General features: G+C 38.9%; 43 protein-coding genes and 2 tRNA genes (2 of these 45 running past the window's edge). 23 read left to right on the top strand and 22 right to left on the bottom strand.

The annotated features are described in order from the left end of the window. Window positions 1-428: the beginning of an acyl-CoA reductase gene (locus tag OOZ15_RS09540; RefSeq protein ID WP_265956168.1), read on the bottom strand. 637 nt of this gene lie to the left of the window's left edge; only the first 428 of its 1,065 coding nucleotides appear in the window; the start codon lies at window positions 426-428; the stop codon falls past the left edge of the window. Window positions 429-588: 160 nt separating this feature from the next. Between OOZ15_RS09540 and OOZ15_RS09535 the strand changes: the two genes are divergently transcribed. Beyond that, window positions 589-939 (top strand): 4Fe-4S dicluster domain-containing protein, encoded by a 351-nt coding sequence (locus tag OOZ15_RS09535; RefSeq protein ID WP_265956167.1) that lies wholly within the window; start codon window positions 589-591, stop codon window positions 937-939. Window positions 940-1,232: 293 nt separating this feature from the next. Here the strand turns inward: OOZ15_RS09535 and OOZ15_RS09530 are convergent, their stop codons facing one another. Continuing rightward, on the bottom strand, window positions 1,233-1,700 hold the full coding sequence (locus OOZ15_RS09530) for a hypothetical protein (protein ID WP_265956166.1): 468 nt from the start codon (window positions 1,698-1,700) through the stop codon (window positions 1,233-1,235). A gap of 234 nt (window positions 1,701-1,934) precedes the next feature. Between OOZ15_RS09530 and ychF the strand changes: the two genes are divergently transcribed. The 3 genes from ychF to OOZ15_RS09515 all read left to right on the top strand — a co-directional run bounded on the left by ychF (window position 1,935) and on the right by OOZ15_RS09515 (window position 7,793). Then, window positions 1,935-3,026 (top strand): redox-regulated ATPase YchF, encoded by a 1,092-nt coding sequence (gene ychF / locus OOZ15_RS09525; RefSeq protein WP_265956165.1) that lies wholly within the window; start codon window positions 1,935-1,937, stop codon window positions 3,024-3,026. A gap of 253 nt (window positions 3,027-3,279) precedes the next feature. Beyond that, window positions 3,280-5,133: a DNA topoisomerase IV subunit B gene (locus tag OOZ15_RS09520; RefSeq protein WP_265956164.1), complete on the top strand. Its 1,854-nt coding sequence runs from the start codon at window positions 3,280-3,282 to the stop codon at window positions 5,131-5,133. Between the two features lie 44 nt (window positions 5,134-5,177). Further along, window positions 5,178-7,793 carry a DNA gyrase/topoisomerase IV subunit A gene (locus OOZ15_RS09515; RefSeq protein WP_265956163.1) on the top strand — a complete coding sequence of 872 codons (2,616 nt, stop codon included), beginning with the start codon at window positions 5,178-5,180 and terminating at the stop codon, window positions 7,791-7,793. Between the two features lie 171 nt (window positions 7,794-7,964). Here OOZ15_RS09515 and OOZ15_RS09510 read toward each other — a convergent pair whose 3' ends face one another. Genes OOZ15_RS09510 through OOZ15_RS09500 form a run of 3 tightly spaced genes read right to left on the bottom strand, consistent with a single transcriptional unit; the run spans window position 7,965 to window position 9,597 of the window. After that, window positions 7,965-8,798: a TerC family protein gene (locus OOZ15_RS09510; protein WP_265956162.1), complete on the bottom strand. Its 834-nt coding sequence runs from the start codon at window positions 8,796-8,798 to the stop codon at window positions 7,965-7,967. 2 nt (window positions 8,799-8,800) lie between these two features. Further along, the gene (locus tag OOZ15_RS09505; RefSeq protein WP_265956161.1) at window positions 8,801-9,181 is read right to left on the bottom strand and encodes a hypothetical protein; all 381 of its coding nucleotides are present in this window, start codon (window positions 9,179-9,181) and stop codon (window positions 8,801-8,803) included. Then, window positions 9,181-9,597, bottom strand: coding sequence for a helix-turn-helix domain-containing protein (locus tag OOZ15_RS09500; RefSeq protein WP_265956159.1), 417 nt, complete (start codon window positions 9,595-9,597; stop codon window positions 9,181-9,183). The genes OOZ15_RS09505 and OOZ15_RS09500 overlap by 1 nt, the downstream gene beginning before the upstream one ends. A 433-nt stretch (window positions 9,598-10,030) precedes the next feature. On the opposite strand from OOZ15_RS09500, the gene OOZ15_RS09495 reads away from it, so the two are divergent. The 7 genes from OOZ15_RS09495 to OOZ15_RS09465 all read left to right on the top strand — a co-directional run bounded on the left by OOZ15_RS09495 (window position 10,031) and on the right by OOZ15_RS09465 (window position 18,013). Beyond that, window positions 10,031-11,164: a M14 family metallopeptidase gene (locus tag OOZ15_RS09495; RefSeq protein ID WP_265956157.1), complete on the top strand. Its 1,134-nt coding sequence runs from the start codon at window positions 10,031-10,033 to the stop codon at window positions 11,162-11,164. A 100-nt stretch (window positions 11,165-11,264) separates the two neighbouring features. Then, window positions 11,265-11,744 carry an Lrp/AsnC family transcriptional regulator gene (locus OOZ15_RS09490; RefSeq protein ID WP_265956155.1) on the top strand — a complete coding sequence of 160 codons (480 nt, stop codon included), beginning with the start codon at window positions 11,265-11,267 and terminating at the stop codon, window positions 11,742-11,744. Window positions 11,745-11,831: 87 nt separating this feature from the next. Further along, window positions 11,832-14,420 carry a phosphoenolpyruvate carboxylase gene (locus OOZ15_RS09485; RefSeq protein ID WP_265956153.1) on the top strand — a complete coding sequence of 863 codons (2,589 nt, stop codon included), beginning with the start codon at window positions 11,832-11,834 and terminating at the stop codon, window positions 14,418-14,420. Window positions 14,421-15,231: 811 nt separating this feature from the next. Next, window positions 15,232-15,792, top strand: coding sequence for a tetratricopeptide repeat protein (locus OOZ15_RS09480; RefSeq protein WP_265956151.1), 561 nt, complete (start codon window positions 15,232-15,234; stop codon window positions 15,790-15,792). Between the two features lies 1 nt (window position 15,793). Next, window positions 15,794-15,866 (top strand) — tRNA-Asp (locus tag OOZ15_RS09475). 5 nt (window positions 15,867-15,871) lie between these two features. Beyond that, window positions 15,872-15,943 (top strand) — tRNA-Gln (locus OOZ15_RS09470). 972 nt (window positions 15,944-16,915) lie between these two features. Next, window positions 16,916-18,013, top strand: a complete 1,098-nt coding sequence (locus OOZ15_RS09465) for a slipin family protein (RefSeq protein WP_265956149.1) — start codon at window positions 16,916-16,918, stop codon at window positions 18,011-18,013. Window positions 18,014-18,065: 52 nt separating this feature from the next. Here the strand turns inward: OOZ15_RS09465 and OOZ15_RS09460 are convergent, their stop codons facing one another. The 6 genes from OOZ15_RS09460 to OOZ15_RS09435 all read right to left on the bottom strand — a co-directional run bounded on the left by OOZ15_RS09460 (window position 18,066) and on the right by OOZ15_RS09435 (window position 31,448). Beyond that, window positions 18,066-24,623, bottom strand: a complete 6,558-nt coding sequence (locus tag OOZ15_RS09460) for an alpha-2-macroglobulin family protein (RefSeq protein WP_265956147.1) — start codon at window positions 24,621-24,623, stop codon at window positions 18,066-18,068. A gap of 140 nt (window positions 24,624-24,763) precedes the next feature. Further along, complete coding sequence (locus OOZ15_RS09455; protein WP_265956145.1) at window positions 24,764-25,453, bottom strand: LOG family protein; 690 nt, start codon at window positions 25,451-25,453, stop codon at window positions 24,764-24,766. After that, a complete protein-coding gene (gene uvrA / locus OOZ15_RS09450) occupies window positions 25,431-28,283 on the bottom strand; it encodes an excinuclease ABC subunit UvrA (protein ID WP_265956191.1) in 2,853 nt (950 codons plus the stop codon). Before uvrA ends, OOZ15_RS09455 begins: the two co-directional genes overlap by 23 nt. A gap of 151 nt (window positions 28,284-28,434) precedes the next feature. Further along, window positions 28,435-29,145, bottom strand: a complete 711-nt coding sequence (locus OOZ15_RS09445) for a hypothetical protein (protein WP_265956143.1) — start codon at window positions 29,143-29,145, stop codon at window positions 28,435-28,437. A gap of 20 nt (window positions 29,146-29,165) precedes the next feature. Then, entirely contained in the window at window positions 29,166-30,851 is a 1,686-nt protein-coding gene (gene ggt / locus OOZ15_RS09440; protein ID WP_265956141.1) for a gamma-glutamyltransferase, read from the bottom strand. 12 nt (window positions 30,852-30,863) lie between these two features. Next, window positions 30,864-31,448 carry an acyl carrier protein phosphodiesterase gene (locus tag OOZ15_RS09435; RefSeq protein WP_265956139.1) on the bottom strand — a complete coding sequence of 195 codons (585 nt, stop codon included), beginning with the start codon at window positions 31,446-31,448 and terminating at the stop codon, window positions 30,864-30,866. Between the two features lie 476 nt (window positions 31,449-31,924). On the opposite strand from OOZ15_RS09435, the gene glmM reads away from it, so the two are divergent. Further along, on the top strand, window positions 31,925-33,313 hold the full coding sequence (gene glmM, locus OOZ15_RS09430) for a phosphoglucosamine mutase (RefSeq protein WP_265956137.1): 1,389 nt from the start codon (window positions 31,925-31,927) through the stop codon (window positions 33,311-33,313). A 57-nt stretch (window positions 33,314-33,370) separates the two neighbouring features. Further along, entirely contained in the window at window positions 33,371-34,153 is a 783-nt protein-coding gene (locus OOZ15_RS09425) for an endonuclease/exonuclease/phosphatase family protein (RefSeq protein ID WP_265956135.1), read from the top strand. 7 nt (window positions 34,154-34,160) lie between these two features. Here the strand turns inward: OOZ15_RS09425 and OOZ15_RS09420 are convergent, their stop codons facing one another. Continuing rightward, window positions 34,161-34,757: a DapH/DapD/GlmU-related protein gene (locus tag OOZ15_RS09420; protein WP_265956133.1), complete on the bottom strand. Its 597-nt coding sequence runs from the start codon at window positions 34,755-34,757 to the stop codon at window positions 34,161-34,163. A 5-nt stretch (window positions 34,758-34,762) separates the two neighbouring features. Further along, window positions 34,763-35,659, bottom strand: a complete 897-nt coding sequence (locus OOZ15_RS09415; RefSeq protein WP_265956131.1) for a lysophospholipid acyltransferase family protein — start codon at window positions 35,657-35,659, stop codon at window positions 34,763-34,765. A 683-nt stretch (window positions 35,660-36,342) separates the two neighbouring features. Between OOZ15_RS09415 and OOZ15_RS09410 the strand changes: the two genes are divergently transcribed. Together OOZ15_RS09410 and OOZ15_RS09405 are read left to right on the top strand one after the other, a co-directional pair. After that, the gene (locus OOZ15_RS09410; protein WP_265956129.1) at window positions 36,343-36,990 is read left to right on the top strand and encodes a rhomboid family intramembrane serine protease; all 648 of its coding nucleotides are present in this window, start codon (window positions 36,343-36,345) and stop codon (window positions 36,988-36,990) included. A gap of 56 nt (window positions 36,991-37,046) precedes the next feature. Further along, entirely contained in the window at window positions 37,047-37,736 is a 690-nt protein-coding gene (locus tag OOZ15_RS09405; RefSeq protein ID WP_265956127.1) for an SIMPL domain-containing protein, read from the top strand. Between the two features lie 115 nt (window positions 37,737-37,851). On the opposite strand, the gene OOZ15_RS09400 is transcribed toward OOZ15_RS09405, so the two are convergent. After that, window positions 37,852-38,964, bottom strand: a complete 1,113-nt coding sequence (locus OOZ15_RS09400) for a TlpA disulfide reductase family protein (RefSeq protein WP_265956126.1) — start codon at window positions 38,962-38,964, stop codon at window positions 37,852-37,854. 130 nt (window positions 38,965-39,094) lie between these two features. After that, window positions 39,095-39,589: a hypothetical protein gene (locus OOZ15_RS09395; RefSeq protein WP_265956125.1), complete on the bottom strand. Its 495-nt coding sequence runs from the start codon at window positions 39,587-39,589 to the stop codon at window positions 39,095-39,097. 82 nt (window positions 39,590-39,671) lie between these two features. Here OOZ15_RS09395 and OOZ15_RS09390 point away from each other — a divergent pair, with 82 nt between their 5' ends. After that, window positions 39,672-42,587, top strand: coding sequence for an FAD-binding and (Fe-S)-binding domain-containing protein (locus tag OOZ15_RS09390; RefSeq protein ID WP_265956124.1), 2,916 nt, complete (start codon window positions 39,672-39,674; stop codon window positions 42,585-42,587). A gap of 31 nt (window positions 42,588-42,618) precedes the next feature. Here OOZ15_RS09390 and hutI read toward each other — a convergent pair whose 3' ends face one another. Next, window positions 42,619-43,863, bottom strand: a complete 1,245-nt coding sequence (gene hutI / locus OOZ15_RS09385; protein ID WP_265956121.1) for an imidazolonepropionase — start codon at window positions 43,861-43,863, stop codon at window positions 42,619-42,621. 92 nt (window positions 43,864-43,955) lie between these two features. Between hutI and pta the strand changes: the two genes are divergently transcribed. The 6 genes from pta (at window position 43,956) to OOZ15_RS09355 (ending at window position 50,632) form a co-directional block, all read left to right on the top strand. Then, on the top strand, window positions 43,956-46,055 hold the full coding sequence (pta, locus tag OOZ15_RS09380; RefSeq protein WP_265956119.1) for a phosphate acetyltransferase: 2,100 nt from the start codon (window positions 43,956-43,958) through the stop codon (window positions 46,053-46,055). 227 nt (window positions 46,056-46,282) lie between these two features. Further along, the gene (locus tag OOZ15_RS09375) at window positions 46,283-47,470 is read left to right on the top strand and encodes an acetate/propionate family kinase (protein ID WP_265956117.1); all 1,188 of its coding nucleotides are present in this window, start codon (window positions 46,283-46,285) and stop codon (window positions 47,468-47,470) included. 104 nt (window positions 47,471-47,574) lie between these two features. Next, window positions 47,575-48,027, top strand: a complete 453-nt coding sequence (locus OOZ15_RS09370; RefSeq protein ID WP_265956115.1) for a hypothetical protein — start codon at window positions 47,575-47,577, stop codon at window positions 48,025-48,027. Window positions 48,028-48,038: 11 nt separating this feature from the next. Further along, window positions 48,039-48,494 (top strand): macro domain-containing protein, encoded by a 456-nt coding sequence (locus OOZ15_RS09365; RefSeq protein ID WP_265956113.1) that lies wholly within the window; start codon window positions 48,039-48,041, stop codon window positions 48,492-48,494. A 540-nt stretch (window positions 48,495-49,034) separates the two neighbouring features. Next, on the top strand, window positions 49,035-49,673 hold the full coding sequence (locus OOZ15_RS09360; protein WP_265956112.1) for a GIY-YIG nuclease family protein: 639 nt from the start codon (window positions 49,035-49,037) through the stop codon (window positions 49,671-49,673). Further along, on the top strand, window positions 49,661-50,632 hold the full coding sequence (locus tag OOZ15_RS09355) for an Lcl domain-containing protein (RefSeq protein ID WP_265956110.1): 972 nt from the start codon (window positions 49,661-49,663) through the stop codon (window positions 50,630-50,632). The genes OOZ15_RS09360 and OOZ15_RS09355 overlap by 13 nt, the downstream gene beginning before the upstream one ends. A 219-nt stretch (window positions 50,633-50,851) precedes the next feature. On the opposite strand, the gene OOZ15_RS09350 is transcribed toward OOZ15_RS09355, so the two are convergent. The 3 genes from OOZ15_RS09350 to OOZ15_RS09340 form a co-directional block, all read right to left on the bottom strand. Further along, window positions 50,852-51,262: a thiol-disulfide oxidoreductase DCC family protein gene (locus tag OOZ15_RS09350; protein ID WP_265956109.1), complete on the bottom strand. Its 411-nt coding sequence runs from the start codon at window positions 51,260-51,262 to the stop codon at window positions 50,852-50,854. Between the two features lie 238 nt (window positions 51,263-51,500). After that, on the bottom strand, window positions 51,501-52,898 hold the full coding sequence (gene fumC / locus OOZ15_RS09345) for a class II fumarate hydratase (protein WP_265956107.1): 1,398 nt from the start codon (window positions 52,896-52,898) through the stop codon (window positions 51,501-51,503). A gap of 106 nt (window positions 52,899-53,004) precedes the next feature. Next, window positions 53,005-53,439, bottom strand: a complete 435-nt coding sequence (locus OOZ15_RS09340) for a DM13 domain-containing protein (RefSeq protein ID WP_265956104.1) — start codon at window positions 53,437-53,439, stop codon at window positions 53,005-53,007. 173 nt (window positions 53,440-53,612) lie between these two features. Between OOZ15_RS09340 and OOZ15_RS09335 the strand changes: the two genes are divergently transcribed. Next, entirely contained in the window at window positions 53,613-53,849 is a 237-nt protein-coding gene (locus tag OOZ15_RS09335; protein ID WP_265956194.1) for a hypothetical protein, read from the top strand. Window positions 53,850-53,898: 49 nt separating this feature from the next. On the opposite strand, the gene OOZ15_RS09330 is transcribed toward OOZ15_RS09335, so the two are convergent. From OOZ15_RS09330 to OOZ15_RS09320, 3 genes are all read right to left on the bottom strand, one after another. Next, entirely contained in the window at window positions 53,899-56,397 is a 2,499-nt protein-coding gene (locus tag OOZ15_RS09330) for a TonB-dependent receptor (protein ID WP_265956102.1), read from the bottom strand. Between the two features lie 92 nt (window positions 56,398-56,489). Further along, window positions 56,490-56,831, bottom strand: coding sequence for an arsenate reductase (glutaredoxin) (gene arsC / locus OOZ15_RS09325; RefSeq protein ID WP_265956099.1), 342 nt, complete (start codon window positions 56,829-56,831; stop codon window positions 56,490-56,492). Between the two features lie 133 nt (window positions 56,832-56,964). Continuing rightward, window positions 56,965-57,671, bottom strand: the 3' portion of a protein-coding gene (locus OOZ15_RS09320) for a dipeptidase (RefSeq protein WP_265956097.1). It continues 616 nt past the right edge of the window; only the last 707 of its 1,323 coding nucleotides appear in the window; its start codon lies beyond the right edge, outside the window — the gene reads right to left on this strand; its stop codon occupies window positions 56,965-56,967.

Genomic DNA, 57,671 nt, shown 5'->3' with positions numbered 1-57,671 from the left:
TCTACATACTCCAGATACTTGGCTAGATAGGGTAGTAGTTGCTTGTCGTTGGACGATTGCTTAACGATGACTTCGTGTCCGGTGATCAAAACGGATAAAAAATCGTGAAAACCAACCAATGGAATGTTCCCCGCCATAATGACCGCTATTTTCTTCGGACTGATGTCTTCTATCAAATATAACGAGAGCCATTTTTTAAGGTTGGAAGGGGTCAATGCATCACTCCAGTTTTTTATAGCAAATTGAATATTGTCTTTTATAAACCATGAATTGTGTTCTTCAGCCAACTTGAGTTGATGTTTGAATCCGTCAAAAAAAATGGAATTGCCTTCAATATCTTCATTAGCTTGTGGCTCGTCGTTAGCGAATTGTGCGATAAAATCGCCTAGTTTAACAAAAGCATGAATTCTGTTGTGAATGTCACTCATTATATTTGGTTAAGAGGGTGTTTGTCTTTACTTTTGGTCTTGCAAATTTACATAAATGAAGTGACGGGATTTATTCATTTCTGAAATTTATGATAATCCTGTCTTTCTTTTTATAGTTTATGCATAAATTTGCGTATGTTATAAATGAAAAAGAAAAAACATGGCAATTATAATAACAGATGAATGTATAAATTGCGGTGCTTGTGAGCCAGAATGCCCAAATACTGCAATATATGAAGGCGCAGACGATTGGAGATACAGTGACGGCACATCATTGAATGGTGATGTGGTCCTTCCCAACGGGAAATCGGTAAATGCTGATGATGCGCAAACTCCGGTAAGTGATGAACTTTACTATATTGTTCCGGATAAGTGTACGGAATGTAAAGGTTTTCACGAAGAACCACAATGTGCTGCCGTTTGTCCGGTAGATTGTTGTGTTCCTGATGAGGATCATGAAGAAACAGAAGAAGAATTATTGGGGAAACAACAATTCATGCACCCTGAATAAAAGTTTTTCTGATTTGGTAATAAATAAAAAAGCGGTTAGAGAAATCTAATCGCTTTTTTTATGGATTCATCCCATAAAAAACGGGCCACCCAATCACTAATTCCGGATGGCCCATTATTTTGAAAAAAAGTTTAGTTGGATACAAATATATCAATTAATTTGATTATTAACACTTTTTAAAGTTAAAATATTGAATAAAATTAATTTTTTTAATTAATTTATTAAATACTCACAATTATTGTGTTAATTACATTACACTATTTAAATTATATTAACAAAATGTATTAACCTTACTATTGTTTCGTGTTGTATATCCGTTTTACTATTGCTTTTATCTCTTTGTCATAATATTCTACCACAAACTTTTTGTTGTCGTCATAATATCCAATCCCATTCCCTCTATCTCCTTCAACTATAAAATAGCCAGTGGAAGTTTTATAGCAAACAGCTTTCATTTCATCAGTGTCAGAGCCTATTGTAAAATGAAAGTCCTCCGTTGATAGATCGATCAGATTCTCATTAGTAGTCGAAGAAATGTTTGATTTATCCGCTACCATAATGCTATCATCTTTAAAAGTTTCTTTTTGAGCCACTTTATTCCTTTCTTTTCTGATAAGTACCTGTTCTTTTAACTTTTTTTCACCATTTTCTGATCTGAGTTTCGTCGTTTTGGTCACTGTTTCTTCCAAAACATCTTTATTTTGCGCAAAACCTATGGTTATACACAAGATCATCATACCCGATAAAATCAATTTTTTCATGATATCCATGTTTTTTGATTAACATTATATATACGGCCCCCAAAATCACGCAGATGTTAACAGGACCTTAATGGGCTGCCAAGAGATAGAAAACTAAAAAGCGAAGCTATCTCAAACTGTTACTAACCACTGAATACTTTGTAATCCGTCAATGGAATAACTTAAACCTTATTTTTCATTACTAATTCTTATTTCTTCAATATATTTGCACTCGCAAAATTCAAACTTGTATCCATGAAAGCCGGAATTGTAGGTCTACCAAACGTAGGGAAATCAACCTTATTCAATTGTTTATCAAATGCTAAGGCGCAAAGTGCAAACTTCCCGTTTTGTACTATAGAGCCTAATTTAGGGGTTGTTAATGTACCCGATCACCGTTTGGAAAAGCTTGAATCCTTTGTAAATCCTGAAAGGGTAATGCCTGCAACGGTAGAGATCGTCGATATTGCCGGTTTGGTAAAAGGAGCCAGTAAAGGAGAAGGACTTGGGAATCAGTTTTTGGGGAATATAAGGGAATGTAATGCCATTATCCATGTTTTGCGTTGTTTTGACAATGACAATATCGTTCATGTAGATGGTAGTATTGACCCTATCCGCGACAAAGAAACCATCGACATCGAGCTTCAGCTAAAAGATCTTGAAACGGTAGATAAACGCTTGGATAAAGTAAAAAGAGCAGCTAAAACAGGGGATAAGGATGCACAAAAAGAAGAAGCACTATTAGAGCGGTTTAAATCAGCACTCGAAAGTGGGATTTCTGCAAGAGCTGTTGAAGTTAATGAAAATGAAGCGGAATTTATGCAGAACTTCCAATTACTTACGTCAAAGCCTATTCTATATGTTTGTAATGTAGATGAAGCGGCTGCTAAAGACGGAAATGCCTATGTGGAAAAGGTAAAAGAAGCGGTAAAGGATGAAAATGCAGAAGTCATTGTGCTTGCGGTAGCCATTGAAGCCGATATTGCCGAATTGGAAAGCTATGAGGAACGTCAGCTTTTCTTGGAAGACCTTGGACTGGAAGAGCCCGGAGTCGCAATATTGGTCAGGGCAGCTTATAAATTATTGAATCTTCAAACTTATTTCACTGCCGGAGAGAAAGAGGTGAGGGCATGGACAGTTCCGGTAGGAGCTACAGCGCCACAAGCCGCGGGGGTGATTCATACCGATTTTGAAAAAGGATTTATCCGTGCTGAAGTAATTGCTTATGATGATTATGTAAACTACGGAAGCGAAACCAAAGTGAAAGAAGCCGGAAAAATGCGCGTAGAAGGGAAGGAATACATTGTAAAAGACGGAGATGTCATGCATTTTAGATTTAATGTGTAAGTCAGGCGTTCATTTTTGATTCCATCTTTAACCTGCACACCCTTCATTGAAGGTTAAATAAAAAATTGTTATATTTTTCTGATTGATATCCGGAATATCAGGGCTTATTTTCAGTAAAAAGAGATTCAAACCCGCAAAAAATCAGGTTCTTAACAATTAAAGCGGGAAGCTTGTTAATTACTTTACTTAAGGGGTATTTTATTTTATATTGCTAAACGTTATATTAGCATCGAAACCCATTTCTAATATTTTTATGTCAGAAACTACTAAGTACACAGAAGATAATATACGGTCTTTGGACTGGAAGGAGCATATTCGTATGCGCCCAGGGATGTATATAGGTAAACTGGGAGATGGTTCTTCAGCAGATGATGGAATTTATATTCTGATCAAAGAGGTGCTGGACAACTGTATCGATGAATTCGTCATGGGTGCAGGGAAAACCATCGAAGTCTCCGTTCAGGGCAATAAGGTAACCGTTCGCGATTACGGACGCGGTATTCCGCTGGGAAAAGTAGTAGATGTGGTTTCAAAAATGAATACCGGTGGTAAGTACGATACGCGTGCGTTTAAGAAATCCGTCGGATTGAACGGGGTGGGGACAAAAGCGGTGAATGCACTTTCAGCATATTTCCGTGTCGAATCGAATAGGGACAGCAAATCCAAAGCCGCTGAATTTGAGCAAGGAAACCTTGTTGACGAAGAGAAACTCGACGAAACCAGTAGGCGCAGAGGGACTAAAGTTTCATTTGTTCCGGATGAAACCATTTTTAAGCACTATAAATTCAGAAGTGAATATATAGAGAAGATGGTGCGGAATTACGTCTACCTTAATCCAGGCTTGACCATTGTTTTTAACGGTGAAAAATTCTATTCAGAAAACGGACTCAAAGATTTACTGGAAGATACCACGAACCAAGATGATATGCTGTATCCAATCATTCATTTGCGTGGAGAAGATATTGAAGTGGCCATCACACACAGTAGGACACAATACAGCGAGGAATACCATTCTTTTGTAAACGGACAAAACACTACCCAAGGAGGAACTCACCTTTCTGCCTTTAGGGAAGCAATAGTTAAAACTTTGCGCGATTTCTACGGAAAGAATTATGACGCTTCGGATATTCGGAAATCCATTATTGGAGCGATTTCCATCAAAGTAATGGAGCCTGTTTTTGAAAGTCAGACGAAAACAAAGCTGGGTTCTACCGATATGGGAGGCAATCTACCTACGGTACGAACTTATGTAAATGATTTTATCGGAACGCATTTAGACAACTTCTTGCACAAAAATCAGGAAACGGCTGAAAAGATCCAACGAAAGATCCTTGCGGCAGAACGGGAACGCAAAGAATTGTCCGGTATCAGAAAACTGGCGAAGGAAAGAGCTAAAAAAGCAAGCCTTCACAATAAAAAATTACGGGATTGTAGGGTGCATCTAGGTGATATGAAAAATGAAAAGCGCCTGAACACTACGCTGTTTATAACTGAAGGGGATTCCGCTTCGGGTTCTATAACAAAATCACGGAATGTAAACACCCAAGCCGTGTTCAGCCTAAGGGGAAAACCGTTGAACTCCTACGGAATGTCCAAAAAGATCGTATATGAAAACGAAGAATTCAATTTACTGCAGGCGGCACTGAATATTGAAGAGTCGATGGAAGACCTTCGTTATAACAATATTGTGATCGCTACCGATGCCGATGTGGACGGAATGCATATCCGCTTGCTTTTGATCACGTTTTTTCTTCAATTTTTCCCTGAATTGATCAAGGAAGGGCATCTATATATTTTGCAAACTCCATTGTTCAGGGTTCGTAACAAAAAGGAAACCATTTATTGCTACAGTGAAGAGGAACGCAAAGCGGCCATGGAAAAACTAAGCGGGAAACCTGAAATCACTCGATTTAAGGGGCTAGGGGAAATTTCACCTGATGAATTCAAGCATTTTATAGGAGACGACATCCGTTTGGATCCTGTGATGCTTGACAAAGCCATGTCTATTGAAAGCCTACTGGAGTTCTATATGGGTAAAAACACGCCCGACAGACAAAAATTCATCATAAACAATCTTCGAGTAGAACTTGATGTAGTTGAAGATTAAACATTAAAAACCAACAACTTAAAAATATTCTATATTAATCTTTTATGGAAGAAAACACAGAATTGAATCCAGAGGAAAATAGCGGTCAGGAAACGATTACCCGCGTGGGAGGGATGTATGAAGACTGGTTTCTGGATTATGCTTCTTATGTAATTTTGGAAAGGGCAGTACCGGCCATAGAAGACGGCTTTAAACCGGTACAGCGCAGAATTATGCATTCTTTAAAAGAGCTGGACGATGGCCGCTACAACAAAGTGGCAAACATTGTGGGGCACACCATGCAGTACCACCCACATGGAGATGCCAGTATTGGTGATGCCATGGTACAAATCGGACAAAAAGATTTGTTGATCGATACCCAAGGGAACTGGGGGAATATTTTAACAGGAGACAGCGCTGCGGCGCCGCGTTACATCGAAGCCCGCTTGTCAAAGTTTGGTTTGGAAGTCATTTTTAGTCCGAAAATCACGGAATGGCAGCTCAGTTACGACGGAAGAAAGAAAGAACCCATAAATCTTCCTGTAAAATTCCCATTGCTATTGGCACAAGGGGCAGAAGGAATTGCCGTCGGACTTTCCACTAAGATCATGCCGCATAACTTTGTAGAGCTGATCGACGCTTCTATAAAACACCTCAAAGGAAAACGATTCACCATCTATCCTGATTTCCCTACAGCGGGAATTATGGATGTGACCAACTACAACGAAGGGAACAGAGGAGGGAAAATACGTGTGCGTGCAAAAATTTCGCAATACGACAAGAACACCTTAGTTATCAACGAAATTCCTCATGGAACAAACACTTCAAGTCTGATAGATTCTATCCTGAAGGCAAATGACAAGGGAAAGATCAAAATAAAGAAAATAGAGGACAATACGGCAGCCGAAGTGGAAATCTTAGTCCATTTACCCAACGGAATTTCCCCGGATAAGACTATCGATGCACTTTATGCGTTTACGGCTTGCGAAACCTCTATTTCCCCGCTTGCCTGTGTTATCGAAGACAACAAACCTTTATTCATTGGAGTAAATGAAATGTTGAGGCGCTCTACCGATAATACGGTGGAGCTGTTGAAGCAAGAGCTGGAGATTCAGCTTCAGGAATTGGAAGAGCAATGGCATTTTGCTTCGCTGGAACGTATTTTCATAGAGAACAGGATATATCGCGACATCGAAGAAGAAGAAACCTGGGAAGGTGTGATTTCTGCGATCGACAAAGGCTTGAAACCATACACAAAACATCTGAAACGAGCCGTTACCGAAGCTGATATTGTCCGCCTGACGGAAATAAGGATCAAGCGTATATCCAAGTTTGATATCGATAAAGCACAACAAAAAATAGATGCTTTAGAAGACGATATTGAACAAGTGAAGCATCATTTGGAGCATTTGATCGAGTATGCGATTGATTATTTCTCCCATTTAAAAAAGACTTACGGAAAGGGACGGGAGCGTAAGACTGAGATTAGAATATTCGATGATATTGAAGCTTCGAAAGTGATTGTCAGAAATACAAAATTGTATGTCAATCGTTCAGAAGGGTTCATCGGAACTTCCTTAAAGAAAAACGAATACGTGTGTGACTGCAGTGATATTGATGATATTATTGTGTTTACGGCTACCGGAAAAATGATGGTCACCAAAGTAGATTCCAAGACTTTTATTGGCAAGGATATTATCCACGTGGCAGTGTTCAAGAAAAAAGACAAGCGCACCACCTACAATATGATCTACAAAGATGGAAAAGGTGGAGCTACTTATGTAAAGCGCTTTAACGTAACCAGTATCACGCGTAACAAAGAATATGATCTTGCCAAAGGAAAAGCAGGGTCGAAGGTTTATTATTTTTCTGCCAATCCCAATGGGGAAGCCGAAGTGGTTACCGTTTTCTTGAGACAAGTGGGAAGCATCAAAAAACTGAAATGGGATTTAGATTTTGCCGATATCCTTATCAAAGGGCGGAATTCCAAAGGAAACATCGTTAGTAAATATGCCGTAAAACGCATCGAACTGAAAGAAAAGGGTGTTTCCACGCTGAAACCCAGAAAAATATGGTTCGACGACACCATCCAGCGCCTGAATGTGGACGGAAGAGGAGAATTATTGGGTGCTTTTAAAGGAGAAGACCGACTTTTGGTGATTACCCAGGAAGGAATTGCAAAGACCATTGTACCGGAATTGACCACCCATTTTGACAACGATATGATCGTTCTAGAAAAATGGAGCCGAAAAAAGCCTGTTTCAACGATTTATTACAATGGCGAAAAGGAATTGTATTACGTAAAACGCTTTTTGATTGAAACTGAAGACAGAGAAGAATCTTTTATACCCGACCACTCAAAATCCCGTCTCGAAATCGTTTCTACGGATTGGCGCCCGGTAGCTGAAATAGAATTCACCAAAGAAAGAGGTAAAGACCGTAAACCCAATCTGGAAATTGATTTAGAAGAGTTTATAGCCATAAAAGGGATAAATGCTATTGGAAATCAGTTGACAAAAGACAAAGTTAATCAGATTAGCTTGCTCGATCCGCTGCCTTACGAAGAGCCCGAAGAAGTTCAACCCGAAGATATGGAGGTTGTTGAAGAAGAAGATGTAAGTGCTGAAAAAAAAGATGAGTCCGCTAAAAAAAGTGATAGTGACCCTACTTTGTTTGATTAAGTTTTAAAAAAGTTATAATCACAGGTCAGGTCGAATGGTCTGTCCTAAGTGAAGTCGAAGGGCCTAGGCTCTTTCAGTAAAAATGCTTCCCGATACATTTTTATTCCATTATCACTCCATAAAAACCTTGAAGTGACGGTATTTTAATCGATGTAAAACATCAGTTGATATTCAACGATTAGTTATACCGTCTGTGTTGTCCTTGTTTTTCCCGATCAATTCCGCTTTTTTACGAAAACGCATATTTAGAAACTCCACAAGGAGTGAAAAAGCAATGGCAAAATACAAATACCCTTTAGGAATAGCCCCAATTTCTTGTCCGAAGATTTGAGTATGTGATAAATGTGCTGCCTCAGTAACGAGCATAAACCCGATCAGGATTAGAAAAGACAATGCCAATAACTGCATTGATGGGTGTTTGTTGATAAAAACACGAATCGGATTTGCAAACGTCATCATGATGATGATAGATATCACAACCGCGATGATCATTAAAACCAAAGCGTCTTTTGGTCCACTTCCAATGCCACTTGTCATTCCTACAGCGGTAAGGATAGAATCTATCGAAAAGATAAAATCGATAATCACGATCTGGACGATCGCTTTTGAAAAGGTAGAGATTTTTTTGGCTTTCAATTCGTTTACATCATGATCGGGGAGTTCCATTTTTTCATGAATTTCTGAAGTACTTTTGTACAAAAGGAACATTCCGCCGACAAAAAGGATAATAGCCTGCCAACTTATTCCCATGGTGAGCCACGAAGTATTTATATGATAAAAAGGTTCTGACAAACCGACCAAAAAAGAAACAAGGAACAAAAGTATAATTCGCTGAGCCATAGCGAGGAGCAACCCCCAATTTGTAGCTTTTTTTTGCTGATCTGCAGGCAGTCTGTTTGCAGCGATAGAAATAAAAATAATATTGTCGATGCCTAGAACGATTTCAAGAAAAGTCAGTGTGAGCAATGCCACCCATGCATTTGCACTTGTTAGGATTTCAAACATATTCAGTCGATTTTAGTGGCTATTCCCTTTTGTTTGTTTGTTTTATCACCAACAACGGAATACTCAAAAGTATATGTTTTTTTACTGGTAGTCAATATTTTCATGTGAATTGCTTTTGCTTCCTGTGCAGAAGTGGGGTTCAATTTTTTGACGATAAATTCGCAATCATTAATCCAACGAACGGAGTTGGAATCAACTTTATCTTCAAAATAATCTACTTCAAGCGTGTCGTTCCTCACAAACCGACTTGTTTTCTCTTCACCATCCAATGTATAAGTGAATTCGAATTCTCCGGTTTTAAAATCGGCACAATTGCGTTCTTGTTGGTAGCAAGAAGTAAATAAGAGCAGAAAAAGGCAACTAGAAATAATAAATCTCATCATCAGGTATTTTTAAACTCCTCAAAGGTACCATTCTTGTAAAATATGACAATACGTGAGATTTCATTATTTTGGGATTTATCTTCCATTTTTTCTTTTACGGAAGTTACAGCGGGAGAATCTTCTGCAGATTTATGAGCAAGTTTTTCTTCAGTAAACAAATTTGCTGCCGGAGTTGGAGTTTCTTCGTCGACAGGGGGAAAACTTCCTTTTCCATTCAGCAACCAATACAATTCTATTTCAGGGAAATTTTGAAGAATGCGCATTACAAAATCCAAACTCGGATTATTACGTCCGGATAAGAGGTGAGAGATAGAAGACCGTTGTACACCAATCCTGTCAGCAAAAGCAGAAGCCGAAAGATCGTAGTAATCCAGTATTTTTTCAAGCCTTTTTATAAATTCCTCTTTGTTCACCATTGTAAACACAGCTTATCAATTGATTAAGTTTACAAATGTAACTAATAATGCTACGTAATCCAAAAGAATAGTAATTTTAAAGAGAATAATTCAATCTCTAGCTTTAAATAAATTAATATAACTATATGATTTATATTTAATTATAGTGTATAAATTAAAGAATGTTAAAATTAATATCAAACTTGTATACAACAGTGAAAATCCATACTCTATTATACGATTAAATAGATTACAAAAGTAAATTACTGGTGTTTATTATTGTAAACAATTATAATTTTACATTTGTCAACAGTCTTAGGAAAAGTCTACGAGACAAAAGGCAAGAAACCTAAAACATTTTGATGCAAGCATGTCTGCCGACGAAGGCAGGCATTGCAACCCCCGATAGTTATCGGGATTAAATCTCACTTAGTGAGTAAACTTAATTCAGGACATGCAGTACACAAAAGAGTTTATTGATACGTATTCAACCTATAGGGCTTCCAAAATCAGAGGCCGTTATATTACTGATAGGAATATCGAACCTTTAATGAGTTCGTATAGCGATCCTTTTAATGTTGAAGTTGTAGGCGAATCTGTTCTTGAAAAACCTATCCACACTATAAAAATAGGCTCAGGAAGGATCAAATTGATGATGTGGTCGCAAATGCACGGGAATGAATCGACCACGACAAAGGCTGTATTCGATCTGTTGAATTATATAAACACAAATAAAGCCTTTAAGAATTTTATACTGGGAAATTTCAGTATATGTATCATTCCAATGCTTAATCCTGATGGGGCAGAAGCTTACACACGTGTAAATAGCAACAAAGTGGACCTTAACAGGGATGCACAGAACTTATCTCAACCTGAAAGCAAGGCGTTGAGGGGTGTTTTTGATAGTTTTAGACCTGATTTTTGCTTCAATCTGCACGACCAGCGTACAATTTTCAGTGCCGGAAAAACCAATCGCTCTGCCACGGTGTCTTTTCTTACACCGGCAGAAGACAAAGAACGAAAAGTAACTTCCGGGCGAAAAAGAAGCATGGAACTCATAGTAAAGATGAACGAAATGCTTCAAAATCACATTCCGGGGCAGGTGGGGAGGTATGACGATGGTTTTAACCTGAATTGTGTGGGCGATACATTCCAATCTATGGGTATTCCAACGGTTTTGTTTGAATCCGGTCACTACCCGGATGATTATGAAAGGGAAAAAACCCGAAAATATATTGCTTTTTCGTTGGTTACTGCCATAGAATATTTAGGGACACACGATATTTCAGGAAAAGAATATCAAGCCTATTTTGATATTCCAGAGAACGAAAAACTATTTTATGATGTGATTTTAAGAAAATGTCCGGTAACAACTAAGAGCGGAATTGAAGCAAAAGACGTAGCGGTACTCTTTAAGGAAACGTTATTAAATGGTAAAATCGAGTTTATTCCCTCTGTAGAACACATAGAGTCTTATTTGCATTATTATGGACATAAGGAATTAGATCTGAGCAAAATAGATACCAATCCTGTTGAATTACATGAATTAAACGCCAGCTATTTAACAAAATTTTTAAAGAAAATTTAAAGAAATCGGGGATTTGTTGAAAAAATAATTAGTGTTCGATTGTGAATAATTCAATTTTTTTTGTTTTTTTTGCTTATTGTTTGAAGATAATTAAATAACTATGGCAAAATTTAAATTAGACGAGGTAGATCACCAAATTCTCGATATGTTGATTGAGAATACCCGAACTCCCTTTACAGATATCGCTAAAAAACTGCTCATTTCTGCTGGGACGGTTCACGTTAGGGTAAAAAAAATGGAAGAAGCAGGAATCATTAGGGGCTCTTCACTTACACTGGATTATATAAAATTAGGATACTCATTCATTGCGTATGTAGGGGTGTATCTTGAGAAAACGCATCAAACAAAATTTGTGTTGGAGCGTTTGAATCAGATTCCTTATATAACAGTAGCTCATATTACTACAGGAAAATTCAATATCTTTTGTAAAATAAGAGCAAAAGATACCAAACACGCTAAAGAAGTCATATTTAAAATAGATGATATTGATGGTGTTTCCAGAACAGAGACAATGATCTCATTGGAAGAAAGCATTAACGATAAGAGACGTTTAATGCACACCATTTTTAACGATTTGTAAAATATCTGTTTAAAAACAGTAATCAAGCTCTCTCAGTCATGGTATTGAGAGGGTTTTTTGTATTTTTACCTAAAACTGTAGTTCAATATGCAAAGAAAACCTAAGATCGACCGATTCAACGAAAGTGTTTTATCAAGATATCAAATCTACAACAGTATTTTCATCACACTTCCTTTTGATGAGATAACAAATACAGGGGTTTTATTACCTCTTTTTTCTGAAACCTGTGAAAAAGGATATGAAAAAGACAAAAACCCTTCGGAGATTGTAGACCGTTTTTTTAAAAAATATCATGAAAGCCCTTCCGAAGAGAATAAGAACGACCTCCTTTTTAGGTTTATTCAATATATAGAAAGACAAGTGGTTCTATTTGATGCGATTGAAGACGCTACGTTTTCGGTGGTTAATAATATGGACGGCAGGGGATCGTTGCGGAATGTAAAGGAAGAAGCCGAAGCCAGAAATAAAATGCCGGAACTCAAAGCTTATCTTGAACATTTCAAGGTGCGTCCGGTGTTAACAGCTCACCCCACTCAATTTTATCCGGGTTCTGTGTTGGGGATTATAACCGATCTTTCGGAAGCCATCAAGGAGAATGATTTGAACCTGATCAAAAAACTACTGGCACAATTGGGGAAAACTCCATTCTTCAAAAAAGAAAAGCCAACCCCTTATGATGAAGCTGTGAGTTTGATATGGTATTTGGAACACGTGTTTTACCAATCGTCAAGTCAGATATTCAACTATATTCAAAACAATATTTTTGGAGATACCGAATTGAGCAATCAAGTGCTCAATCTTGGATTTTGGCCTGGAGGAGACAGGGACGGAAATCCGTTTGTGACCACCGAAATCACCTTAAAAGTGGCCGATCGCTTGAGAAGTACTATCTTAAAAAACTACTATCGCGATGTGAGAAAACTTCGCAGACGCATTACCTTCAAGTTTGTCGATAAATTGATCACCGATCTTGAAGATAAGCTTTATGAAAATATTTTTCTGGAAAGTGGAAGAACAACCATTACCCCGGAAGAAACCATGGACACTTTATTGGAAATAAAGGAAATATTGGTAGCAAAACATCAATCCTTGTTTGCAGATGAGATCAGTGATCTTATCAATAAGATGAAGTTGTTCGGATTCTTTTTCGCTAATTTGGATATCCGCCAAGACTCAAGGGTACACCACAATGTGTTGTCGAATATCGTTGAAGAATCCTTGGGTATGGGATTGGATATTTTCCCGAAGAATTACAGCAAACTTTCAGAAGAAGAGCAGATAAAATCCTTAGGAAAGGTTGTAGGGAAGGTGAATCCGAGTTTGTTCAAACACGAAATGAGCCGTATTACCCTGGAATCCATATACGCGATGAAAACCATTCAGAACAACAATGGAGAATTGGGGTGTAATCGTTATATCATCAGTAATAATGGTAGTGTCATGAATGTGATGGAAGCTTTTGCTATGATCCGTATGTGTGATTGGGAAAAGCCGACCGTTGATGTCATTCCGCTATTTGAAACGGTGGACGATCTTGAAGATGCCCACAATGTGATGGAAACCCTATATACCAACAAGTCGTATGCAGAGCATCTTAAACGCAGAGGGAACAAACAAACCATAATGCTTGGATTCTCAGACGGAACCAAGGATGGAGGTTATTTAATGGCCAACTGGAGTATTTACAAAGCCAAAGAAGCATTAACGACTATTTCGAGAAAATACAATGTTAAAGTGGTCTTTTTTGACGGTAGAGGAGGTCCACCGGCACGTGGAGGTGGTAAAACGCATCAGTTCTATGCCTCATTAGGACCTACAATTGAGAATGAGGAAGTACAGCTGACCATTCAAGGGCAGACCATTAGTTCAAATTTTGGTACTTTGGAATCTTGTCAGTACAATTTAGAACAATTGTTGAGCTCCGGAATTGCTAACAACGTTTTTAGTGATGAAGCCGACAGGCTTAATGATGAAGACCGCGATACGATGAACCGTTTGGCGGAAATCAGTTACAACGCTTATGTAGATTTTAAAAAGCATCCTAAATTCCTTCCGTATCTCGAGCGTATGAGTACATTGAAATACTATGCAAAAACAAATATAGGAAGTAGGCCATCCAAACGAGGGAAGTCTGATAAATTAGTTTTTTCTGATCTAAGGGCTATTCCATTTGTAGGAAGTTGGAGCCAGTTAAAACAAAATGTACCCGGATTTTACGGTGTTGGGATTGCTATAGAACAGTTTGTAGAGAACAAGGAATTTGACAAAGTGCAATCGCTTTATAAAAACTCCGCTTTTTTCAGAACATTGCTTGAAAACAGTATGATGAGTTTAACCAAATCATTCTTCAAACTAACAGCATATATGCAAAATGACAAAGAATTTGGAGAATTCTGGAAAATTATACACGACGAATACCAGCGCAGTAAAGCCATGTTGTTGAAGGTAACAGGATATTCTGAACTGATGGAAGATACACGTTCTATGAGAGCATCTATCCAGATTAGGGAGAATATAGTGTTGCCACTGCTCACTATCCAACAATACGCTTTATTACGTATTCAGGAATTGAGCAAGTCCAAAAAGGAATCGGATACTAAATTGCGCGAAGTCTATGAGCGTATGGTAACCCGTTCTCTATTCGGAAACATCAATGCGAGTAGGAATTCGGCTTAAAAGGTTGAAACAAATTTTTAAGTAGATTATTTCATTTTCAAAAAAAATAATCATCTTTGTATCACAAATGAAACCATTAACTGTACATATCGAATTAAAATCACTGCCCACACAGTGGTGTTTTCGAGGGATGAATGATATTTTCCTTCGGAAAACGGATGCTTTACAGTTAGTTTTAGGTTTTTGATGGGAAAAACCAAATAAAAAACACAATACCAAAGCGTCCAAAACTTTATTTTGGACGCTTTTTTTATGGGGTTTTATAACTGAAATCATATAAAGTGAAAATAAACTAATTTTTTTTGAAACATTTGAGTATCAGGTTTAACAACATATAATACCAGCATTGAAAAGTAAGCAATTGAGCAACAGTATTTTGACTGAAATTCACAGTATCTGCCCTTGAGCGGACAAGAATCCTTATGTTTCAAAATAAACATAACTAACTGATAGTCAATAAAATAAATTGATATTTTTATTTGTATTTTAAAAAATGGTTTTCATATTTGCATCGCGGTTTGCAAAACAGAACTGCTAAGAATTAATAACAAAAACAAGAAGCCATGCAAAAGCATATTACAACATCAGGACAAAAGTATAACGACCCCGCGTCGTTTTGTTTACTGCTTCGGTATTTTCTTCTGAAAGCCCATAATGGGCATTAAACATAAAAAAATCCTCAGAAAAAATCCGAAGCAATTAAAAACTGTTTCGGATTTTTTTATTCCCGATAAATTCCAGAATACACAAATCCGTACAGTATCAATCTTATGCCTTAGCGCATATTGTTTAACTGAATTGATTTGTGAAAATGGAAACAACATTACATAATATTTATTTGTTCAAGGCACTGGATGCTTATCCGTATGATTTAGGAGAAACAGTGGAATCGTTGAATTACGCCTTGTCATATGACAGTAAAAACGTTGAAGCACTTTGTCTTTTGGCCAAGTTGTATACCTATCAGCTTAAGGACTATGAAGCGGCAAAAAACATTTATGCCGAAGCTTTGGCGGCCGGAATGGAAAGCCCATTGGTTTATCCCGGGTATGTTCATGTGCTTTTGCTGAATGAAGAATATGAAGAAGCACACAAACTGGCCGATTTTGCCCTTAAAGTAAAAGGCACTGACAAAACTGTGCTCAAGCTCTTAAAAGGTTTGCTCTACGAAAGTCAAGCAAACTATAAAAAAGCCAAAAAGAGCTATAAAGAAGCTTTGCAATTGAGCATAGACAACAGTTTTGTTACCCACGTGGAAGGAGAGCTGAATAGGGTAGAGAAAAAAGTGAAGCGAATTCAAAAGAAGAAAAAGAAAAAGGTAAAAAAGTTACCAGGAAAAAAGAAGTCTAACAAAAAAAGAAAGGAGAAATAAAAGTACCGTAGCTCAAAGGCTAGAGTGTCCGGTTGTCTACCGGGAGGTTACGGGTTCGAGCCCCGTCGGTACTGCAAACAGCCCCATGGTGTAATGGCTAGCATATAAGATTTTGGTTCTTGTGGTAAGGGTTCAAATCCTTTTGGGGCAACAAAATACCTCTTTAGCTTAAAGGGAAGAGCTGTGGTAAAAGATTTTATCGAAACCATGGAGTGATTGGAAGATGTTGTTAGCGACGAGCTTGCTAATGAATAGAATTTGCAGAAGCACCGAAATTAGTAAGGAAGCGCATTTAGAGTCAATCTGTTTGCACCAGCAAAAGTATCAGTTCGAATCTGGTAAGAGGGACATGTGTTTTAATAAGAGACTCCTGCTTTTGCAGGGAATGATATCAAGCAGGTCTTGTTGGGTGTTTCTGTATAGCACCATTGTATAAAACGCTGCACAAGGTGTATGGTAGTTTTATGTGCAGCTTGACTTGAAGGTTTCGGCTGTTTACCAAAAAATGGCTTACACTATAGGTCGCGGGTTCGAGTCCCGCTCCGTCATAGGCGGATAGTTCAGTAGGTAGAACGATAGACTTGGATGCACAGGTTCGAATCCTGTAGCGGTCTTGAAAACCGTTTAGCTCAGGTGGCTAGAGCACCATGCTTTTAACATGGGTTGATTTGCAGAATGGGGTAACCCGGTCTGCTCCAAAGCGTGTCATCTTGTAAAACGTGACAGTAACAGTCAGCAAAACTGTTAAAACAAAACAACTGTAAAGCAGATCGGCAATCCGGCATCTTGTGTGCAGGAGAGTAGTCTGGAAAGTACTTTGAAACATGTGCTATAAAATCAAGGAAGGTTATTCCTTTTGCGGTTTCAGAAACTGAGGTAACGTATTATTTATATGTCCCCTTTGTTTCCCATTCCTCAAAACGAATTTCCAAACCGGATTGGGAGTCTTGTTTCCATACCTGATAGATGGTTTGCTTTCGGTTGTTTTTAAAAGAAAATGAACGAGACTAAAAATAAACTTTGAAAGTTATTAACCGCGGCAGTAACGTCAAAGCCGGCAAATTCTGTAAAAGGAAAATGCCATCATTATGTTCAATTTTTAAATGAAGTAAATATTTAACAGATGAAAAGAGTAAGGATTAATAAAGGAAAAGTAGGTTTGGTCTTCAGAAAAGGAGACTACAAACGCACTATCTCTACCGGAACACACTGGTTGAGTTTGGGTGAGACCATTTTGAAGTATGACTTGTCCAAAGCATTCTATCCAAGTGTTTCAACAGATGTGTTGCTTCAGGATGAGGCATTGAAAAGTCTGTTGTACGTGGTAGAAGTAAAGGACAACGAATTGGTTTTGATGTTTGAAAACCAGAATTTCAAAGGCGTGCTTACTTCCGGTAGGCATTTGTTCTGGAAAGGTTTGGTGGACTATGGTTTTACTTATGTTGATTTGAGCAAGATCTATATCACTGAAAATGTAGATAAGGCTTTGTTCAATAACTACGAAGTATCCAGGTACATCAGGGCCTTTGAGGTCGCTGCTTATGAAAAAGCAGTGCTTATCGTGGATGATGTGTATGTAAAAACCTTGGGAAGCGGTACATATCGTTTCTGGAGGAACGACACTACCATCAAAATCGCCAAGGCTGATATGAGGCAGTTGCAACTGGAAATTGCCGGACAGGAATTGTTGACTAAAGACAAGGCTACCATCCGTATCAACTTTTACACACAGTACAAAGTAACCGATGTGGAAAAAGCGTTGTTGGAAAACAAGGATTACGAAAAGCAGTTGTATGTACTGTTGCAATTGGCCATCCGTGGCTTTGTGGGTACTTACACCTTGGATGAGCTTTTGGAAAACAAAGAAAACATTGCGCAAGCTGTGTTTGAAACTGTTAAAACAGAAGCTGAAAAATTGGGTGTAAAAGTGCTTAACACCGGTATCAGGGATGTGATTTTGACAGGTGACATGCGCGATATCATGAACCAAGTGCTTGTAGCTCAAAAAAGGGCACAAGCCAACGTCATCACTAGGCGTGAAGAAACAGCTTCAACTAGAAGCTTGCTCAACACTGCTAAGTTGATGGATGAAAATGAAATGCTCTTCAAATTGAAAGAGATGGAATATGTGGAAAAAATTGCTGATAAGATTGGTGAAATCACCGTAGCCGGAAACGGAAATGTGGTTTCTCAACTAAAGGAAATTTTTTCCGGTAAATAGTCAAGGAAACGCTGAATGATTAGCGTTTCCTTTTTTGTTATGTGTATATTTTTTATTCAACTCTCAACCTAATCCCTTTAGAATGCCCACTGAATTCCGGGGCATACATACTTTGAAGGGTAGAGATGCCATTAGAGAAATTTCCGGAATTGTTTACTCTTAAATCGTATTCAAAGATATAAGTGCCTTTTGGCAGGATATCAAAGAAGAAATGCGTTGCCACATCCTTGGTACTTTGGTAATAACCTAATCCGTCTTGCCATTTGTATTCTGAAAGTACGTCAATGGGTTCTAAACCGGCTGCACGCATATCTTTGAGATGAATAAATTCCATATCATTCTCGGAGGTGATTTCAATCCTAACGGTGATTAAATCACCTACTTTCAAAGCTTCGGTATTGTTAATGTGAACCAGCTGCTTTCCTGAGTCGGTACTCTTTTTAAGGTATAGTTCTTTTTTAACTGATAAAGGGGATTCTTCGGCAGTTTTTATCTTGTCCAGATCTTCAAAATATTGCCAGTACACACCGCCGTAACCTGTAACATCGCTTTTGTTGACTACTTTAACCTCGCTCATTTTTTGGGTGATTTCATCAGCTTTCCAATTGAGTTTAAAATAACCGGTGCCGGCTTCTTTTTTAGCAGCTTCCATTTTTTTCGTTTTTATTTTTTCTGAACCTATGGTAATAACGGTATTATCGGTTACCGAAAGCCAATCAGAATCATGCATTAACAAGGCATAAACTGCTTCGGTTGTTGCTTTAGTGGTTTCCCAATTGTTGGTTCTTTTGTTCTGAAGCAACCAAAGTTTTAACTCATCGGTGATTTTCTTGTCATTTTTTATTTCAGAAAAGACTTCAATCAATAGGGCATGGGTTTCTATCGGAGATTGGTACCAGTACCAACTCGCTTTATTGTCTTTCCAGTACATGCCATTTTCTTCTGAATGCACCGCATTTTCAAACAGGGATTCTATAATATCTTCTGATAGCTTCTTTTTATCCATCCTATGGAGGTATAAAGCCATCATAGCTTTGCCATAAAGGCTCATCGTTAACCAGTCTTCCTTGCTTTTTCCGAGGTAATAATCAACAATTTTTTGGGTTTCTTCATTAAAGGGATGTTCCTTCAAATAAAAACTTCTCAAATACAAATAATGAATAACTCCATGGTTTAAATGAATATCTTTTTCCTTTTTGATATACTTTTTACGTCTGTTATAATTGTTGATAAATTCACTATCGAGGTATTTTATAGCTTTCTTCACAATCTCGTTGGTTCTGTACTGATATTCAGATGAAATATTCAATTGTTTTATATGTCCAAAGCCAGCTACAATATGACGGGTGATGAATTCGTTTTCCCTACCGCCTGCAAACCAAGGGAAACCACCTGAGGCACTTTGGAGTTCATCAAGTTTGTTTAAGGTATACATCTCCTGTTCGGCAAGTTTTTCCATATCGAACAACTCGGCTAAGCTCTGTTTTTGCTCAGCTTCCGATTGCACATCTTTAAGCCATGGGGTTTCTTGAAGTAGAATAGATTTTAATTCTTCGTTGGTTTCCAAAAGAGATTTGTCCGTATTGTTCTTTTTCCAGCTGTCAAACACTTCTTTGATCTTCGGGTTACTGTTTAAAATATGTGCTGCTATGGCATTGGAGTAGTATTTAGAAAAGGTCTGTTCAGCACAATCATAGGGAAACTCCATTAAATATGGCAACGATTTAATGGCATACCATACCGGGTTGGAAGTGTATTCCAAGGTAAACAAATGATTTTTTAGAGTAGGGGAGTTATTGTTTTTCAATCCGTTTAAAACCACTTCTTTTTCTGTTTTAGGCTTCACCCAAATGGGTTTGGATTCCGTTACCAAAGTCCTGTTGGTCAACACCGGCAAAATATTCTCTTCTCCATCTGAAAAATTACCCGATTTGGCTACAATTTTGTACTGCAGGGCTTGGATTCCTTGTGGAACCACAAGTTTCCATGAAACATTGGTGCTACCTTTTGCAGTAACATTAAAGTTTTTATTGAAGTCAACATTACTAAAATTAGCATCAACAGCTTTCATGCTAACAGCATCATACAGTTGAAGCACTGATGTACCGGACATGGCCTCGGTGGTTAAATTGGTGATTTTGGCTGAAAAAACAATGGTGTCATGTTCCCTTAAAAACCGGGGTGGATTGGGAATGACCATTAAATCTTTTTGAGTAACAGCAGTTTTTTCCACAGTACCAATAGCAAGCTCCTTGTTGTGTGCCAAAAGCATCAATTTCCATTTGGTAAGTGCTTGTGGTGAATCAAAATTGAAAGAAATCACCCCGTCTTTATCGGTTGTAAGATGAGGAAAGAAGAAAGCCGTTTCTTTCAAATTATCACGGGCATCGACTTGCATCACTTCCTCCATCCCTTTTTTGGTTGTGATGACGATAACTCCATTGGCTCCTTTCGCCCCGTATATAGAAGTTGCTGCTTCCCCTTTTAAAACGGTCGTGTCTGCTATATCTTCCGGATTTGCAGTATAGTTAATTTCTGTCTGGATAACCCCATCAATTATCAAAAGTGGTTTTTTGCCATCTTGTACAGACGAACTACCTCTTATGGTAATTTGTTGCGTTGCTCCAGCGGTATTTTTTTGTATTTCAACTCCTGCTACGCTTCCTTGCAATGCCCCTATTACTTCAGAATCGCTCATTGCCGCTTCTTTTTGGACTCCATAACCTACTGTAACAACTTCTTCTAATGCTTCCATGCTTTCCATCATAGAAACACTAACGGTATTGTTCACCACAGTTGCTTCTGTAGAAACCATACCTATATATGAAAATACCAGCACGTCACCTTTTTTGGTTTCAAGGGTGAAATTACCGTCAAAATCGGTTTGAGCACCTCTGGAAGTTCCTTTGATAACCACATTCACACCCGGAAGCGGCAGTCCATCCTGACCAGTTACTGTTCCTGAGATTGTGCCGCCACCAACCCTAACAGATTTAGATTTGTCTTCTGAGGCTTCCAAAGCTTTTTGTCTGGCGAGCTTTCTTAAATATCTCTTGTTGGTATATATATTGCCATTAAAGTCAAAGCCAAACCAATACAAAGCCTTGTAACTCTTATATGGTGTGGTTCCATAACCATAAATATTGTTATTGAACGTCCTAAAGTTTTCAGTATTAAAATAGTTATCAGCACTGGTTCCGGGAGTGCTGTAGTAATTATAATTGTTAAATCCGATATTAGCATTCCAGTCGTGTTCTTTAAATTCGTCTAAGGACATATCATACATGGAAGCCAATACTTCGGCATCTGTGTTTTTGTCCACACCGGTGATTTTGAAACTCCATGTTTCCGGCTGGTCGGGCTTTAAATGATTTCGGAAGCTTAGCGTTTCAATATTAAGGAAGTTCTCGGCTTTGGCAAACCGAACATCAAAAGACTGTTGTTTAAACCGGTTGTACTTCACATAGTTGTATTTTACGGTGATTTTATCGGTGAATGATTTTCTTACCGGGATTTTTACCTTGGTATTTCCTTTTTCAAGAAGTACATTTTTATCCAGCAAACTTTTCTCCTTGTAATAAGCCGATAGGTTTAAATTGACAGTGTCCAGGGGAGTGGTAAACAAGAGTTCCACATAGCCGTCTTCTATAAAAGTTGAATTCAATATCTTATAATCGACAGCAGCTTCCTGATATGGAGTATTGTTATTGGCATCTTTAAGGGTGAATTCTTTTTCGATTGTTATGGAATCTCCTTGTTTATTAATTGCCGTACCCAAAGCTACATAATAGCCCGGTTGCCATTTGCTTAGGTTTTTCAAGGTTATTTCTGATGTACCTGAAGTATCCAATTCTTGCTCTAAAACCATGCTTCCTCTGGGCCAGTTGACTTTTACTTCGGTACTGTCGTATGAAATATTAGGAAAAAGGGCAATAAACTCTTCCTTGGGGATGGATTGAATCTCCGGTAGTTCCCAAAATCGTTCTTTCAAAAACCTGTCGGGATGTTGTAGTTGATATATTTTGAGGCTTCCTGTTGATGTAATAATTTCCCCATTCAGGTTCTTGCTTTCGATTTTGATGATTTCTTCGGAAGAAGTACTCATGTTTGGATTCAACTGCAAATCCATTTCAATATTGTGATAGCCTAGCCTTAAACTGGTTTGTGCACTACGTGTTTCTCCGTTGATGTCGGTTACATCAACTGAAACCACATAATTAAAAATAGGTTTTTGAGCTTTGGTTAGGGTGCTGTCGGGAGTCGCAATAAAATCGACTTCAAAATTCCCTTTGTCATCGGTGGTGGTCACTCCGTTTTTAATAACCTGATCCGGGGAATTGTGATAACTTGAAAAATACCAATTATGCTCGGTTTCCCGTTTAACGGTATATTTAACTTCAGCTCCGCTGATGTTACTTCCCAAGAATGCTTTTGCATCTCCGCTCATCAAAATGCTATCACCAAATTTATAGCTTTCAGTAACAGGATCCATTACGACTTCAAATCGCGGACGTTTGTATTCTTCCACAGAAAAATAAACGTCTCTATATTCAATATCGTCTATTTTTTCCCAGTAAGGGTCATCATCACCATCCATATTCATATCTTCATCCATTTCAATATAAAATTCACCTGTAAGTACATTGGAAGGTAATTTGAATTCCCCACTGACCGACCCGTATTTATTGGTTTTAAGTCTGAATTCCTTTATCTCATTATCATTGGTATCATAGGCTATAACAGAAACATAGACATTAGGAACCACTGAAGAGACTCCGTTTTTCTGTTCAATCAATATCCCCTTAAAATAGATAGTTTGTCCGGGTCTGTAGATACTCCTGTCCAGGTATATATAAGGTTTTGCTTCCCACCAATCATCTTCACCATCATCTTCATATTCGTTTTTTTGATAGAGTGAAAAATCCTTGAAAACGGTATCGTTTGCAGATGATATGGTATATTCCAGGTCGTAGTATTCTTTTTTGGGTCTTTTTAATATAAAGGTTCCATCTGAATTGGTTTTTCCTGTCTTATATGTTTTAAAATCTTCACTTACAACAACATTAGCCTTTTTGATTGGATTTCCGGTAAATCTGTCTAATACCTTTAGCGAGAGGTAGTCGTCATAATTCGTTGAAAGTACAGACATATTGCTAACGGCTATAGCTCCATAGCCCAAAACATCTTCAAAAGCTTTAGGGGCTTCATTTTTACCGGCAATCAGAATGTAATGGCCGCTTTCAAATTTTGGTAACACAATTTCCGTGCTGTATTGGTAATAATCGTTTTTATTGGGTAATTTGAATTTTTTATGTTTGATAGGAGCGGCAGATCGAATTTTTCTTTTTACAATTGAATCGAATGTGCTCCGGTTCCAGTAATAATTACCTTTCGGAAGTATTTTAGCTGGTATTTTATATGCAAATACATGAACGCTATCTATATTTTTAAACTTAACCTGTGCTAAAATAGGTTTGTTAGGAATAGTGTATTTTTCAGTTTTAAAGTTGAAGAATGGGTTTTCTATTTTCTCCTTCAAAGTCTTACAATAATGCGCCCCTTCCGATTTTGGGAAGTCCTGGATAACTTTATCGCATATTTCGAGGGCTTTTTTTCTTTTGCTATTGAATTTAGGGCTGTTATCTCCCGTTGTTGTATCATATAAGTCTTTTGCTATTTGATAGTTGATGATACTTGAAGCTTCCTTTCCTTTAAACTGATTGGATAATGATTTCAGTCTGTTGTCATAAATAAGTTCTTTGTTTTCAAAAACCCCGTTTTCTTTTACAAAATTCAAGCGTTTTAAAAGCACATCTACATAAGCGAGATGATTTGTTTTGGATAGGTGGAAATTTTCTAGTTTTTGATAGAGTTTAAGGGCATTTCTTTTGGAAAAAACACTGTCCGTGGTATAGAAATCTTCTTTTACAAAATCAGCTGTGGCGCCCAAGGCAACCGGGTCGTTGATAATAAACTCATCTTTTGGCCGGGTGACATAATATTTCTCATCGCTGTAAAAGCTAATTGCCCTGTGTGCGAGGAAATCAAACAGGGTAGGGCGGTATTGTTCGGATTTATCACCGCTTGTGAGAATAACTTCAAAATCCCCGATAGGAATATTTTTTAATCGTTCTTCATCTTGAAGGGAATTTCGATAGTGTTTCTCAATTTCCTGGGTAAGCTTATCAATGCCCCAGGTTTTATAATCCGTAGACGATGTGGAGGAATCCGTTTTTGACCTGTTTCGGATAGTATACTGATTTTTATTCAGGTATTGTTCTAATATTTGAGCATAAACGGACTCCAAAATTGCTGTTGTCGGGAATTTTGATTCTTCAATCAATGAAGAAATATCAGTTATTATGAGATCTTGGGAATCCTCTTTGGTGGTATTAATAAATTTTGAATGATATAGGAAACACTTAATGATTTGGGACGTGTTTTTTTGCCTTTTGGATTTTCTGTAGATTTTGTCAACAACTTCAAGAGCGCTTTTGGGCTTTCCTTCTAATTCATGGCCTTCAACTTCTTGCCAAAATTTTTTATAATCTTGAGAATAAGTAAACTGACAAGCAATCAGGATTAATAGGTAGGGTAGTAGTTTCTTCACAAGGGTTAGATTTAAATTTTATAGAAAAATACACAATTCATTTCATCGAAAAAAATATACCCTATAAACTACAAAAAGTACAGTCATGCCATTTTAATGATAGAAAACTGTACTTTTAAATTGTATGCAATAATGCCCTCCTAGAAATTCGGACTCAAATTATATTTCTTGTAGAAGCTGTCCAACACATCAATCACCTCATCTTCGGTATCAACGATGGAGATTAGGTCGAGGTCTTTTGGACTAATATTTCCGTATTCTTCCAACAATGTGGTTTTAACCCATTTCATGAGTCCGCCCCAAAATTCACTACCTATTAAAATAATCGGGAACTTCCCAATTTTATTGGTCTGAATAAGTGTAATTGCCTCAAAAAGCTCGTCCATTGTGCCGAAACCGCCGGGCATAACCACAAATCCTTGTGAGTATTTTACAAACATTACCTTTCTGACAAAGAAGTAATCGAAATCCAAACTTTTATCGCTATCGATATACGGATTGTCATGCTGCTCAAAAGGGAGTTCGATATTCAATCCGACCGAAGTACCACCGGCCATATGGGCACCTTTATTCCCGGCCTCCATAATCCCAGGGCCTCCTCCTGTAATCACTCCGTAACCGGCTTCCACAATCTTGTTGGCTATATTTTGAGCCAGTTTATAGTATTTGCTATCGGGTTTTGTTCGCGCAGACCCAAAAATAGACACGCAAGGACCTATGCTGCTCATTTTTTCAAATCCGTTTACAAATTCTCCCATGATCTTAAAAATAGCCCAGGAGTCGTTCGTTTTTATTTCATTCCATCCCTTATGATGCCTTTCTTTTCTCATCTTTTAATTCTTTTTTTAAATATTTAGCGGTATAACTTTTTGTATTCTTGATGATGTGTTCTGGGGCTCCGGTAACAATCACATCCCCACCACTTTTTCCACCTTCCATCCCGATATCGATAATATGATCCATCATTTTGATGACGTCCATATTGTGTTCTATGATCAAAACAGTATTTCCTTTGTCGGTCAGTGTATTCAACACCCCCATGAGTACCCTGATATCTTCAAAATGAAGTCCGGTTGTAGGTTCATCTAGAATGTAAAAAGTGTTTCCGGTGTCTTTTTTGGATAATTCCGTAGCCAATTTAACCCGCTGTGCCTCTCCTCCTGAAAGTGTGGTGGACTGCTGACCTAAAGTGATATAGCCCAAACCAACATCCTGTAATGTGATCAGTTTTCGGTGTATCTTCGGAATGTTTTCAAAGAAATCAACAGCTTGATTGATGGTCATATGCAAAACATCGGCAATTGATTTTCCTTTGTAGCGTATTTCGAGGGTTTCCCTGTTAAAGCGTTTTCCTTGACAGGTTTCACAATCAACCGTAACATCGGGCAGGAAGTTCATTTCGATAACGCGAACCCCAGCGCCCTGACAGGTTTCACATCTTCCGCCTTTTACATTAAAACTGAACCTCCCCGGTTTATAGCCTCGAATCATAGCTTCAGGGGTTTGTGTAAAAAGACGTCGTATTTCACTAAAAACCCCGGTATAGGTTGCCGGATTTGACCTAGGTGTCCTTCCGATAGGCGACTGGTTGATATCGATCACCTTATCGATGTTTTTCAAGCCTTTGATGCTTTTGTAGGGCATGGGTTTTTTAACCGCATTAAAGAAATGGGCATTCAGGATAGGGTAGAGGGTTTCGTTGATCAAAGTAGATTTTCCGCTTCCCGAAACACCGGTAACTCCTATCATTTTCCCAAGGGGGAATTCAACGTCAATGTTTTTCAGGTTATTTCCTGTACAGCCTTTTAAAGCGATGGATTTCCCATTGCCTTTTCGTCTTTTTTCAGGAACAGCGATATTCTTGGTTCCCGTGATGTAATCAGCCGTGAGGGTGTGATAGTTTTTTAAGGATGAAGGAGGCCCTTCAGAAATAATTTCACCTCCCAATCTTCCGGCTTCCGGGCCTATGTCGATCACGTGGTCTGCTCTTATGATCATATCTTTGTCATGCTCTACAACGATGACTGAATTCCCGATATTCCGCAGGGATTCCAAGGATTTGATCAAACGATCGTTATCCCGTTGATGTAGACCGATGCTCGGTTCGTCTAAAATATAAAGCACCCCGACCAATTGCGAACCTATTTGTGTAGCCAGGCGTATCCGCTGTGCTTCCCCTCCGGAAAGGGATTTTGAGCTTCTGGAAAGCGAAAGGTAATTTAAACCGACATCCAGCAAGAAACTTATTCTGGAGTTAATCTCCTTTAAAATCTCTTCAGCAATCTTTAACTGTTTTTTTGACAGATTTTTTGGAAGTTCTCTGAAAAACTCAGCTAATTCTACCATATCCATGGCGGAGAGTTCAGCAATATTCTTTTTGTTGACCTTGAAATAGAGCGATTCTTTTTTTAGTCGGCTGCCATCACAGTCAGGACAATCCACACGATCCATATATCCTTTTGCCCATCGGCGGATAGAGGTGGAGTTACTTTCTTCAAATTGGTTTTTGATGAAGCTTACGATTCCTTCGAAATCAATTTTATAATCCCTGGTAATTCCCAAGGTTTTGGATTCCACAGAAAACTTTTCATTCCCACCATTGAGAATCACTTCCATGGCTTCTTTCGGAATGTCCTTGATAGGATCGGTAAGTTTGAATTCATAACGTTGGGCTATAACTTCCAACTGTTTGAATATCCATGATTTTTTATATTCACCTAAAGGAGCTATTCCGCCCGATTTAATATTGGCATTTTCATTGGGAATTACCTTTTGAAGGTTTACTTCATATATTTTCCCTAAACCGCTACAAGTAGGACACATCCCTTTCGGGGAATTAAATGAAAAAGTGTTCGGTTCCGGATTGGGGTATGAGATCCCGGAAGTTGGACACATCAGATTCCGGCTGAAATAACGAGCTTCGGATGTACCGTGTTCAATAACCGTTAACACATCATTACCATGGTACATGGCTGTGTTGATGGATTCACTCAGGCGTTTTGAAGTGTTATCGGAATCATCTACCTGAAGTCGATCGATCACAATTTCGACGTCATGGGTTTTGTAACGATCTACCTTCATTCCTTTTTCAAGATCACGAATCTCACCATCGACTCTTACTTTGACAAAACCTTGCTTGGATATTTGTTCAAATAGCTCCCTGTAATGACCTTTTCTACTTCTGATTACGGGCGCGAGAATGTTGATCCGTTTGCCCATAAAATCCTTTAGAATCAAATCTTTTATCTGCTCATCGCTATAGCTGACCATTTTTTTACCTGTATTGTAGCTATACGCATCTGCCGCACGGGCAAAGAACAAACGTAAAAAGTCATAGATTTCGGTAATCGTCCCCACCGTAGATCTAGGGGATTTTGAAGTCGTTTTTTGTTCGATAGCGATAACGGGGGAGAGTCCGTCGATCTTATCTACATCCGGACGTTCTATCCCGCCAATAAATTGTCTTGCGTAGGCAGAGAAAGTCTCAATATACCTACGTTGTCCTTCAGCATAAATAGTATCGAAGGCCAATGATGACTTCCCACTACCGGAAAGTCCGGTGATGACCACCAGTTTTTCCCTGGGAATGGTCACATCTATATCTTTCAAATTGTGCACTCTGGCACCTTTTACTTCTATATTTTCATTAAAATTCGTCATATAAACCCAAAACCGCAAAGTTACTGTTTTATCGATTAAAATTGAAGCCGCTTTAAGTAAGATTCGTCTAACCCACTAAGTGGGCTTAATTCTCTATCAATTTGTATTGTAATAAACTAAACTTATTAGTTTAAATTTTTCATGGCTCGCCCTAAGGGAGTTGATTATAGGCCTTGACTTCCCCCATATCAAAATTGAGGAACAAGAATTTGTGGCTCGTAGGCAAATAGGTGGTGGTTTCCATCACTTTCCAATTATCCCAGCTCGCTTCGAGTCCACCAACGGGAATGATCTTCACCCACATTTTAAAACTTTGAGGAAAACCATTATCATCTAATATCCAGAGGTATGAGTCCCCCGGGGTAGTGCCACCTTCGGTAAAGGTCACTAAAAGTGCTTCATCTCCATTTTTTAAGGTAACCAAACTTCTTTCAACACCTTTATCCATGATCTTAAAGGGAGCGACCAGCCAAAAAGAATCGTTGTTGAAATATTTCACGGCAGTGTCTATCAATTCGTCCTTTGGATCCATGAATAGTTCCACACCGTCCCTATACACTTTGCTAATGGAATAGTTGTTCAGATTGAGTTTCACCAAATTATTATCCCATTTTACATCTGCAAATTCTTCTTGCTTGTCCCATTTATAAAAATGCTTGCCATTAAACGACCATTCTATAAAACGGGTTTTGGTGTAGTTGGTATAATTGACAGCTTTAAGCATCTTTTGAGCAAGCATTTCAGCTTCCGGACCTTGTTTTCCTACTGGAAGCGGTTCGTGGATTGTAAAATAAACCACGGCGCAAATAAGTCCGAAAACTACCAGAATTATGACTAGGTATTTAAGTAATTTCTTTATCATTTTTTATTGTTTAAAGTGAATTAGAAGCCAACAGCAGTGTCATCCCCGCGTTTGTCGGCACCTGCTTCCATTTTTCCGTCTGGCAACATTAGGATTGCGTCTACAATACCTATAATTCGTGAGTTAGATTCGTTAATCTCATACCCTAAATTTTTTAGGGTTGAAATGGTTTCCATATCAAATCCGTTAGGCTCTATGCGGATTTCATCCGGTAGCCATTGATGGTGAAAACGAGGCTGATTTACAGCTTCCTGCATTCCCATATCAAACTCGTATACATTTAAAATAGTTTGCAATACTGATGTGATGATGGTCGCTCCACCCGGGGTTCCAACAACCATAAGCAATTTACCATTTTTTTCCACAATGGTTGGTGTCATGCTGCTCAACATGCGTTTTTCCGGTGCGATACTGTTTGCTTCGGCTCCGGTAAGCCCAAACATATTAGGAATCCCTGGTTTGGCACTGAAATCATCCATTTCGTTATTAAAAAAGAACCCAAGCTCTTCTGAAAACAACTTAGAACCATAGGCGCCGTTTAAAGTTGTTGTAACTGATACCGCATTTCCAAACTGATCTACAATAGAAAAATGCGTAGTCTGATCACTCTCTACAATTTCTACCTCGCCATGGGAAACTTCTGAGGAAGGCGTGGCTTGATCAAAACTAAACGAACTCATTCGTTCATTGAGATAATCACTGCTTATTAAAACATTTTCAGGTATTTGGGAAAAATCAGGGTCACCCAAAAAGTAATTCCTGTCAGCATAGGCCCTGCGTTCAGCTTCTGTAATCAGTTGGATGGCTTTAACCGAATTATGTTTGAATTCAGCTAAATTATAAGGCTCAATCATCTTCATAATCTGAGCCAAAGTGACGCCTCCGCTACTTGGTGGTGCCATGGAGATTACTTTCAGGTCTTTGTAATCAAAAACAATGGGGTCTCGCCAAACGGCTTCATATTTTTCCAGATCTTCCAATGTGATAAGTCCGCCGTTCTTTTGTATGATATCCACTATTTTTTGGGCAACTTCACCTTTGTAAAAACCATCTTTTCCTCTTTCCTTAATAGCTTCCAATGTCTTAGCCAAGGCTTTGTATTTTATGGTATCATTTTTTTCAAAAGTATTGGAAAACAAAATACTATCGCCATTCACCTCAATAATTAAATCCTGATAGCTTTTTATTCTTCTGGCTTGCTTTTCGGTAACAACCACTCCATGTTTAGCAAGGTCGATAGCGGGTTGAATCAATTTTTCCATCGGCATAGAGCCAAACTTTTCATGAATAGCAAACAATCCTGCGACACTTCCGGGAACACCTACGGCAAGGGCACCAACCCTGCTTTTTTCAGGAAGAACTTCCCCCATGGAATCCAAATACATGTTTTTGGTTGCTGCAAGCGGAGCTTTTTCCCTGAAATCCAGCGTTCCGGTAGTACCGTCATTCATTCGATATACCAAAAAACCACCACCGCCCAGATTTCCGGCAAAAGGAAAAGAAACGGCTAGAGCAAATTTGGTAGCGATCATAGCGTCAAAGGCATTTCCGCCTTGCTGTAAAATATCAGCCCCTATCTTTGAGGCTTCAACCCTGGCGGAAACCACCAGGGCATTGTCTTTTACAAGTCCGATCTCAGCTTCTTTAGTCGTTTTACAGCTGAGGATAATTAAAGAGAGTAGGAAGAGTAGATATATTTTTTTCACATTGTCAACTTTTTACAAGGATTTTAATTTATGTGCTGAAAAGGCTCTGAGTTCTTCAAAAAAAGAGGTGAATTCCTTTTCAAAAACAGTGTAGTGTTCTTCAAGATCGAGGATGGCAAAATTCATCTTCGACTTGTTTTTGGTTCGTCGGTTCATTCCGTCTAAAACACGGGAAATACCTTCCAGCTTGGCGTAATTCAACAACCAATTATCCGCAATCATATATGGCATCAGTTTTTTGACATTCATTGGGAGGATGTCATAATATTCCCCCAAGAGATCATAAAACTCATCTACATATTCTTCCAGGGGTTTATCTGAATAATTACTCCAATTTTTGGCTAGAAAATGGTCGTAAAAAATATCGACAATAACCCCACTGTAATGCCCGTAGTTCTTATGGAGCTTTTTAGTGCTCTTTCTCACTGTGGGATGGGCGTCGGTAAAGGTGTCGATCTCGCGATGTAAAAGGATGCCTTTTTTGAAATCCGGCGGGTAATCGAGATATTTTTTCCCTCGAATACTGTCGGCCATAAAATTCGCCACTTTCACCTTGGGATTATCTCCTGATAAATAAATATGCGCTAGAAAATTCATTCCCTAAATTTACAAATTCAACCCAAACAATGGTGTTTTGTAGATGATTTAATTAAGCTATACTATAATTATGGCTTACAATCACCTTATTATCATAATGTTAAATCGTAAAGGCTAATTGAAAAACTTGATTTCTGCATTCTTTACGATAAACTTTGTGGTCTCTGCGTGGAATAATTTCACGCAAAGCTCGCTTAAGAATCAGCAAAAGATGCAAAGAACAAATAAAGCTATTGAATATCAGATGCTTAATAATTATCTAATCGAAATATTACAATTTTAAGTGCCTTCCATTGTATATTTGTCGAAAATGGGCACTTTGTTGCCGTTGATGCCAAAAACGGCGTCGTATATAGAAAAATCAATAATCAACTACCTCGAGGCAGGTCCACGGGGTACCCGCCTGAACGAGTTAGTCGGGCAGGTTCAAACGAATAAACTAGACCCATTTAGTGGGATTCAAATCAAAATATTACATGACACTAATCAAATCAATTTCCGGAATACGAGGAACCATAGGAGGGAAGACCGAAGAGAATTTAACGCCTTTGGATGCTGTTAAATTTGCCGCTGCGTATGGTTTATGGCTGAAAGAACAAACCAAAAAAGAAAAACTAACCGTTGTAATTGGCCGTGATGCCCGTTTGTCGGGAGAGATGATACAAAATCTGGTTTCATCCACGCTTATCGGTTTGGGAATTGATGTCATCGACCTTGGATTATCCACAACCCCAACTGTGGAAATCGCAGTTCCCCTGGAAAAAGCAGACGGAGGTATTATCTTGACGGCTAGTCACAACCCAAAACAGTGGAACGCTTTAAAACTACTGAATAGCAAAGGAGAGTTTTTAAATGGTGAAGAAGGAAAAAAAATACTCAAAATTGCTGAAAAAGAAGATTTTTCTTTTGCTGAAGTGGATGAACTCGGTAAAATAACAATTAACGATTCTTATATCGATATTCATATAGACGAAGTATTAGACCTTCCTCTGGTCGACGCTGAAAAAATCAAGGCAGCAAAATTTAAGATTGTGGTCGATGGGGTGAATTCCACAGGAGGGATCGCCATTCCGAAGTTATTGAAAGAACTCGGTGTGGAAGTGGTAGAACTTTATTGTGAGCCTAACGGACAATTCCCGCACAACCCGGAGCCTTTAAAAGAGCATTTATCTGATATATGCGAATTGGTAGTCAAAGAAAAAGCTGATTTAGGTATTGTCGTGGATCCTGATGTAGACCGACTTGCTTTTATTACCAACGAAGGGGAAATGTTTGGTGAAGAATACACTCTTGTCGCTTGTGCGGATTATGTTTTAGGAAAAACCAAAGGAAATACGGTTTCCAATATGTCATCTTCAAGAGCTTTACGGGATGTGACGGAAAAACACGGAGGAACTTATGAGGCTTCTGCCGTAGGCGAAGTGAACGTGGTGACGCTTATGAAAACCAACAAAGCTATTATTGGCGGGGAAGGTAACGGCGGAATCATTTATCCTGAAAGTCATTACGGACGTGATGCCTTGGTAGGCGTCGGACTGTTTTTGACACATCTTGCGGAAAAAGGAATTTCGGTAAGCGAACTCAGAGCCGGTTATCCGTCATATTTTATGAGTAAGAAGAAAATTGCACTCACACCTTCATTGGATGTAGATGCCATTCTGAAAGCGATAGAGGAGAAGTATGCCAACGAAAACCTAACGACTGTCGATGGGGTGAAGATTGATTTTCCAGAAAACTGGGTGCATTTGCGAAAATCGAATACCGAACCGATTATTCGAATTTACACAGAGGCTAAATCACAAAAAGAAGCGGATAGTCTTGCTGATAAATTTATTGCTGAAATCAAAGAAATAGCCAGATTGTAATAATACTATAAATAGCGTTGTGGATTGAATCGAAGTCCGACAATAAATCAATCACCTATGAAGAAAATTATTTTCACCCTGTTCCTTATTGCTTCAACTATTCTAAATGCACAACAATCTGCAGACACGCTTCGCGTGATGTCATTTAATATTCTTCACGGAGCTACAACAAAAGGCGATTTCAATTTAGAAGCTATTGCCGGTTTTATCAATAAGTATCATCCGGATCTTGTAGCGATGCAGGAAGTGGATTATAGAACAGAAAGGGCTAAGAAATACAATTTACCCTTGGAATTAGGGTATCGCACCCAAATGATGCCGCTGTATGCCAGGGCTATGTATTATGATGGAGGGGAATACGGCGAAGCGATTTTGTCTAAATTCAGTTTAATGACTACAGAAACGGTAAAGTTGCCACATCAGACTAAATCTGAACCCAGAGCTGCCCAAACTGCTGTTTTTGAGACTGCATCAGGGAATAAAATTCAATTTGTAGGAACACATTTGGATCATCAACGTGATGAAACTGATCGGTTAATGCAGGCTAACGCTTTGGTTGATAGATTTCGGGGAGAAGAATTACCGACTATTTTGGTCGGTGACCTCAATGCTACACCCAACAGTAAGACCATAAAGAAACTTTATGAAGTTTTTTCAAAACCTGATCATAAAAATTCAATAGCACCTACTTTCCCATCGACAGGACCGACAGTTTGTATTGATCATATTTTATTTACACAGCCTGAAAAATGGAAGGTTTTATCCTATGATATTATTTGTGATGAGTATATAACCGATCATTGTGTGGTCGTGGCTACATTGGTTTATACGCCGAATTGATTAAACTTTATATGCTTATCTGATCAACAAGCTCAAGTCTTTTTACAACTGATCTCTTTTCTAAAATTGTACCCGGAGACAAGACGGCATTGGCTCCGATTTTTGAATCATCACCTACGATTGAACCAAATTTGTTTAAGCCTGTTGATTGTATCTCCCCCTTGTATTTTATAGAAATTTCTTTGTTGTCCCTTTCGTTGTAGTGGTTAGCTGCAATGGAGCCTGCCTCAAAATTAACACGGCTTCCTATGATGCTGTTTCCGACATAGTTCATGTGTGCAATAGCGCTTTCTGAACAAATGATACTGCTCTTTATTTCACTACTCGGACCTATATTAACATACGTTCCTAAAAACACACCTTCCCGGAAGTAGGAGTGAGCCCCAATTCTGCAATGGGCATTAATGATTAAAGGCGCTTTCATGGTCACCCCTTTTTCGATGGTAGCCGTTTTATGGATTGCAATTCCGTTTTCTATATCAAATTCGCTATCCAACTGCTGAATCAAAGTTTCAATTCTTTCTTTTATTTCACTTGTGATTTTCCACGGCTCACTAGTTGAAATATCAAAAGGAAAATTCGAAATAAAGTCAGTTATGTCCATCTTGGTTATTGTTTTTTGAATTCATCAGGAACCTTGTCCCTGTGCTTAAAGCGATTATGGGTCCACAAATAGTATTCCGGTTGCTCGCGAATCTCTTTCTCCAACATTTCGGTGTATACATCGGTAATCTGAAAATCAGGATAATCCTTCGGATTTTCAGCTACATCGACAATTGTAGTTTCATAATAGCCTCTTTTTACTTTCCTTGCACAGAAAAAGACCACGGGCATATCAAATTTTTTGGCTAAGGTTTCTGCGGCAGTGAATACCGGTACTGTCACCCCAAAAAAATCGCGCCAATACCGAGCGTGGTTTGCCATTGGGGATTGATCATTGACAAAACCGTAGAGCGAAAGATGGTTCGAGCGTTGGTGTTTAACAATTCTTTTAGCAGTATTATATCTGGAGATAAGCTCACCACCGTGTTTATTACGGATTTTCTTCACCAAACGATCAAAATACTTATTGGACAATGGCGAATAGATGCCATAACCATTATGTGCGATGTGCAGTCCCAATGACAATACCCACTCATAATTCCCATAATGCCCACAAAGTAAAATGACACTTCGATTTTCTTTGGCATATTTTTCAAGAAGTTCAAGATTATGAAATACGGTCCTTTTGCGCATTTCTTCCTGAGACATATTCAATGTTTTTATCATTTCCAGAAAGAGGTCACACATATGATGATAGAAATTCTTTCGGATCTTCAATAATTCCTGCTCGGTTTTTTCGGGAAAACACAATTTTAAGTTATCAAGCACCATTTTTTTTCGGTAACCAACAACATGATAGATCAGAAAAAAAACACCATCTGAAACTGTGTAAAGAAACGGAAACGGAAGCATGGACAGTATCCATATAAAAGGGTAAACAAGCCAATAAACAAGTAATTGCATTCAGAGAGTATTTTGAGCAAATATAACTATATTTCCTCTGGAATAAGTAATTTGATAAATCAGATAAAACAAACCACACATTCTTTTTTGCATCGCCCAAAAAAGAACCAAAAAAGTCTAGGCTGACAATAAAAACATAAGAAAACACTACGGAATCCCCAACCACACCTGCCTGCCGGTAGGCAGGGATAAAAAGAACTCATTCCGCCTTGGGGCGGAACTCAAACAGATTTTTATCTTCTTGTCACTACTGCTTCCTTGATTTTCAATATTTTTATTGTAGGCCGGAACCAAACTACAAGTGTTGAAATTGTTTTAAAGCCCTTATAAATTCAGAAACAGTTAAGTGTCAAGATGACAAAAGCCCCGCTAGGGGCGAAATATCAATAATAAGTCATATCTGTATTCTACAAAAGCTCCGTTAGGAGTGGAATATTAATAGACGTGAAGTTCATTCTGTTTACGTATATTTACAATGAGAAAAAAGATGTCGTTTTGACTAGGGTCTGTTAACACTACCAGAAATGATGGATTTTTGAGGGTATTTTATGTTTATCGAGGCATTTTCGACGAATTTGGCTACGTCAAATGAGGAAAAAATAACGAAGATAGGCGGAAAATAAACCAAAAAGCCGCTTTGAGTGTGTAGTGTTAACAGACCCTGCTAAATCTTTCTATTATATATGAATTTAAGCATCGCTACTATTGTTATCATTGCCGCCAATGTTTTAGTTTCCATTAAAGGATTCAATGATTTTTCATTTTTTGAACGTTATAAGTTCAATATCGGAGCCATACGACGGGGGGAGCAATTAAGAAATATTACCTCCGGATTTCTGCATGTAGATGTTACGCATCTTCTGTTCAATATGATCACATTATATTTTTTTGCACCTATTGTGGTCAATCATTTTGGAGATCCCAAGTTTGTGGTCATTTATTTTGTCAGCTTACTTGCAGGCAGCATATTGTCGCTGAGTTTTCATAAGGATGAATATCACTACAGTGCAGTAGGGGCCAGTGGGGCAGTAACAGGGGTTTTATATGCCGCTATTTTGTTACAACCGGGGATGAAACTCGCATTTTTCTTTATCCCAATCCCCATTCCGGCTTATATTTTCGGTATTGGGTATTTGTTGTATTCCATTTACGGAATGAAAACAAGAGCTGGAAATATAGGACATACGGCACATTTTGGTGGAGCTATAGGGGGGTATGTGATGACGCTTCTGTTTAGTCCGTCACTCTTTACCAATGAACCACTTATGGTTGCTCTGTTGGCGATACCAATAATAATTTTATTTATCCTTGAAAAAACAGGAAAAATATAGTTTGGCATCTTGTTTGTATATGGCATATAACTTTATAAAACTAAAAAGTAAAACAGATGAAAAAAATAATTTTAGTACTAACTGCAATTATAGGTATGAGTAGTTTACAAGCACAAGAAAAACCGACACCAGCCATTTCCGTAATAGGAGAGGGGGTAGTCAAAGTAGTTCCCGATCAGGTTTTGATCAAGGTTCGGGTTGAAAGTGAAGGCACTTCCGCCAAGGAGGTGAAAAGCAAGAATGATATAGCCATTGATAAGGTGATAAAATATGCCCGATCGATGAAAATTGATGAAAAAGATATCAGGACCGAGTATGTGAATCTGAATAAGAATTACAATTATCAAACCAAGGAGTACAAATATGTGGCAAACCAGTCCATGTCGATCTTGTTAAGGGATTTGGATAAATATGCTGAATTTACAGAAGGTTTATTGAATGCTGGAATCAACAGGATAGACGGCGTGACCTTCAAATCGGATGACCTTGAAAAATATAAGACACAAGCGAGAAAAGAAGCGGTTGAAAATGCTAAAGAGAAAGCAGAAGAATATGCGTCCGTACTTGGACAAAGCATCGGGAAAGCGATTGTTATTTCAGAAGGCTCTGTGGCGAGCAATCCAAGGCCTATGTATGAAATGTCTATGGCTAAAACCGCTGTGGCATCTGACGATAGTGCTGAAACCATTGCCGTAGGGGAAATGGCCATCGAAGCCAAGATCAATATTACTTTTGAATTGAAATAGAAATAGAATAAAAAGACCTGTCAGGTTTCCAAAACCTAGACAGGTCTACTAAACAAAAAAGAGGCGCTTAGAACGCCTCTTTTTTATATTGTCTGTTGTCAAATCTTATTATTGCTTATTGCAATAGACTAGCAATTTTATCATCTAAGGCTTTTCCTCTTAAATCTCTAGCGATAATCTTTCCATCAGCATCCAAAACAAATGATGCAGGAATGGATTTGATATTATATAATTGTGCAATAGGGTCTTGCCAGAATTTTACATTGGACATATGTGTCCATGATAGTTGATCATCCGCAATGGCTTTTTTCCAGTCCTCGGCTTTACGGTCTAAAGAAACGCCCACTATATTCAGGCCTTGGTCGTGATATTCTTCGTAAAGTTTTACCAGATTCGGATTTTCAGCTCTACAAGGCTTGCACCAAGCTGCCCAAAAATCCAAAATGGTTATTTTTTCTCCTAAAGAGCTTTTTAAAGAAATGGTCTCTCCTTCAGGATTTGGCGCCGAAAAATCAGGGGCTACCGCGCCAACGGAAAGCTTGTCTACTTTCTCCAGTTCTTCAGCAATTTTTTTACCTTTTGCCGTTGCCTTTACTTCGTCAGAAAGATTATTGAACAATTCGTTAATTTCTTCTGTTGTTTTCTTTTTAGAGAGCATCATTTGTTCAAGTACCAATACGGAAACATAAGAGTCTGTATTATTCTTCACAAAAGATTCTTCATAATCCCTCGCTTCTTGTTGTACCTCTTCAAAGGTTTCTTTCAGCGTATTCATGGTAACGGTATCTCCCTTTTGCTGGGCTGCCATCCCTTGTTTCTGGATATCAGATATTTTTTGTCTGATGCTTCTTGAATTCTGAATAAAAGCCGTGAAATCTTCATTAGACGGACTTCCTTCGATCAAGGAGTAATTCAAACTGTCTTTATAAGCTGTAACATCAATATTTCCTTCTTCCAGGATAATCGGCAATACACCTTGAAACCCATCAAAGAAAAGGTAGTGTATTTCCGGGCTTTCGGCAGTTCCTGAAAACTCAAATTTCCCTGCTATTACTTCTAAAGTATCTACCACTTCCGGGCGTTGTCCGTCTACCGGTTTTTGTAAATACACTTTTTTGCCGTCTTCAACACCATCTACGCTGACGGTCACGTTGTATTTGTTTTCTTCTGCTTTATTACACGCAACTATTGCTATGGCCAACAAAAGAATACTTCCAATTTTTCTCATTAAGTTATATTTATACAGTTTCTGTTAGCTACAAAGTTAAAATTTCATTTGAATCCGTAAAGGGAATTCACAAAAAAAGCCTCGGAAGTGAATTCCCAAGGCTTTTTCTAATACTTTTATTCTTATTTCTTTAGAATTGATATCTAACTCCTAAGGCGATATCAAAATCGAGATCGTCATTAAAATCCCCAAAACCCAATTCCGGTCTGAAGTCTAAAGAAAGGAGTAGGGGAATAGGAAAGTTGTATTCAATACCTATATCTCCTGCAACGTATGCAAAGGTTCCGCTGTCGTCAACGTCACTGCCTGCAATGAATTCATCGTCATAGTCATAACCGCCGATACCGAGTCCGGGACCTACATACCAGTTAAACCCGGCATCAATAGGAAATACCCATTGATAAAGTCCGGTTAACCTAAAAGCGTTATAATTATTACCATCTCTCCATCCCAAATCAAATTCCAATCTGTTGTTTGCTGAAAGACCTCTTTGGTATGAGATTTCTGCACCAAAACCATCACTGTCCCCTAAGCGGAGTCCAATAGCATTTGGTGATATGTCTTGTGAAAATCCAGATACTGTAAATGCAAATGCAAAAACAAAGAACAAAATTATTTTATTCATAAATTAAAGTTTTTATTTGTAATAGATACGATACTAAAGTAAGTCAAAGTTCATTATCACTTGTTAAAAGAGTCTTAAAAATATGTTAAGGAAGCTGAATAAAAAACTGAAAGGAGAGCTTTTTTTTGACGATCTCCATAAAACAATCTATGCCACAGACGCTTCTGTTTATAGGGAAATCCCTATGGCTGTTGCCTACCCCAAAGACAAAGATGATATTAAAGAAATCATCACTTTTTGTAATGAACACGAAACCTCTCTTATTCCACGTACCGCTGGAACTTCTTTGGCCGGACAATGTGTAGGAAATGGTATTGTAGTGGATGTTTCCAAGCATTTTACCCGTATTATGGCCATGGACAGGAGGAACAAAACCATAATGGTAGAACCGGGGGTAATCCGTGATGAATTGAACATGTACCTACAACCACACGGATTGTTTTTCGGACCTAATACCTCGACTTCCAACCGTTGTATGATAGGAGGGATGACGGGAAATAATTCCAGTGGAACTACTTCTATTAAATACGGGACGACCCGGGATAAGGTTTTAGAAATTGAAGCTATTCTAAGTGATGGAAGCGAAGTGGTTTTTAAATCACTTACCGCTGCAGAATTTGATCAAAAACGAGGTTTGCAAACCCTGGAAGGGGATATTTATCGCACTATTCACGCGGAATTATCAGCAAAAGACATAAAAGAACGTATTGAGAAAAACTTTCCAAAGCCGGAGATCCACAGAAGAAATACCGGTTATGCTGTTGACGAATTGATCCGTCTTGAACCGTTTACTGAGAGTGGAGGTCATTTCAATATGTGTAAACTTATCGCAGGAAGTGAAGGAACCTTGGCCTTTATTACTAAAATCAAACTTCAATTGGACACGCTTATGCCGGAAAATTCGGTGATGGTAGCGGCACATTTTAAAAGTGTAGCTGATTGCTGTGCCTCTGTCTATGCTGTGATGCAGCACGATCTGTACACTTGCGAGATGATGGATAAAGTGATTCTCGATTGCACAAAGAACAACAAAACCCAAATGCAGAACCGTTTTTTTATTGAAGGCGATCCCGAAGCCATTCTTATGCTTGAATTACGTGATTCGGACAAGAAAAAACTGGAAGAAAAACGAACTGCACTCATCAAAACTCTGGAGGAAAATAAGTTGAGCTATGCAAATCCGTCACTATACAGAGACGATATAAACAAAGCATTAGAACTGAGAAAAGCCGGATTGGGTCTGCTCGGGAATATGGTGGGCGATAAAAAAGCCGTGGCTTGTATCGAAGACACCGCGGTTAGTATTGAAGACTTGAGTGAATATATCACCCGTTTTTCGGCCATTATGAAGAAATACGATCAAAAAGCGGTCTATTACGCCCATGCAGGAGCAGGGGAATTGCATTTAAGACCGATTTTGGATCTGAAAAAGAGTGAAGATGTGGGATTGTTCAGACAGATCACTACCGATGTCGCTCATTTGGTCAAGGAATACAATGGCTCGATGAGTGGAGAACACGGTGATGGCAGAGTGAGGGCAGAATTTATCGAATTGATGATTGGAAGTGAGAATTACCAACTTTTAAGACGGTTAAAACAAGTTTTTGATCCGCATAGTATTTTCAATCCGGGGAAAATTGTGGATAGTGCGCCTATGGATGAATCTCTTCGTTATGAATCAGATAGGGTAGAGCCTGAGGTGGAAACACTACTTGATTTTTCAGATTCATTGGGAATTCTAAGGGCGACGGAAAAGTGTAACGGTAGTGGGGATTGCAGGAAAACAGAGCTTTCCAATGGTGCCATGTGTCCGAGTTATCACGCGACAAGGAATGAAAAAGACACCACCAGGGCACGGGCAAATGCTTTACGGGAGTATTTAACCCATTCAAATAAGCCTAATAAATTCAATAACAAAGAACTTAAAGAAGTGTTTGATCTTTGTGTGAGTTGTAAAGCCTGTAGTAGTGAATGTCCGAGTAACGTGGATGTAGCTACGCTAAAAGCGGAATTTTTATATCAATATTATAAGGATAACAGGCCTTCGCTACGAGATAAAGCCTTTGCATACACCACCAAATTAAACCGACTCGGAAGTAAATTCCCTTTTGTCACAAACAGTAGTTTAACAGCTTCTTTATTGAAAAAAACATTGAATATCGCCCCGAAAAGGGAATTGCCTAAAATTGGAAGCTTTAATTTCGATAAATACAATCAATTATCTAAAAATAAATCAGTTACAAAAAATAAAGTTATTCTGTATATTGATGAGTTTACTGAATTATTGGATATCAATACAGGAAAGGACGCCATTGATCTTTTGAAAGAGCTAGGGTATGAGGTGGAGCTGTTTTACGGGGAAAGCGGACGCACATTTTTGTCAAAAGGTTTTTTGGGACAGGCAAAAAAATTGGCCAATCAGAATATTGAACGATTGAATGAAATTATTGATACGAATTCTCCCATTATCGGTATCGAACCATCAGCCATTCTGTCTTTTCGGGATGAATACCTGCGAATGGCAAATGATAGGGAAGCAGCACAAAAAGTAGCGGACAACAGTTTTATCATAGAAGAATTCCTTTCCGAAGAAATAAAAAAAGGAAATATCAATGCGGGTGATTTTACAGCTGAAGAGCGCCGCGTTAAATTCCATGTACATTGCCATCAGAAGTCGCAATCGAATATTAAAGCGACTTTTGATGTGTTGAACCTTCCGGAAAATTATAAGGTGACCATGATCAACTCCGGTTGTTGCGGGATGGCAGGATCTTTTGGTTATGAAAAAGAACACTATAAAACCAGTATGGATATTGGTGAATTACGATTATTCCCTGCAGTTCGTAAAGCTGATAGAGACGCCATCATTGCCGCAAACGGAACCAGTTGCCGACATCAGATAAAAGACGGAACACAACGGGAAGCCCTGCATCCGGTGACGGTATTAAGGAGGGCGTTGAAAATTCCCCCTTTGGGGGATAAGGGGGATGTACTTTAAAGTACTGAGCCTAAGATGATAATATAAAAACTTATTCTTCCCCTACAAACTCCCCACCAATCATCACCTTATCAACATTGTTATTTCCAAAGTCATAAGGCAGGTAACCGTATGAAGGGATGGGTTTTGTAATGATAAGATTCGCTTTTTTCCCTATGGTGATGCTTCCGTGGGTTTCAGCAATGCCCATGGCATAAGCACCATTTAAGGTAGCTGCATTGATGGCTTCCTCTGGGGTTATTTTCATTTTAATACAAGCCGTTGCTACCACTTGGTTCATATTTCCGCTGGGCGACGAACCGGGATTATAATCGGTAGCCAAAGCGAAGGGGAGTCCACTGTTGATAATCTCCCGTGCCGGAGTATAAGGAATCCCCAGGAAAAACGAACATAGCGGAAGTCCGACCGGCATGGTTTCCGAGCCCTTGAGGGCTTGAATATCCTTGGGATTCATCACTTCGAGATGGTCGACTGACAAGGCCTTGTGTTTTACTGCGGAAGGCACCCCGCCGATGGCGTTGAACTGATTCACATGCACTTTTGGGGTGAGTCCGTATGCTTTGGAAGCAGTCAGAATCGCTTCCATATCGGCTACGGAAAAATATCCTTTCTCACAAAAAACATCGATGTATTCTGCTAAATCAGCTTCGGCCACTTGAGGTAAGATCGTTTCAATAACATGATCCACATACGCCTTCGGATCATTTTTATATTCCGCAGGAACAGCGTGAGCTCCCAAAAACGTACTTTTTATGGTTACGGGGTATTTTTTCTTTAAACGTTGAATGACTTTCAGCATTTTTATTTCCGCTTCGGCTGTGAGTCCGTAACCGCTTTTTATCTCGATAGCTCCTGTGCCAAGCTGCATCACAGCCTTCAATCGCTTTTCAGATTGCTGATACAAATCCTCTTCAGAAGTGTCTTGTAAGGTTTTGGCAGAATTCAAAATACCCCCGCCTTTATTGGCAATTTCCTCATAGGTGAGTCCGTTGATCCTGTCCACAAACTCTTGTTCGCGATTTCCGGCATAGACTAAATGCGTATGGCTGTCGCACCATGCGGGTAAGATCATTTTCCCTTCCACATCAACAACACGACCGCCTTTGTTCTTGTTTGCTGCTACCATAGGCCCGAAACTTACTATTTTATCATCGTCGACCAATAAAAAAGCATTTTTGATCGACGGCATGGTTTGCATCTCCCTTCCGCTAATCTTGATAGTCTCAGGCTCACGTACTTGTAATAATTCTTTTATATTTATAAATAATGTCCTCATTTTTTATCTGAATAAATTGAAGGATAAAGGTATTAAAACATTTAGGAAAGCTGTTGTAGATAACCTATTTTTGATATATCATACAGATTATAATGAACAAAGGTATATATATAGCCACACTGGAGTCTGATAGCGGAAAATCATTGGTCACACTCGGCTTGATGCGAACGCTGTTGGGAAAAACAGCCAAGGTTGGATATTTTCGTCCGATCATAGATGAGGACAAAAAAGGCGGAAAAGACAATCACCTCGACACAGTACTTTCTTATTTTTCGGTAGATCTTCCTTATGAAAATGCCTATGCTTTCAAGCGGAATGAGATCATTCAAAAGCGGAATAAAGGGAAATCAGGAGAGATCATCGATACCATTATCAGAAAATATAAAGAACTGGAAGAGCAGTTTGATTTTATTCTGGTTGAAGGTTCTGACTTTTCGGGAGAGGGAAGTGTTTTTGAGTTTGATGTGAATGTACACATTGCTAAAAACCTGGGGCTTCCTGCAATTCTCGTGGCAAGTGGCAAGAATAAAACAAAGGACGAACTCGCCGGAAGTTTGCAACTCGCCTATACCACTTTCGTGGAAAAAGATGTGAACGTTATGGCGATGATTGCCAATAAGATCAATCCGAAGAACCTCGACCTGATCAAAAAAGAATTGCGCATATTCCTTCCGGATGAAGTAGAGGTTTTTGCTATTCCAAGAGTGGAAACACTTGCCAATCCGACCCTGAAAGAGATCGTGGAAGAACTGGAAGGCGAAGTGCTCTTCGGAAAAGAGTTTTTGAGCAACCAAACCGGAAGTTTTGGAGTGGGCGCGATGCAACTTCGTAATTATATTACCCATTTAAAAGACAACAGCCTGGTGATTACCCCCGGCGATCGTGCCGATATCATTTTAGGAGCACTACAAGCCAATGTCTCCAGTAATTACCCACGTATTTCGGGGATTATCCTAACGGGCGGATTAAAACCCGAAGCTTCCATTTTAAAACTTATCGATGGTCTGTCACAGATCGTACCGATCATTTCCGTGAAGGATGGTACGTTCAGCGTGACCAACAGGGTAGGGAGTATCAAACCGAATATTTATGCGGATAGCATTCCGAAGATACAAACCTCGATCAGTACGTTTGAAAAATACGTTTCTTTTGAACAACTAGCTCAGCGGTTGATCAATTTCCAACCCAAAGGAATCACCCCGAGGATGTTCCAGTACGGACTTATCACACGGGCGCGGCAACAGAAAAAACACATTGTCCTTCCCGAAGGAACAGACGATCGTATCCTGATCGCAGCAGCACGCCTTTCAGCTATTGATATTGTTGATATTACCCTTTTGGGGGATCAGGCAAAAATTAAAGAGAAAATCACCAATTTGGGCGTTCCGGTCGAATTGGATCTGGATAAAGTTAATATTGTGAATCCGGTGGAATCAGAGCACTTTGACGATTACGTAAAGACCTTTTACGAATTGAGGAAACACAAAAACGTGAATATGGATATTGCGAGGGACTGGATGAGCGATGTTTCCTATTTCGGTACAATGATGATCTATAAAGGTCATGCAGACGGGATGGTTTCCGGAGCGGTACACACCACCCAGCACACTATTTTACCGGCTTTGCAGTTCATCAAGACCAAACCTGGTGTTTCTGTGGTGTCTTCTGTATTTTTTATGTGTTTGGAGGATCGGGTGTCTATTTTTGGCGATTGTGCCATCAATCCGAATCCAACTTCCGAAGAACTGGCTGAAATTGCCATTTCCTCGGCAGAGAGTAGTGCAGCCTTTGGGATAGAACCCAAAATCGCGATGTTGTCATACTCTTCCGGAACCTCCGGAAAAGGAGCTGATGTGGATCGGGTAAGAAAAGCGACAGAGATCGTCAAGGAAAAACGTCCCGATCTAAAAATCGAAGGGCCCATTCAGTATGATGCAGCAGTAGATATCACGGTGGGAAAGAGCAAATTGCCAGATTCGGATGTAGCCGGACAAGCCAGTGTACTTATTTTTCCCGACCTGAACACCGGAAACAACACCTATAAAGCCGTACAGCGGGAAACCGGAGCCCTTGCCATCGGTCCGATGTTGCAAGGCCTTAACAAACCCGTAAACGATTTAAGCCGTGGTTGTACGGTCGATGATATTTTTAACACCGTTATCATCACTGCCATTCAGGCGCAGGGGATTTGAAGATAGATATCCCTAATAAACTATGTTAACAAACAAAACGACAAAATATATTTTAAACAAACATCCGTGAAACACCCCTAATGAGCTGCGCTCGCAAACCTTGTGGCAAAATATGTTTTGCTACTCTGTTTGTCCTCAAGGGGACAACCCGTTCTTTTATGCTGAAAGGAGCAATAATAAATTCCTCCTTTGAAGGGGACTAGGGGGATGTAAAACATATAATACACATGAAAAAAATACTAGTCATCAATTCAGGGAGTTCGTCCATTAAGTTTCAACTGATAAGAATACCGGGGCAGATCGTTCAGGCGTCGGGATTGGTAGAACGTATCGGTTTGGACAATTCGGCCATTCATTACAAATCCAAAAAAATGAACATCGCTGACGAGGTACCCATTCCCAATCACGAAGATGGGTTAAAACGAATCGCCAAACTCCTGATGGATTCCGAAAGAGGTGCAGTGAATGACATGAAAGAGATCGATGCCGTAGGTCATAGGGTCGTGCACGGAGGAAAAGAATTTGCCGATACTATCGTGATCGACGGCAAGGTAAAAAACGCCATCAAAGAACTGTTTCCATTGGCTCCCTTACACAATCCGCATAACTATACTGGGATAGAAGTAGCCGAATCGGTTTTTCCCGATGCCATACAAGTAGCAGTCTTCGATACGGCTTTTCATCAAACCCTACCCGAAAAAGCATACAAATATGCTGTACCGAATAAATTTTTGGACGAAGACAACATCCGTGTGTACGGATTTCACGGCACCAGCCATAGATATGTAGCTGAAAAAGCCCTGGATTTCATCAGTAGGAAAGAATCAAAACTGATCACCATCCACTTGGGGAACGGATGCAGTATCACCGCTGTTAAAAACGGAAAGAGTATCGACCATTCCCTGGGCTTTGCACCGGTTAACGGACTTATCATGGGGACACGTAGCGGGGATATCGACCAGTCTATTATATTTTATATGGTCAAAACCCTGGGCTATTCTTTGGAAGAAGTCAGCGAACTCCTCCACAAAAAAAGTGGAATGCTCGGACTTACCGGTTACAGTGACCTCAGGGAAATTGAAGAACAAGCTGAAAAAGGCAACAAGGAATGCCAACTCGCCTTGGTGATGAACGCCTACCGGATCAAAAAATACATCGGCGCCTATGCCGCCGCATTAAACGGAGTGGACGCCCTTGTGTTCACCGCTGGAATAGGGGAGAACAGTAGTGTTTTAAGGCGATTGGTCTGTGAGGATATGGACTATCTGGGGATTGAACTCGAAGACTACAAAAACAACGTCCGCTCCACCGAAAACAGAATCATCAGCAAAGAAACCTCCAAAGTGATGGTCTTGGTCATCCCTACCAATGAAGAATTGGAGATTGCGAAACAAACGTATGAGTTGATCAGTTAGAGGTTGGTCGGGAGTCTGAAGTCGGAAGACGGGGGTTTGATGTGAAATAAAACAGCTAGGATCCTAAGTTCTACCAGTTGTAAACCATATCTAAAATCTAACGCGTGTTTAAAAAGAAATTATCGAAGAAAACCAGAAAACCTAAAATTGAAATTCCGGAGACATTCCGTGTTGGTTGGTGGTCAAATCAAGAGAAGTTGATTATTGAGGGATTTTCAGTAGAAATAATTCAAAGTGAATTGAATCTATTCAACAACAAATCCTTGATTTCCTATACCATAAATGGAAAAATAAAACCTGATGGGGATTGGGTGTCTTATGTAAAAGAAATTCATATTTCAGAACGGTTAAATAAAAACACGACTCCAAATTGTGATCGGATAATTGAATTGACTCCGATAGTTGCAGTCAAAAAGGGCAAAAAAATGAATGGAGCTGTTGAGAAATTTAAATTTACAAATGAATATATCATCACCTCTGGACATTGGGGGGTTAATCGGATAAAACTCGTTTGTGGAACCAAGGAACAAACTATAGAACTGAAACAAACAAAATAAAATATACCGAATTGAAAACGATACAAGGAGATTTAATAGAACTGGCATTAGACGGAGAGTTTGACTTAATTGTACACGGATGCAACTGTTTTTGTACTATGGGGGCAGGAATTGCCAAAACGATAAAACTCAAATTCCCAAAAGCTTATGAGGCGGACTTAAAAACTGGAAAAGGGGATAGGCCAAAGTTGGGAAAGCTGAGTTTTGCGGAAATAGAATTACCAAACGGTAAGTTGACGGTTGTTAACGCCTATACACAATACCATTGGCGTGGAAGTGGTCGAAAGGCTGATTATGATGCCATACGGGAAGCTTTTAAAAAAATAAAGGAATCGTTTTCCGGACTCCGAATTGGATACCCTGCTATTGGAGCAGGACTTGCCGGCGGGGACTGGAATGTTATTTCAAAAATAATCGCAGAAGAACTAGATGGCGAAGACCATACTTTTGTGGAGTTTAAAAAGTGATTTTTGTATTTCCGACTCCCGACTTCCCTCATTTCACAACAGGACCGAGTGTAAAGAAAATGTCCGGTGGACATTTTTAACGAAGGGGTCGGCTTGTCGTGTGGGCATATAGAGCCAGGTGGCGCATGGACAAATAAGACTTGATTGTCAGCCTACACATTTTCAATAAAAACTGCTTTCACAACAGAACGGAGCGTATAGAAACAGTCCGGTGGACTGTTTTAGCGAACGGGCCAGCCGGTGGGCAGGCAAGAAATCCCAAACCAGAACTAAAAAACACCAATCCTAAAACTTCAGGCTTCTGACCCTTCACAACAAATCCCCAACCCTTCACAACAATAATTGTGCTTTTAAGAGAAAAAAATATAGTTTAGAAGGGAATAAATACAAGTTTTACGGGATTCCGCAAGGGTTGTTAAAGTTAATTTGATTATTTTGGGGGAATGTTTATGCCAAAAAAGCGATGATATTTGATAATGAAGATTGTTAAATGGTACTTTGCTTATATAATGGAATTGTAGGTAATTTAAAAGAAACAAAATGCATGGTTTAACTAAAGAACAAATTAACTTTCTTAACGAACATAGAGTTCATCTTAAGTTTGTTTTTAATGCAAAAGGGATGTCTAAATCGAAGTATCGTCCAATAATGAAAGAGCTGAATAAATATATAGCTTATAATGTAACACCTTGTAAAAAATCAGGACACACTTTAAGAACAAGAAGCGGACATTGTTGTCAATGTAATACAGCGCACATGGCCTTTCAGAAAAGAAACGACTCTGTTGGAGTGACATATATTGCAGGTTCTTTGACAGGAAATGTTATTAAAATTGGGTTCACAAAAGCTGTAGAAATACGTTCAGAATCATTAAACAGAACAAATTATGCTGGATTTAATGATTGGAAAGTTCTATTTGCACTTAAGAGTAAAAATGCTGGACGAATCGAAACAAGAGCAAATTCACTTTTAAACAACTATGCTTTTTCTCTCGATTATGAACATGATGGACATTGGCAAGATTCTCACGAAACTTTTCATTGTTCATATTCTAAAGCTAAAAAGTTTGTTAAGCAAGTTTGTTCAGAAAACAATTATGATTTTGAATCTATAAGAGAAAGTTTGACTGAAAAATACGAATTTAGAATCTTAAAAAAAGATACGAAATGGAACAAATAAGGTTTATAGTATTATTTTGCATAGTAATCTCTTGTACTGAAAATAGCGACGAAGAAATAGTTGATATAACCATAACAGCTTCAAATTTTTCAACTGAAATAGATGAAAATCCAATGAATAATCAATCATTAGGCATAGTTGATGCCACTGTAAATCAAGGGACTTTGTCTTTCTCTATTGAGGAACAAAATCCAAATGATGCTATGGAAATAAACCTATCAACCGGAGAACTATTTGTTATGAACGCTAGTTTATTTGATTTTGAAAACAATTCTCAGGTCACAGCTACAGTTAGAATAGAAACTGAAGATAGATTTAAAAACATTTCGGTAACTATAAATTTGAACGATGTTAACGAATTAAGTTTACAAGAAAGGCTAGATAGTGGGGAAACACCCTTTGAAATATATCAAAGCGATAATTCATTGTTGGAAGAACTGTATGGACTAACTTATCAGGGAGGTTTGATCTTTTATTTAGACACAAGTAATGGAAATGGAATGGTAGCTGCTCCTTCTGACCAAAGCACTGGTGCCATATGGGGTTGTGAAGGAACAAATGTTTCGGGAGCTGAATTTTCATCAATCGGTTCAGGAATATCAAACACTAATGAAATTGTAAAAATTTGCAATGAATCAGATTATGCCGCTAAAATATGTGATGAACTAACTTTAGACGGTTACACTAATTGGTATCTCCCCAGTAAAGATGAACTTGACTTGATATACAGCAACTTACACCTTAATGGTTTTGGAGACTTTGAAGATGGCGAAAGTGAATGTTGCAATGGTTGGTATTGGAGCTCCACTGAATTTGAAGATCAAGATAATTATGAAACTAATGGATATGAAGCAGCTTGGGTGCAATCTTTCAGAAATGGAGATGATGGGTTGCAAACCACTTATGATATTGGAATAAAAGGTTTTGAAAATCATGTAAGAGCTGTTAGAAGTTTTTAAAACCCAGTACAAAAAGAGTCCGTTTCATAAAGTGTGTCAATTTATAAAACGGACTCATCAGAACCCTCCGTCTTATCCGCTTTGGGCGGATAATCCACCTCCCTTTGTCTAAAGGGAGGAGCTATTTTTTACTTTTATTATTATTTAGTACTTGAAATCAAAATTCCACGGTTAACCTTATTCAGGGATGTACACATTTCTAACCTCTAACCTCTAACCTCACAAAAACTTCCCTTTCAACTCAGCCGTAGGAACCATACAGCTTTCTTTTTTGCCGAACCATTTATAGCGGTTTCTGGCGATAAGATCGTAAATAAGGTTACGGAAACTTTCCGGTAGGATATGGTTAAAAACATTGAGAACCTTCCAAAAACCACCTATTTCCCTGGCGATTTCGATAGCAGCGGCGGATTTGGTGTAATATGCCACACCGGGTTCGATAAGTACAATGGAATCCACAACTTCAGGATCAATCCCGCGATCGGACAGCATTTTTTGTCCGATGTCGCTTTGTAGCGAAGCAAAACGAAACACATCCTTTTTATCACGTTTTATGACAAAAGTGACTGTATTGTTGCACAAATTGCAAACCCCGTCAAAAAGGATGATTTTTTTGTTTGTTAGTTCCATTTTACATATTTAAGTTTAAATAAAACCGTCACTTCGAGTGTTTTTCACGAATTTATGACGAAGTAAAAAAATGTATTCTCTTTCGTCACTTCGAGTGTTTTTTTCGCAGCTTGGCGAAGAAAAAAATGTATCGAGAAGCATTGCAAAGGGTCTCGATACACCCTGTGGAATGTCGTGAAACAACCTATTCCACAGGGCACTCGACCTGACGTAACTTTTATGTACGCTTATCGGTTGATTATTTCAACCCACCAACCATGTCTTCCGGTTTTACCCATTCGTCAAACTCTTCAGCGGTGAGATATCCTAAGGCCAAAGCAGCTTCTTTAAGGGTTGTGCCTTCCTGGTGTGCTTTATTGGCAATCTCTGCAGCTTTGTAATAACCAATCTTGGTGTTCAGTGCGGTTACCAGCATCAGCGAATTATTCACCAATTCGTCAATTCGTTTTTGGTTAGGTTCGATACCACTCGCACAGTGTTGTTCAAAACTCACACAGGCATCACCGATCAATCGGGCGGATTGCAAAAGATTCGCTGCCATCATGGGTTTGAATACGTTCAATTCATAATGTCCTTGTGTGCCGCCAACGGTAATGGCAACATCATTCCCCATCACTTGCGCGCAAACCATGGTAAGGGCTTCACATTGTGTTGGGTTTACTTTCCCCGGCATGATCGAGCTTCCGGGTTCGTTGGCCGGAATTAGAAGTTCACCAATACCACTTCGGGGCCCTGAAGCCATCAAACGGATATCGTTTGCGATCTTATTGAGCGATACTGCCAATTGTTTTAAAGCCCCGTGTGTTTCCACAAAAGCATCGTGTGCCGCCAAGGCTTCAAATTTATTGTCAGCCGATTTGAACGGATGCTCAGTAAACTTAGCGATAAATTCAGCTACGCGTTTGGCATAACCATTTGGAGTGTTCAATCCGGTACCGACAGCGGTTCCCCCTAAAGCCAATTCAGAAAGGTGATCTAAAGTATTATTCAATGCTTTTAATCCGTGATCCAATTGGGAAACATAACCCGAAAATTCCTGTCCGAGGGTGAGGGGAGTGGCATCCATAAGATGTGTTCTCCCAATTTTTACGACATCTTTAAATTCATCGGATTTCTTTTGTAGTGTGTTTCTTAGCTGTGTAACCCCGGGAATGGTTTTTTCAACGACCATTTTGTAGGCTGCAATATGCATTCCGGTAGGAAAGGTGTCGTTGGACGATTGCGATTTGTTCACATCATCATTGGGTTGTAAGGTTTTTTCACCTTCACCGATCTTTTTCCCGGCCAGCTGATGAGCTCTGTTCGCAACCACTTCATTGACGTTCATATTGCTTTGCGTACCCGAACCGGTTTGCCATATCACCAAAGGAAACTGATCGTCGTGTTTTCCTTCTAAAATTTCATCACATGCCTGCGCAATAAGATCCCTTTTTTCGGCAGGAAGCACCCCTAGCTCACAATTGGTATAAGCAGCAGCCTTTTTTAAATAAGCAAATCCGTATACAACTTCTAAAGGCATGGATGCCGGAGCACCTATTTTAAAATTATTTCTGGAGCGTTCCGTTTGTGCTCCCCATAATTTATCTGCGGGGACTTTTACTTCCCCCATAGTGTCTTTTTCTATTCTGTAATCCATAATTCATGAAGTGTTTTAGTCCAGCAAATGTACGTTTTTTAACGTAATTTTTGAAGCGGGAAAGCGCTTTGGTTTTTATGGAAAACTGTTGTTGTTTCCGAAAAAATCACTCCAAAACGGCATAGCCGAAATTTACCGAAAAGTCGACACACCAAATAAGCACATAATTGTACTTGTCTAGGTCGACGCTTGAAGGAATGTTATAATCAAAATCACCTTCTATACCCTGCAAATCACCGAGCGATACATAGTCGCCAGCGGAGGTGTCTGTTGCTAGATAGACATCTAAATTTGGCTCGTCATCAGTCATAAAATCCATAAAATAAAGGGTGTCGCCATCAGCATTTACAGTAGCAGTGCCCGAAGTGGGGTGGGCGTCGGCTACAAAATCGCCTTGGGGAAGAGAATCATCATTGTTGTTTTCATCGTCTTCTTGTTCCATTTCCATTTTGGGATTGGACAAACCATCATCACTAGAAGAGCAACTGAGCAGCAGTCCGAAGCAGAAAAAAACTGGAATAAAGTAAATGATTGATTTCATTACAAAGTAGTTGTTTTACAGCAATTTAAATATAGTTTCTTATCCCAATTTACAAAAAAAATGACTTAGATTCAAAACGGGTGGGATATAGTGTCAGAAGAGGTTAGGGGAGGACTCTAAATAAGATTAAAATTTAGAATTGCACAGATGAATAAAAAATTATTTCAGCCTAGATGGGCAAAAAATTAAGAATTGTGCTTATCTTTGGAGCGAATTCAGAAAAATTTCCGGAAACTATGTTTGAATTTGATCAGTATCTTGGTTTTTTAGCATTCCTTACCATCCTGACGATAGGATTTTGGTTGATGATCTTTTTGTTGACCTTCGTTATTCCTTATTGGATCGGAGGATCGATCATTGAAATGATAAAAGAAAAGAGAGCCGCTAAAAAAGCAAAACAAGACAAATAAAAAAAGAAGCCAAAACGGCTTCTTTTTTTGTATCTATGTTACTCGATTTCTATCCTTGAAATCCTCCTCCATCCATATCATCTTGCATTTCCCTATTACCACCGCGTTCACGCCCATTTTTCTGCTGATTGAAACGGTACATAAATGAAATGGTAAACTGTCTTTGTCTCCATTGGAACTCACTATCTGAAGTAAAGAACTGTGTTTCCGTAAACGATTGTCTTTTTCTACTGTTCAACAGATCGCTTACGTTAAAAGATATGGTAGCATTGTCGTTCATAATGTCTTTGCTCATTGCTAAATTTAACGAGAACATGCCTTCTGATCGGGTTTGGGAGTTCTCCCTTGGTCCCATGTAGAACGCATTGGTTTGCCAATCAACCTTAGCCGGTAAACTTACTTTAGAACTAAAACGCGCAAACCAACTCGTATTTTCCGCTCCGTAATCAACTTCATTATAAATCCCTTCAGTAGCAAACTTAAAGAAGTTAAAACTTCCGTTTAATCGCAACCACTTTGAAGGGTTGTACATGATACCTGCCTCGGCACCAAAACGTTCATTGGTTGACAGGTTGATAGGAAGCGACCTGATGATGTTAATTCCATCTGAAGTCTGCTCTCCCGTTTCTTCCTGAACACGCTCAAAAGCATTGGTTTCCCTTTGGTAGTAAACTGAAGAAGTTAATGTAAGCTTATCCCATCTTTTTAAATACCCAATATCATAGGCATCGGCATAGGCTGGATCCAAGTCGGGATTCCCTTGAAAAACATTGGTTCTACTTGATCTGGAAGGGAAGGGGTTGATAAACCATCCCCTTGGTCTGTTGATACGTCTGTTGTACCCCAAAGAGATATTTTCATTTTCAGCCAATTCATAAACTAAATTGATGGTAGGGAAGAGGCCCAGATAATTTTTATCAAAATTGGTGTCAAAATCAACACCCAATTCTTCACTGAGATCGGATTCACTCAGTTCAGATTCCACTTTTCCTTTCATTTGTGTGTTCTCCAAGCGTAGACCCAACAAGAAAGAGAATTTCTTTCCTAGTTTATTTCCGTATTGCGTATAAAACGCATTGACATTTTCGGTATAGGTGAATTCATTGGTGAGACCGGTATCAGTTTCAAAATCACCTGTTTCCGGATTGTAGATGTCCAACTGATAGTCGTTTACTTCTTCTTCAAAATTCCCGCGATATCCGGCTTCAAACTGTGCTTCACCCATGGGTAGCACATAATCGGCTTGTATCAAATATTCATTTTGTACTTCTGTTTCGTCTATCAGTTCGAGGGCCAGAAGGCTGTCTGTTGGAAAATTTCTGTTCTCATCAATATCGGTAAGAATAGCTTCATCGTCAAACGAATACTGAAAATCGGCTGTTAATTTATGTCCGTCTTCATTAAAATTATTGGTATAGTTCAATGACACCTGATAGGTTTTATCGTCTTCATTTTCAGTTTCCCTACGGATGGTTCTACTGTTCAGTGCATTATCAACAAATCGAGATGTATTATTTTCCGTAACGTCTTGTTCATCAGAAAAGCGGGTGAAGAAACTACCTGTGATCGAGGATCTTTCGGTTAAAAAATATTCCAAACCGATATTGGCATTCACCCCTTGGTTTTTTCGGAACATATCCCGGTCTTCGATAATCCTGTCATATTCTCCACTGAAGTAGTGGTTGTCAAAATAAGCATTTCCTGGCGGTTCGCTATAGGAATATCCTAAAGTGGTAAAGAGGTTGAACTTATCTGTCCTAAGGTTTAAATTGGCATTCGTCCTACTTCTGATAGGGTAGCCTGTATTTAAACTGACAGAGCCATTAAAACCTCGCGTTTTCTCTTTTTTAAGAACAATATTTAATATCCCGGCAGTTCCCTCTGCATCATAACGGGCAGACGGACTCGTGATTACTTCTACTTTTTCGATGGCATCGGCTGGGAGTTGGCGTAAAGCATCTGTTGAACCAAAACCGGCCATGGCAGAAGGCTTTCCGTTGATAAGGATACGCACATTTTCATTCCCCCGGAGACTAATGGCGCCTTCTACATCAACAGTTACGGAAGGGACATTGTTCAATGCGTCACTTACGGAAGCACCGCTGGTAGTCAAATCTTTTCCTATGTTGTACACTTTTTTGTCAAGGCGAACTTCCACTGTTGTTTTTTCCCCTGTAACTTCTACAGCATCTAATGTGGCAACATCCAAAGACAGCCTGATGACTCCAAAGTTTTTGTCTTGCGTTAGATTTTGATTGTTTAGGGTATGTGTTTTGTATGATATGTATTCAACCTTAATATTGTAGTTTCCGGCTTTAGCATCTACATTAAAATAACCATTGGCATCAGTAACCCCTCCTGTTACTTGGCTGGGGTTGTCAATGCTTTCTAATACCAGGGTGGCATATTCCAAGGGTTCGGCTGTTTCGGCATCTACAACCTTACCGGTAAGTTTGATTTGTTTTGGGACATTTCCATTTGGAGTTTGTGCAGATAGAAATGTTGAAAACAAAATAGCTGCAAAAAAGCAGTAGCGTCTAAATCTCATAGTGAATGTAAAAATTAGTAGTTTTTTTTCTTACTTGATGTAAGTCAGACGCCAAATTTAGATGATGGTTTAAGCCTAAAAGGTTAAACTTTTCATAAAATTGTTTTAATGTTTTCGGGCGGTCTGCCTATCACGGCTACTTTATTTTTTACTACGATTGGACGCTCTATCAATTTTGGATTTGAAACCATAGCCTCAACAATCTCATCGTCAGTCATATCCTTGTTTTTATACTGTTCTTTCCAGATTGCTTCATTTTTTCTGATGAGCTCAATAGGGTGGATTCCTAAATAGTTAATTATTTCCTGAAGTTCTTTTTTTGAAGGAACATCTTCAAGGTATTTTACAATTTCAAACTCTTTTCCTGATGCTTCCAACAATTGCAACCCTTCCCTGGATTTTCTACAACGTGGATTATGGTATATTTTGATCATTTTTTGTGGTTTATACATTAAAATTTACTTGATTGTCAGGTTGAGCGCAGTCGAAACCTATAGATAGTTCTCGACTGCGCTCGAACTGACAGGAGAGAGTTTTTTTGACCATACAATAGCCTATATCTAACCTTTAACTAATTTCTTTAGCAACGGCCTGCACTTCATCAAGAACACGTAGGAGATTACCGCTCCACAGTTTTTCAATATCTTCTTCGGTATAACCTCTTTTTACCAATTCTATGGTTACGTTCAGGGTTTCAGAAGCATCGTTCCATCCATAGATACCGCCGCCACCGTCAAAATCAGAGCTGATTCCCACGTGGTCAATCCCGATTTTTTCAACCATATAATCAATATGATCTACAAAATCGCTTACATCTACGGGATTACCGGCCTCGGACAAGGAATCTATTTGTGGTTTTATTTTATCGCGTAATGCCATATATTCCTTATAATAGGCACCTCTCGCTTCATCAGACAACGCTCTTACATCGTCCCATTCTAGAATGGCAAAATTGTTCTTTTCAGCTTCTTCCTTTAATATTTTATCCGCCAATGCGTTAAAAGCTTCGGCTTTTTCAGTGTCCACATAAGAAGCAAAAGCTACAGTTTGTACCACGCCGCCATTTTCTTTAAGCCATTGTAGTTGTTCGTCATCGAGATTCCTGCTGTGGTTGCATAGCGCACGGGCAGAGGAGTGGGAGGCGATCACCGGAGCCTTGGTCAGTTCGATCATCTGTCTCATTGCTTCTTTGGAAGGGTGGGAAACATCGATCATCATCCCATATTTGTTCATTTCGGTAATAACTTCTTTTCCGAGTTCACTCAACCCATTGT

It is taken from the genome of Galbibacter kalidii (genome assembly GCF_026241135.1).
Taxonomy (GTDB): domain Bacteria; phylum Bacteroidota; class Bacteroidia; order Flavobacteriales; family Flavobacteriaceae; genus Galbibacter.
This window is presented reverse-complemented; position numbering and strand designations above follow the sequence as displayed.

What these genes read in the sequence shown, in the direction of transcription:
- OOZ15_RS09530 (WP_265956166.1), bottom strand. Translation starts at nt 1,700, where the DNA reads ATGAAAAAATTGATTTTATCGGGTATGATGATCTTGTGTATAACCATA.
- pta (WP_265956119.1), top strand. Translation starts at nt 43,956, where the DNA reads ATGAACAAAGGTATATATATAGCCACACTGGAGTCTGATAGCGGAAAA.
- OOZ15_RS09405 (WP_265956127.1), top strand. Translation starts at nt 37,047, where the DNA reads ATGAAAAAAATAATTTTAGTACTAACTGCAATTATAGGTATGAGTAGT.
- hutI (WP_265956121.1), bottom strand. Translation starts at nt 43,863, where the DNA reads ATGAGGACATTATTTATAAATATAAAAGAATTATTACAAGTACGTGAG.
- OOZ15_RS09455 (WP_265956145.1), bottom strand. Translation starts at nt 25,453, where the DNA reads ATGAGAAAAGAAAGGCATCATAAGGGATGGAATGAAATAAAAACGAAC.
- OOZ15_RS09490 (WP_265956155.1), top strand. Translation starts at nt 11,265, where the DNA reads ATGGCAAAATTTAAATTAGACGAGGTAGATCACCAAATTCTCGATATG.
- OOZ15_RS09425 (WP_265956135.1), top strand. Translation starts at nt 33,371, where the DNA reads ATGAAGAAAATTATTTTCACCCTGTTCCTTATTGCTTCAACTATTCTA.
- OOZ15_RS09360 (WP_265956112.1), top strand. Translation starts at nt 49,035, where the DNA reads ATGCATGGTTTAACTAAAGAACAAATTAACTTTCTTAACGAACATAGA.
- OOZ15_RS09375 (WP_265956117.1), top strand. Translation starts at nt 46,283, where the DNA reads ATGAAAAAAATACTAGTCATCAATTCAGGGAGTTCGTCCATTAAGTTT.
- OOZ15_RS09335 (WP_265956194.1), top strand. Translation starts at nt 53,613, where the DNA reads ATGGGCAAAAAATTAAGAATTGTGCTTATCTTTGGAGCGAATTCAGAA.
- OOZ15_RS09485 (WP_265956153.1), top strand. Translation starts at nt 11,832, where the DNA reads ATGCAAAGAAAACCTAAGATCGACCGATTCAACGAAAGTGTTTTATCA.
- OOZ15_RS09515 (WP_265956163.1), top strand. Translation starts at nt 5,178, where the DNA reads ATGGAAGAAAACACAGAATTGAATCCAGAGGAAAATAGCGGTCAGGAA.
- fumC (WP_265956107.1), bottom strand. Translation starts at nt 52,898, where the DNA reads ATGGATTACAGAATAGAAAAAGACACTATGGGGGAAGTAAAAGTCCCC.
- OOZ15_RS09330 (WP_265956102.1), bottom strand. Translation starts at nt 56,397, where the DNA reads ATGAGATTTAGACGCTACTGCTTTTTTGCAGCTATTTTGTTTTCAACA.
- OOZ15_RS09510 (WP_265956162.1), bottom strand. Translation starts at nt 8,798, where the DNA reads ATGTTTGAAATCCTAACAAGTGCAAATGCATGGGTGGCATTGCTCACA.
- OOZ15_RS09465 (WP_265956149.1), top strand. Translation starts at nt 16,916, where the DNA reads ATGAAAAGAGTAAGGATTAATAAAGGAAAAGTAGGTTTGGTCTTCAGA.
- OOZ15_RS09350 (WP_265956109.1), bottom strand. Translation starts at nt 51,262, where the DNA reads ATGGAACTAACAAACAAAAAAATCATCCTTTTTGACGGGGTTTGCAAT.
- glmM (WP_265956137.1), top strand. Translation starts at nt 31,925, where the DNA reads ATGACACTAATCAAATCAATTTCCGGAATACGAGGAACCATAGGAGGG.
- OOZ15_RS09505 (WP_265956161.1), bottom strand. Translation starts at nt 9,181, where the DNA reads ATGATGAGATTTATTATTTCTAGTTGCCTTTTTCTGCTCTTATTTACT.
- OOZ15_RS09340 (WP_265956104.1), bottom strand. Translation starts at nt 53,439, where the DNA reads ATGAAATCAATCATTTACTTTATTCCAGTTTTTTTCTGCTTCGGACTG.
- OOZ15_RS09500 (WP_265956159.1), bottom strand. Translation starts at nt 9,597, where the DNA reads ATGGTGAACAAAGAGGAATTTATAAAAAGGCTTGAAAAAATACTGGAT.
- OOZ15_RS09495 (WP_265956157.1), top strand. Translation starts at nt 10,031, where the DNA reads ATGCAGTACACAAAAGAGTTTATTGATACGTATTCAACCTATAGGGCT.
- OOZ15_RS09420 (WP_265956133.1), bottom strand. Translation starts at nt 34,757, where the DNA reads ATGGACATAACTGACTTTATTTCGAATTTTCCTTTTGATATTTCAACT.
- OOZ15_RS09410 (WP_265956129.1), top strand. Translation starts at nt 36,343, where the DNA reads ATGAATTTAAGCATCGCTACTATTGTTATCATTGCCGCCAATGTTTTA.
- OOZ15_RS09415 (WP_265956131.1), bottom strand. Translation starts at nt 35,659, where the DNA reads ATGCAATTACTTGTTTATTGGCTTGTTTACCCTTTTATATGGATACTG.
- uvrA (WP_265956191.1), bottom strand. Translation starts at nt 28,283, where the DNA reads ATGACGAATTTTAATGAAAATATAGAAGTAAAAGGTGCCAGAGTGCAC.
- OOZ15_RS09395 (WP_265956125.1), bottom strand. Translation starts at nt 39,589, where the DNA reads ATGAATAAAATAATTTTGTTCTTTGTTTTTGCATTTGCATTTACAGTA.
- OOZ15_RS09400 (WP_265956126.1), bottom strand. Translation starts at nt 38,964, where the DNA reads ATGAGAAAAATTGGAAGTATTCTTTTGTTGGCCATAGCAATAGTTGCG.
- ychF (WP_265956165.1), top strand. Translation starts at nt 1,935, where the DNA reads ATGAAAGCCGGAATTGTAGGTCTACCAAACGTAGGGAAATCAACCTTA.
- OOZ15_RS09355 (WP_265956110.1), top strand. Translation starts at nt 49,661, where the DNA reads ATGGAACAAATAAGGTTTATAGTATTATTTTGCATAGTAATCTCTTGT.
- OOZ15_RS09535 (WP_265956167.1), top strand. Translation starts at nt 589, where the DNA reads ATGGCAATTATAATAACAGATGAATGTATAAATTGCGGTGCTTGTGAG.
- arsC (WP_265956099.1), bottom strand. Translation starts at nt 56,831, where the DNA reads ATGATCAAAATATACCATAATCCACGTTGTAGAAAATCCAGGGAAGGG.
- OOZ15_RS09480 (WP_265956151.1), top strand. Translation starts at nt 15,232, where the DNA reads ATGGAAACAACATTACATAATATTTATTTGTTCAAGGCACTGGATGCT.
- OOZ15_RS09520 (WP_265956164.1), top strand. Translation starts at nt 3,280, where the DNA reads ATGTCAGAAACTACTAAGTACACAGAAGATAATATACGGTCTTTGGAC.
- OOZ15_RS09445 (WP_265956143.1), bottom strand. Translation starts at nt 29,145, where the DNA reads ATGATAAAGAAATTACTTAAATACCTAGTCATAATTCTGGTAGTTTTC.
- OOZ15_RS09390 (WP_265956124.1), top strand. Translation starts at nt 39,672, where the DNA reads ATGTTAAGGAAGCTGAATAAAAAACTGAAAGGAGAGCTTTTTTTTGAC.
- OOZ15_RS09435 (WP_265956139.1), bottom strand. Translation starts at nt 31,448, where the DNA reads ATGAATTTTCTAGCGCATATTTATTTATCAGGAGATAATCCCAAGGTG.